This window comes from Chryseobacterium barbadense, assembly GCF_042849955.1.
In the GTDB taxonomy this organism is placed as follows: Bacteria; Bacteroidota; Bacteroidia; order Flavobacteriales; family Weeksellaceae; genus Chryseobacterium.
Window position 1 is genome coordinate 1 of sequence record NZ_BAAFHL010000023.1, and the last position, 42,834, is coordinate 42,834.

35 protein-coding genes are annotated in these 42,834 nt (G+C 38.0%); 17 read left to right on the forward strand and 18 right to left on the reverse strand.

The window, feature by feature from the left end; genetic code table 11:
* Window positions 1–197 precede the first annotated feature (197 nt).
* Window positions 198–932, forward strand: a complete 735-nt coding sequence (locus ACGHIN_RS10345) for an SDR family NAD(P)-dependent oxidoreductase (protein WP_390453129.1) — start codon at window positions 198–200, stop codon at window positions 930–932.
* On the opposite strand, the gene ligD is transcribed toward ACGHIN_RS10345, so the two are convergent.
* The 6 genes from ligD to ACGHIN_RS10375 form a co-directional block, all read right to left on the reverse strand.
* On the reverse strand, window positions 933–2,813 hold the full coding sequence (gene ligD / locus ACGHIN_RS10350) for a DNA ligase D (RefSeq protein WP_390453131.1): 1,881 nt from the start codon (window positions 2,811–2,813) through the stop codon (window positions 933–935).
* 71 nt (window positions 2,814–2,884) lie between these two features.
* Window positions 2,885–3,487: a DNA polymerase ligase N-terminal domain-containing protein gene (locus tag ACGHIN_RS10355; protein WP_390453133.1), complete on the reverse strand. Its 603-nt coding sequence runs from the start codon at window positions 3,485–3,487 to the stop codon at window positions 2,885–2,887.
* Window positions 3,487–4,272, reverse strand: coding sequence for a non-homologous end joining protein Ku (gene ku / locus ACGHIN_RS10360; RefSeq protein ID WP_390453135.1), 786 nt, complete (start codon window positions 4,270–4,272; stop codon window positions 3,487–3,489). The genes ACGHIN_RS10355 and ku overlap by 1 nt, the downstream gene beginning before the upstream one ends.
* A gap of 97 nt (window positions 4,273–4,369) precedes the next feature.
* Complete coding sequence (locus tag ACGHIN_RS10365; protein ID WP_390453137.1) at window positions 4,370–4,597, reverse strand: DUF7660 family protein; 228 nt, start codon at window positions 4,595–4,597, stop codon at window positions 4,370–4,372.
* A 38-nt stretch (window positions 4,598–4,635) separates the two neighbouring features.
* Window positions 4,636–6,390, reverse strand: a complete 1,755-nt coding sequence (gene aspS, locus ACGHIN_RS10370) for an aspartate--tRNA ligase (RefSeq protein WP_390453139.1) — start codon at window positions 6,388–6,390, stop codon at window positions 4,636–4,638.
* A 148-nt stretch (window positions 6,391–6,538) separates the two neighbouring features.
* Window positions 6,539–6,898, reverse strand: coding sequence for an ankyrin repeat domain-containing protein (locus ACGHIN_RS10375; protein ID WP_390453141.1), 360 nt, complete (start codon window positions 6,896–6,898; stop codon window positions 6,539–6,541).
* A 191-nt stretch (window positions 6,899–7,089) separates the two neighbouring features.
* Between ACGHIN_RS10375 and ACGHIN_RS10380 the strand changes: the two genes are divergently transcribed.
* Window positions 7,090–8,484 (forward strand): MATE family efflux transporter, encoded by a 1,395-nt coding sequence (locus ACGHIN_RS10380; protein ID WP_390453143.1) that lies wholly within the window; start codon window positions 7,090–7,092, stop codon window positions 8,482–8,484.
* 82 nt (window positions 8,485–8,566) lie between these two features.
* Window positions 8,567–8,728, forward strand: a complete 162-nt coding sequence (locus ACGHIN_RS10385; protein ID WP_390453145.1) for a 30S ribosomal protein THX — start codon at window positions 8,567–8,569, stop codon at window positions 8,726–8,728.
* A 32-nt stretch (window positions 8,729–8,760) separates the two neighbouring features.
* Here the strand turns inward: ACGHIN_RS10385 and ACGHIN_RS10390 are convergent, their stop codons facing one another.
* Window positions 8,761–9,414 (reverse strand): DUF937 domain-containing protein, encoded by a 654-nt coding sequence (locus ACGHIN_RS10390; RefSeq protein WP_390453147.1) that lies wholly within the window; start codon window positions 9,412–9,414, stop codon window positions 8,761–8,763.
* 122 nt (window positions 9,415–9,536) lie between these two features.
* Complete coding sequence (locus ACGHIN_RS10395) at window positions 9,537–10,046, reverse strand: DUF2480 family protein (RefSeq protein WP_390453149.1); 510 nt, start codon at window positions 10,044–10,046, stop codon at window positions 9,537–9,539.
* 158 nt (window positions 10,047–10,204) lie between these two features.
* Between ACGHIN_RS10395 and lpxB the strand changes: the two genes are divergently transcribed.
* The 13 genes from lpxB (at window position 10,205) to ACGHIN_RS10460 (ending at window position 31,673) form a co-directional block, all read left to right on the forward strand.
* Window positions 10,205–11,308 (forward strand): lipid-A-disaccharide synthase, encoded by a 1,104-nt coding sequence (gene lpxB, locus ACGHIN_RS10400; RefSeq protein ID WP_390453150.1) that lies wholly within the window; start codon window positions 10,205–10,207, stop codon window positions 11,306–11,308.
* A gap of 30 nt (window positions 11,309–11,338) precedes the next feature.
* On the forward strand, window positions 11,339–12,436 hold the full coding sequence (locus tag ACGHIN_RS10405) for a glycoside hydrolase family 99 protein (protein WP_390453152.1): 1,098 nt from the start codon (window positions 11,339–11,341) through the stop codon (window positions 12,434–12,436).
* Window positions 12,437–12,540: 104 nt separating this feature from the next.
* Window positions 12,541–14,379 carry a ComEC/Rec2 family competence protein gene (locus ACGHIN_RS10410; protein ID WP_390453154.1) on the forward strand — a complete coding sequence of 613 codons (1,839 nt, stop codon included), beginning with the start codon at window positions 12,541–12,543 and terminating at the stop codon, window positions 14,377–14,379.
* Between the two features lie 145 nt (window positions 14,380–14,524).
* Window positions 14,525–15,187, forward strand: coding sequence for a succinate dehydrogenase cytochrome b subunit (locus ACGHIN_RS10415; protein WP_390453156.1), 663 nt, complete (start codon window positions 14,525–14,527; stop codon window positions 15,185–15,187).
* Between the two features lie 15 nt (window positions 15,188–15,202).
* Complete coding sequence (locus ACGHIN_RS10420) at window positions 15,203–17,215, forward strand: fumarate reductase/succinate dehydrogenase flavoprotein subunit (protein WP_390453158.1); 2,013 nt, start codon at window positions 15,203–15,205, stop codon at window positions 17,213–17,215.
* Between the two features lie 24 nt (window positions 17,216–17,239).
* Window positions 17,240–18,007, forward strand: coding sequence for a succinate dehydrogenase/fumarate reductase iron-sulfur subunit (locus tag ACGHIN_RS10425; protein WP_390453160.1), 768 nt, complete (start codon window positions 17,240–17,242; stop codon window positions 18,005–18,007).
* A 143-nt stretch (window positions 18,008–18,150) separates the two neighbouring features.
* On the forward strand, window positions 18,151–18,348 hold the full coding sequence (locus tag ACGHIN_RS10430; protein WP_390453162.1) for a hypothetical protein: 198 nt from the start codon (window positions 18,151–18,153) through the stop codon (window positions 18,346–18,348).
* A 128-nt stretch (window positions 18,349–18,476) separates the two neighbouring features.
* A complete protein-coding gene (locus tag ACGHIN_RS10435) occupies window positions 18,477–20,021 on the forward strand; it encodes a TlpA family protein disulfide reductase (protein WP_390453164.1) in 1,545 nt (514 codons plus the stop codon).
* 114 nt (window positions 20,022–20,135) lie between these two features.
* Window positions 20,136–21,542, forward strand: a complete 1,407-nt coding sequence (rlmD, locus tag ACGHIN_RS10440) for a 23S rRNA (uracil(1939)-C(5))-methyltransferase RlmD (RefSeq protein ID WP_390453166.1) — start codon at window positions 20,136–20,138, stop codon at window positions 21,540–21,542.
* A gap of 80 nt (window positions 21,543–21,622) precedes the next feature.
* The gene (locus tag ACGHIN_RS10445; protein ID WP_390453167.1) at window positions 21,623–22,096 is read left to right on the forward strand and encodes a DUF6452 family protein; all 474 of its coding nucleotides are present in this window, start codon (window positions 21,623–21,625) and stop codon (window positions 22,094–22,096) included.
* Window positions 22,062–22,721 (forward strand): DUF6048 family protein, encoded by a 660-nt coding sequence (locus tag ACGHIN_RS10450; protein WP_390453169.1) that lies wholly within the window; start codon window positions 22,062–22,064, stop codon window positions 22,719–22,721. The genes ACGHIN_RS10445 and ACGHIN_RS10450 overlap by 35 nt, the downstream gene beginning before the upstream one ends.
* A 169-nt stretch (window positions 22,722–22,890) precedes the next feature.
* Entirely contained in the window at window positions 22,891–25,806 is a 2,916-nt protein-coding gene (locus ACGHIN_RS10455) for a reprolysin-like metallopeptidase (RefSeq protein WP_390453171.1), read from the forward strand.
* Window positions 25,807–25,970: 164 nt separating this feature from the next.
* Window positions 25,971–31,673 (forward strand): GEVED domain-containing protein, encoded by a 5,703-nt coding sequence (locus ACGHIN_RS10460; RefSeq protein WP_390453172.1) that lies wholly within the window; start codon window positions 25,971–25,973, stop codon window positions 31,671–31,673.
* A 76-nt stretch (window positions 31,674–31,749) separates the two neighbouring features.
* On the opposite strand, the gene ACGHIN_RS10465 is transcribed toward ACGHIN_RS10460, so the two are convergent.
* From ACGHIN_RS10465 to ACGHIN_RS10500, 8 genes are all read right to left on the reverse strand, one after another.
* Window positions 31,750–32,622, reverse strand: a complete 873-nt coding sequence (locus tag ACGHIN_RS10465; RefSeq protein ID WP_390453174.1) for a ChaN family lipoprotein — start codon at window positions 32,620–32,622, stop codon at window positions 31,750–31,752.
* Window positions 32,623–32,770: 148 nt separating this feature from the next.
* Window positions 32,771–33,799 (reverse strand): hemin-degrading factor, encoded by a 1,029-nt coding sequence (locus ACGHIN_RS10470; RefSeq protein WP_390453176.1) that lies wholly within the window; start codon window positions 33,797–33,799, stop codon window positions 32,771–32,773.
* Between the two features lie 4 nt (window positions 33,800–33,803).
* A complete protein-coding gene (locus tag ACGHIN_RS10475) occupies window positions 33,804–34,454 on the reverse strand; it encodes a class I SAM-dependent methyltransferase (RefSeq protein WP_390453177.1) in 651 nt (216 codons plus the stop codon).
* 2 nt (window positions 34,455–34,456) lie between these two features.
* Window positions 34,457–35,227: a heme ABC transporter ATP-binding protein gene (locus ACGHIN_RS10480; protein WP_390453179.1), complete on the reverse strand. Its 771-nt coding sequence runs from the start codon at window positions 35,225–35,227 to the stop codon at window positions 34,457–34,459.
* A complete protein-coding gene (locus tag ACGHIN_RS10485; protein WP_390453181.1) occupies window positions 35,227–36,267 on the reverse strand; it encodes a FecCD family ABC transporter permease in 1,041 nt (346 codons plus the stop codon). Before ACGHIN_RS10485 ends, ACGHIN_RS10480 begins: the two co-directional genes overlap by 1 nt.
* Complete coding sequence (locus ACGHIN_RS10490; RefSeq protein WP_390453183.1) at window positions 36,251–37,129, reverse strand: heme/hemin ABC transporter substrate-binding protein; 879 nt, start codon at window positions 37,127–37,129, stop codon at window positions 36,251–36,253. Before ACGHIN_RS10490 ends, ACGHIN_RS10485 begins: the two co-directional genes overlap by 17 nt.
* 19 nt (window positions 37,130–37,148) lie before the next feature.
* Complete coding sequence (locus ACGHIN_RS10495) at window positions 37,149–38,234, reverse strand: HmuY family protein (RefSeq protein WP_390453185.1); 1,086 nt, start codon at window positions 38,232–38,234, stop codon at window positions 37,149–37,151.
* A 10-nt stretch (window positions 38,235–38,244) separates the two neighbouring features.
* Window positions 38,245–40,386, reverse strand: a complete 2,142-nt coding sequence (locus ACGHIN_RS10500; RefSeq protein WP_390453186.1) for a TonB-dependent receptor plug domain-containing protein — start codon at window positions 40,384–40,386, stop codon at window positions 38,245–38,247.
* 96 nt (window positions 40,387–40,482) lie between these two features.
* Between ACGHIN_RS10500 and ACGHIN_RS10505 the strand changes: the two genes are divergently transcribed.
* Window positions 40,483–41,280, forward strand: coding sequence for a T9SS type A sorting domain-containing protein (locus ACGHIN_RS10505; protein ID WP_390453188.1), 798 nt, complete (start codon window positions 40,483–40,485; stop codon window positions 41,278–41,280).
* A 107-nt stretch (window positions 41,281–41,387) separates the two neighbouring features.
* Here the strand turns inward: ACGHIN_RS10505 and ACGHIN_RS10510 are convergent, their stop codons facing one another.
* Together ACGHIN_RS10510 and ACGHIN_RS10515 are read right to left on the reverse strand one after the other, a co-directional pair.
* Window positions 41,388–41,678, reverse strand: coding sequence for a putative quinol monooxygenase (locus tag ACGHIN_RS10510; RefSeq protein ID WP_390453190.1), 291 nt, complete (start codon window positions 41,676–41,678; stop codon window positions 41,388–41,390).
* Window positions 41,679–41,770: 92 nt separating this feature from the next.
* Window positions 41,771–42,655 (reverse strand): sulfite exporter TauE/SafE family protein, encoded by an 885-nt coding sequence (locus ACGHIN_RS10515; protein WP_390453191.1) that lies wholly within the window; start codon window positions 42,653–42,655, stop codon window positions 41,771–41,773.
* Between the last annotated feature and the right edge of the window lie 179 nt (window positions 42,656–42,834).

Genomic DNA, 42,834 nt, shown 5'->3' on the forward strand with positions numbered 1-42,834 from the left:
TTTAAAAAAACAAAATAAAATTCCTGATAAAAAGCAAGAAAAAAAAAAAAAAATACAAACTAAAATAAAAAAATAATTTTTATCAAAAACGGGGCGCGCGGGAACCTGCGACCCCCCCGCCGAGCTTTTAATATATTCTCCACACTTTGTCATTCTGAACGAAGTGAAGAACTCTATTCTTTATTTATCTTTGCTCCATGGAAAAAAATACCAATAAAACTGTTCTCATTTTAGGTGCCAATTCCGATGTGGCAAAGCAATGTATTATTCAATATCTGAAAAAAGGATTTTCTGTAATGGCTGCTTCACGGAATACAGCATCGCTGAAAAGTTTTATGGTAGACCACCATGTGGATACATCAAAAGTGACGGTTCTGTATTTTGACGCAGAAGATTTTGATTCCCATCAGAAATTTTATGATGACCTTCCGATCAAGCCTCATATTGTGGTATATGCAGCGGGTTTTTTAGTAGATAATAAAAAGGCTTTGAAAGATTTTAAAGGAGCGAAACAAATGATGATGGTAAATTATATGGGTGGAGTTTCCATTCTCAATATCGTTGCAATGGATGAAAGCAATACCCATTTAGAAAGAATCATAGGACTCTCTTCCCTTTCCGGAGTAAGAGGAAGGAAAAGTAATTTTGTATATGGTAGCACAAAAGCTGCGTTTACTCAATATCTGGCCGGATTAAGACAGGAATTGAAATCAAGAAAAATCATTGTTAATGCTCTAGTGATTGGCTATATCCGCACAAAGATCAATGAGGGCTTACAACTTAATGAGTCCCTGATTATGGAACCTGATTATGTTGCCCAATTTATAGTGAACGCGGGAAATTCTTTTACCATTGTTCCGAATTTTAAATGGAAAATCATCTATCACATCCTGCAAATACTGCCTGAAAGTCTCGTGGCAAGGCTGCCATGATCATTCAAGATTTTGTAACGCTTCCAATGCTTTTACCATATCAATACCTTTACCCAAAACAGGTTTAAATAAATCTCCTTTCTCTTTAATTCTGTCTAATGCATTGTGGATATTAAAATCTATGGGTTTTAATCCCGGCTTTAATTCATCCCATTCCAAAGGCATAGAAACTGAGGCGCCCTCTTTTGGTCGTAAGCTGTATGCACTTGCTAAAGTTTGTCCGGTTCTGTTTTGAAGATAATCCAGATAGATTTTATCTTCATCTCTTTTCTTTAAATTTCTTTCTAAGGTGGTAATATCGGGAAGTTTCTGCTGAACCTGCTGCATCAGGATATGGGCGAAATCTTTTACCTGGTCAAAATCATATTTTCCGCCCATCGGAATATAAACATGGATTCCCGTACTTCCTGAGGTTTTGCAGTATCCTTTGACTTTTATTGATTTCAGAACTTCATTCACCTGCAGTGCCGTTTCAATCACATCATCGAATGTATTTTTTTTAGAGGGATCAAGGTCTAAAACCAGGAAATCCGGATTTTCCAAATCGGGAAGGGAACTATTCCACGGATTAAAATCTATGCAGCCCAAATTATTAAGATAAGCCATTGTTGCTTTATCATTACAGATAATATAGTCAATATATTTATCATTCGATTCAGAATGAACCGGTGTAGTCTTTATCCAATCAGGAATATTGTCACTCGCATCTTTCTGATAAAAACTTTGTTCTTCGATTCCGTTCGGGAAACGGTTCAATGAAAGCGGACGATTCTTCAAATAAGGTAAAATGTATTCTGCAACAGATTGATAATAGTCTATCACATCTCCTTTTGTGAGATCATCTTTAGGAAAATAAATTTTATCCTGATTCGTGAGTTTCACTTTATGTTTATTTAAAGTGATTTCTTTTTCAGATGTTTTTGCTTTTTTTGAAGAGGCTGTTGCTTTCATATCTTTTGCTTTTGGATGTGTACTGTCTGTTTCGTCTGGTGAATCTTGAACTTCTTCCGGCTCTTTATCTTCACGGATGGTTACGAAAACCGGATGCCGGAAAATGCCGTCTTTGGTGATTTCAGAATATTTAATTTCGCAGACCAGCTCCGGTTGTACCCAGGTTACCGGCATATTCGTTTTCGGAATGGTTTCGAAAGGAGACTTCTGAATGATTAATTTTTCAAGCCGTTGGTACATTTCCTTTAATGTAACGCTGTTGAATCCCGTTCCGGTATGCCCGCAATATGTGAGTTCACCATCCATATATTGTCCTAAAATGAGAGCTCCAAAGTTTTTCCTGGAACCTCTGGGTTCTGTAAAGCCACAAATAATAGCTTCAGCAGTGTCAGAAAATTTTATTTTAAGCCAATCGGTAGTTCTGTAATCTTCTATATATAAGCTGTCTGCTTTTTTAGCGATCATTCCTTCCAGTTTTATTTTCTTCATTTGTTCGAAAAAATCGATGCCCTTTTCAGAAATGTGATCACAGTACTTAATTACATCAGTTTCTGCCAATGCTTCTTTTAAAAGTTCTTTTCTTTGCAGGAGCGGAAGGTCCTCAGTAGAATGGCCATTAAGCCATAATAAATCAAAAACCTGGTAAACCAATGCTAAATCCGGATGATCCCCAATTTGCTGTAAAAGCTGGAAGCTGGGTTTTCCCTCGTCATCATAAGCTACCACTTCACCATCGATGATCATTTTGTGCTGTTGTGAGCCAAAATCCCGGGATATTTTCTGGAATTTAGATAAAAAAGAAATTCCGTTGCGGGAATAAAAAAGCGGATCATCCTTGCTAAGATCGGCAATAGCTCTATAGCCGTCCCATTTTATTTCAAAGATCCAGTCTTTATCATCAAATGCCTTCTCAAAAGATTTGGCGAGCATTGGTCTGATGAAATTCTTAAGCTTTTTTTCTTCCGTTAAAAAATTAAAACGTTGGAATTTTTTAGAAGAAGTTATGACTTCTTTTTGCTTGTTTTCAGGCTTTTTTTTTCCTCTAAAAATTTCGTTACCAAAGATTTTGCAGCAGTATTTTCTTCAGCATCATATGGGCTTTCCGCAAACTCATCTTTATGTTTGATCAGCAACCACGCATTGTCTTCGGAATTTTTCATTTTGACCAAGGCAAATTCACCTTTTAGTTTTTTGCCATGTAGAATAAATTTTAAAGAACCGGCATGCAATTCTTTCAGCAATTCTTTTTCATCGGAAAGCTTGGAGTTTTCTTCCAATGGCTCATAGGTTCCGCTGTCCCAGATTTCCACTTGCCCGGCTCCATAGTTACCTTCCGGAATATTTCCTTCAAAATCTTTATAATCATAAGGATGATCTTCCACCATCATCGCCAGACGTTTATCTTTCGGATCTAAAGAAGGTCCTTTCGGAACAGCCCAGCTTTTCAGAACACCCTCCATTTCAAGACGGAAGTCATAATGCAGACGTGAAGCCGCATGCCTTTGAATCACAAAAATAAGTTTGTCTTTACTCTTTTTTGTTTTTCCTTTAGGTTCGGTGGTTTCATCGAACTTACGCTTTTTCTGATAATCTTTAAGGGCCATTACGATGCTGTTTTAGATTTAGAACTTTGTAAACTGGCTTTTAGCTGTGCCATGAGATCAATGACTTTACCACCTTTTGCAGGTTCTGCTTTTTTGGCTTTCACTCCTTTACCTTTTGCTTTCTGTTTGATGATCTTTAATAGCTCATCAGAATAGGTGTCTTTATACATGGTGGGGTCAAAGCTCTGGGAAAGCTGTTCGATAAGGCTTACGGCCATTTTTAATTCAGCAGGTTTGGGTGCTTTTTTCGCGGGAATTTTTAAATCTGAGTAATCTCTGATCTCCTGGTCAAACCTTAATCGGTTGAGAAGCAGTATTTCATCATTATATGGACGGATCATTCCGATGGCTTCGCTTTCACGCAGCACGAATGTTCCGATACCGACCATTTTGGTTTCCTGTAGTGCTTTTAGTAAAAGCCTGTATGCATTTTCTCCATTCTTCTGGGGTTCCAGGAAGTAAGGGTTTTCAAAGTAAATACTATCTACTTCTATTTCCTTAACAAACTGATCAATAGAAAGTATTTTGGTTTTTTCAGGGCTCGCTGCTTCATAATCTTCATCTTCCAGAACAATGTATCGGTCTTCCATAAGGTAAGCTTTTACAATGTTTTCCCATTTTACCTCTTTACCTGTTTTTTCGTTGACCCGTTTGAATTTGATGTTAGAAAAGTCGGATTTATCAAGCATATCCAAATCCAACTTACTGGTTTCTGTGGCAGAATAGATCTTTACCGGGATATTGACTAAACCAAAGCCAATGGCGCCATTCCAAATTGCTTTCATTGTCTTACGTTTTGTGTAAGAGCGTGCAATTAACGTACCATTGAAAATTTATATATTTTGGGAATTGAAAGAAAAAAATATGTTGATTAGTTTCTATTTATTCATAAATAGAGCTTCCTTTTAAAATATCGGAAAAAATTTTCCAGTCAACTTTTTCTAAGTCAATATTTTGATTTGTATAAAGATAATACTCTTGAAGATCTTCAACGTAGCGTGACATTGCTTCCAAATAATCTTCTATGGTTTTGTTTTCCCACTGATCTTTATTTTCAATGAAATCTGACCTGAGATTGTCAATAAATTGAATGAATTCTTGTTTTGTCATAAAAATAAAAAAAGCGGAGAAAATTCTCCGCTTCTAATCTATGCTTTTAAATTCAATTGTAATTCCAATTCATCCAATTGCTCATCTGCAATGGTGGAAGGTGCATCAATCATCACATCACGACCTGAATTATTCTTAGGGAAAGCAATATAATCTCTGATGACCTCATTTCCGTCAAGAATCGCTACCAAACGGTCAAATCCGAAAGCTAAACCACCGTGAGGAGGAGCTCCGTATTTGAAAGCGTTCATTAAGAATCCGAACTGTGCTTCCGCTTCTTCTTTTGAGAATCCTAACAGGTCAAACATTTTAGACTGAAGGTCTTTATCAAAAATTCTGATAGAACCACCACCGATTTCGTTTCCGTTAAGAACCATATCATACGCATTGGCTCTTGCTTTTCCGGGATCGGTTTCCAATAAATGAATATCCTCCGGTTTTGGAGAGGTGAAAGGGTGGTGCATCGCATGATAACGGCCGCTTTCTTCATCAAACTCCAATAACGGGAAATCTACTACCCAAAGTGGGGCGAATTCATTTCCTTTTCTTAATCCTAAACGGTTTCCAAGCTCCATTCTTAAAGCAGAAAGCTGAGTTCTTACCTTATTTTCGTTTCCGGAAAGGATCAACATTAAATCTCCTTCTTTCGCACCGAATTTTTCAATGATTTTTGCTAAATCGTCTTCATTGTAGAATTTGTTCACGGAAGAAGTTTTTACCCCATCATGCTGGAATTTCACCCAAACCATTCCCGAAGCTCCAATTTGTGGACGTTTTACCCAATCCACAAGTTCATCGATCTGTTTTCTGGTGTATTCTGCACAGCCTTCAACATTGATTCCTACAACCAATTCCGCATCATCAAATATTTTGAAATCTTTTCCTTTGACAAGCTCATTCAATTCTACGAATTCCATTCCGAAACGGATATCCGGTTTGTCATTCCCATATTTTCTCATCGCATCTGCGAATGTCATTCTTGGGAAAGCTCCGAATTCCTGACCCGTAATATCTTTCAATAACGTTTTAGTCATTCCTTCGAAAACATTCATCACATCTTCCTGCTCTACAAAAGCCATTTCACAGTCGATCTGTGTAAATTCCGGTTGTCTGTCGGCTCTTAAGTCCTCATCACGGAAGCATTTCACGATTTGGAAATATTTATCCATTCCGCCTACCATCAAAAGCTGTTTGAAAGTCTGCGGAGATTGTGGTAATGCATAGAATTGTCCCGGGTTCATTCTGCTCGGAACCACAAAGTCTCTGGCTCCTTCCGGAGTAGATTTGATTAAAACCGGAGTTTCTACTTCAATGAAACCTTCGTCTGAAAGATAATTTCTTACTTTTTGTGCCATTTTATGACGGAAGATCAGTTTATCTTTCACCGGATTTCTTCTGATATCCAGGTAACGGTATTTCATTCTTAATTCTTCACCGCCATCCGTTTCGTCTTCAATAGTAAAAGGCGGAAGCTGGGAATCATTAAGCAGTGTTAATTTCTCAACTAAAATTTCAATTTCCCCTGTTGGAATATTCGGGTTTTTGCTTACTCTTTCAATGACCTTTCCGGTCACCTGAATCACAAATTCACGACCCAGTTTTTTGGCTTCTTCCATCAATTCCGCAGAAGAACGTTCCTGGTCAAAAACAAGCTGAGTAATTCCGTAACGATCTCGAAGATCTATCCAAATCATAAATCCTTTATCCCGGATAGTTTGTACCCATCCTGAAAGTGTAACTTCTTCATTAAGATTTTTTAGAGACAGTTCTCCGTTGGTGTGCGATCGAAACATTTGTTTTAGATGTTATATTAAACTTAAATACTAGACTTTTACAAGCCTGAATTTTCGTTGGCAAAGATAATATTTTTAAAAGTTTTTATCCATAAAAAAAACTTCCGGGATGGAAGTTTAAAATACTTTATAGGGATAATTGTGGTGTTTAATTTTTTAAGGCACCTTTTTTTGCCAGTAATTTGGCGATGTCAGCTCTTTGGTACTGCTCTGCTACAGCAAGCGGAGTAAGATTACCACAGTTTTTGTTCACATCAACTTTCTGGTCGATCAAAAAGTTGATAATATTTTTCTTGTCATTCAGGATGCTGTATGACAAAGGGCTGTACGAGTCTGTTTTTACCTGAAAACATTTGTTATAGTCTTCTTTAGCAAATTGTTTTTTGAATACGGCAACATTATCAGTCTGAATCGCTTTTCTCTGTTCTTTAGTTAATTGCTGAGCAGACAGCATACTTGTGAATACTGATATTCCGAATATTAAAAAAGTAAAGATTATTTTTTTCATAAATTTTATTTTAAGAATATGCAAAGCTAATGTTTTTTGATATTTTTTGCTAATAATTTATCTGTTCATTCTTTAAGGTTTGAATTTTTAATTATTACAGTAACAAATTTAAATAAAAACTTGAATTAAACGAATTATATTTATTGAATTTTGAATTTGTATTTTAGACACTTATAAAATTACCCTTTACAATGTCAAAATATATCAATTTTCTTAAGAAAGCTTTGAGTGGAGAAGAGGTGGATTATACGAAGATCAGTATCCGTCATGCAGTTTTACTTCTGGCTATTCCGATGATGCTGGAAATGGCGATGGAATCTGTTTTTGCTTTGGTTGATCTCTATTTTGTGGGACATCTTAAGGAGAGCGGTTTTGCCATTCAGACTGTTGGGCTAACGGAATCTGTCCTTACCATTATGTATTCTATTGCCATTGGAATGAGTATGGCAGCAACGGCGATGGTAGCGCGAAGAATTGGTGAGAAAAATCCGGAGCAGGCTTCCAGAAGTGCTGCTCAGGTCTTATTGGTTTCTTGTGCGGTCACTATTGTTCTGAGTGTATTGGGGGTGGTTTTTGCTGAGGAAATTTTGATTCTGATGGGTTCCAGACCTGAAGCAGCAGCTTACGGAAAAGATTTCACCAGAATAATGATGGGAAGCAGTGTGATTATTATGCTTTTGTTTTTAATTAACGGAATATTCAGGGGGGCGGGAAATGCGGCTATAGCCATGAAAAGTTTGTGGATTGCCAATATTGCCAATATTATCCTTTGCCCGATATTAATCAGAGGATTGGGCCCGGTTCCGGCGATGGGATTAACCGGTGCTGCTGTTGCGACTACGATTGGAAGAAGTACGGGGGTGCTGTATCAGCTTTATCATCTCTTTATTGCAGATTCACAGGTTCGCATCAAAACAGAATATTTTAAACCTGACTTTACCTTAATCCGGTCCGTCATTAAGATAGCAACTCCCGGTATTTTTCAGTTTGTGATTGCTTCGTGCAGCTGGATCATTCTGGCTCAATTGGTAGCGACTACCGGAGGCGAAAATGCTTCTGCGGGATATCAGACTGCTTTGAGGTTGATGATGTTCTTTATGCTTCCGGCATGGGGACTGAGTAATGCGGCTTCAACTTTGGTGGGCCAGAATATGGGAGCCAATGAAATGCTTCGTGCTGAGCAGTCTGTGATGAAAACAGTAAAATATAATGTGATCTTCATGCTGGCAGTGAGCCTGATCTTCTTCGTCCTGGGGAATTTTCTGGTGAGTTTTTTTACACAGGAAGAATTGATAAAAAGTTTTGCGAAAAACGCATTACATATTATGAGCGTAGGATTTGTCTTTTATGGAATAGGAATGGTGATGATCAATGCTTTCAATGGAGCGGGAGATACGTGGACGCCCACGTGGGTTAATTTTTTCGGGTTCTGGCTGTTTCAGATTCCTCTGGCATATTTGCTTTCCAAATATCTTGATATGGGACCTAAAGGAGTTTTTATTTCTATTCCAGCTGCGGAAACATTGATTACCATTGTTGCTTTCATTTTGTTTAAAAAAGGAAAATGGAAAACTGTCAAAGTTTAGATTTATAAAACTTTAACATATTGAGGTGTTGAGTTTTATGGCTTATTTTTTTAATTTCGTATGAATCATCAAATATATCATTATGGGAAAAGGAGATAAAAAAACAAGAAGAGGAAAAATAAATTCCGGAAGCTACGGCAAAACGAGACCCAAAAAATCTTCTAAGACATTCGCCGTATCAGAAAAAACTGAAACGGCTGAAAAAGCACCGAAAGCAAAAAGAACAAAAAAGACCGAGGAATAATCTTCGGTCTTTTTTGATTGTTTTCAATTCAATTATTTTCCCCCTAAAATATTTCCAAGAATGCTTCCTAAGCCTCCTCCTTGCTGCTGCTGTCCACCGCCGCCAAGAACACTTCCCAGAATGTCATTCAAAGGGTTTCCTGAAGATTGCTGCTGTCCGCCACCAAGAACGCTTCCTAAAATGTCATTCAGTGGATTGGATTGCTGTGCCTGAGCCTGATTGGAGGCACTTCCCAGGATTCCTCCCAATAAGTCTCCTAATCCTCCTGCACCTACATTGTTTTGTTGCTTTTCTTTACCGATATATCCCATGATCACCGGAGCAAGCATGGCTAAAATAGGGCCTATTTTATCAATGGAAATTCCTGTATTTTGTGAAAGCTGGTTTTCAACGGTATTCTTTTGCCCGCCAAAAATGTGATCAAGAATAGAGCCACCTTCAGCCTGTCTTGATTCTACTTGTGAAGCATCATCCAGAATGCTTCCGTCATGATCCTTATCTAGAGCATTGTTTAAAGCTTCTGCTTCTTGGGCATCCTGAGATTTGTTTCTAAGATAAGAAATGATCAAAGGTGCGGCAACCGCTAATAAGGCAATAACCTGATTTCTGCTGATTCCGAATTTATTTTCAGCCTGTTCAGCAACCTGGTTGCTTGTGTTCCCGGTAAGGAGATCGATTAAACTCATAGTTTGTGTTTATTTAATTGTTAAGTGAACCAAATTTATCAAAAAATATTCCTCAACCATTTTTTTTAATCTAAAAATATTGTTAAAGTATATGAGCTTTTGTAAATTGTTGGTTTTCAGTGTTAATTTTTTAATATTGGGACATTGGAACATGCCTCTCCAAACATTAGGGATTTCACAATCGGTTTTAATTGTTCTACCAATTCGATGTAAGCGTTTTCAGGAATTTCTTTATCAGAGCATCCCTTCACTAAAACTCTTTTACCGCGGAATTCTTCAAAATCATACGTCTGAATGGCAGTATGCATTAATATGACTTCCAGATCTTCGCGGTTCCCGAAAACTATTTTTTTGGCAACATCCGTAAGCTTTGCTGTTATTAAGAAATAAGCCCATAGCGGAACAATAGCATCTGCCGAGTTGTAGATATAGATATAAGTGTCTCTATATTCCCCGACATCAATGGCGGCTACTTTTTCACGGAAGTCCTTTTCTTTAAGGATCATTTCCATGAACAGGAAGTCTTTAAGATCAATCCCCTTTCTTGCTCCTTTGGGAACAAGATCGGTAAGATCGAAATTGATGAGGACGCTCTCGGCAACTTTATTCCGGATTTCAAATTCTTCTGACATTTTTATCATTATCTTTGAACAAATTTACAAATTAAGATTCAACAATATCGTAATTTGTTCTCTATTCTGATCATAGAAACCTCCCATAATGTTGCCGGTGGATGAAAATCAAAAGAGGTTCCTGAAGACATTAAAAACAATAGAAGAGCTCAGAAGAAATGAAGTATTATATTATTGCAGGAGAAGCCTCCGGAGATTTGCACGGAAGCAATTTAATGAAAGCTTTACTACAGAAAGACCTACAAGCGGAATTCAGGTTTTGGGGTGGTGATCTGATGGAAAAGCAGGGCGGAACTTTAGTAAAGCATTACCGCGATCTGGCTTTTATGGGTTTCCTGGAAGTGGCGATGAACCTGAGAACCATCCTGAATAATATTAAATTCTGCAAAGAAGATATCAAAAACAACAAACCGGATATTCTTATTCTCATTGATTATCCAGGTTTTAATCTTAGAATTGCCAAGTTTGCCAAAGAGCTTGGAATAAAGGTGGTTTATTACATCTCGCCACAGCTTTGGGCATGGAAGGAGGGAAGAGTAGAGATCATTAAGAAATATGTAGATGAAATGATGGTGATCCTTCCCTTTGAAGAAGATTTTTATAAAAAACATGGCGTACACTCCCATTTTGTAGGGCATCCGTTACTGGATGCTATCTCAAGCCTTCAGGGAATTGATGAAAACACTTTCAAAATGGAAAACGGTTTGAATGATAAGGAAATTATTGCCCTTCTTCCGGGTTCCAGAAAACAGGAAGTGGAAAAAATGCTTGAACTGATGCTTTCTGTAAGAGCTCATTTTTCGGATTATCAATTCGTTATTGCAGGAGCACCAAGTCTTCCTAAAGAATTTTACCAAAAATATGTGGATGATAACGTTCATTTTGTTTCCAATAAAACATACGATTTGCTAAGGTGTTCTAAAGCTGCCCTGGTAACTTCCGGGACGGCAACACTTGAAACAGCTTTATTAAATATTCCAGAGGTGGTATGTTACCGCGGAAGTAAAATTTCTTATGCCATTGCGAAAAGATTAGTGAAAAATATTAAGTATATTTCTCTGGTTAACCTTATTATGGACAGAGAGGTTGTGAAGGAATTAATTCAGGATGATTTAAATACAAAGAATCTGGTTGAAGAATTGCACAAAATCTTAGACGGAAGTCAAAGAGAAAAAATTCTAAAAGACTATGAGCTTTTGAGAGAAAAACTAGGGGGAAAAGGAGCCAGTGAAAAAGCTGCTGAGGTTATTCTGAAAGTCTGATCTTCATCTTTAATTCAAATTAATAATTAAATGAATTATTTTAAAAAAGCTTTGTTAGTGATTACACTAACATTTTTTTTCTCAGAAAGTTTCGCACAAAAAAATATTGACCGCGAAAAAGTCCAGATATTCTATTACGGATGGTATGGAAATCCGGAAACAGATGGAAGGTATTATCATTGGAATCATGGTATTCTGCCCCATTGGAGCGATCCGAAATGGAACAATCTGGGAAATTATAAAGGAGGTGGTGATATTGGCGCCAATTTTTATCCGGCTTTGGGAAATTATAGCTCCAACGATCCGAAGATCATCGAAAAGCATATGAAGATGATGAAGGAATCCGGCGTTGGCGTTGTAGTGATCAGCTGGTTAGGCAAAGATTCCTATACGGATAAAAGTACTATGAAATATCTGGATATTGCAGATCGGTTCAACTTAAAAGTTGCTTTTCATATAGAGCCGTTTTATAAAACAATAGCTGAATTCAGAGATCAGATTTCTTATCTTATGAAAACTTATTCTTCTCATCATGCTTTTTATAAGAAAGATGGAAAGCCTTTGTTTTATGTATATGACAGTTACAAAATTTCTCCGAAGGAATGGACCAAGCTGTTTTCTGAAAAAGGGGAAAATACAGTAAGAAACACAGAATTAGATGGTCTGTATATAGGATTGTGGGTGGAAAAAGATGATTCAAAGTTTTTTGAAGCTTCAGGCTTCGACGGGTTCTATACCTATTTTGCCAGCGATGGCTTTGTTTTCGGAAGCACTATTTCCAACTGGAAATATCTTTCCCAATATGCAAAAGAACACCATCTTATATTTATTCCCTGCGTCGGTCCGGGATATTCCGATACAAGAATAAGACCATGGAACGAGGCTAATTTCAAAAGCAGGGATAATGGAAAGTATTACGAAAAAATGTTTGATGCCGCCATTAATGTTGATCCTGATTTTATAGGAATCACTTCTTTTAATGAGTGGCACGAAGGAACCCAGATTGAACCGGCAATTCCTAAAAAAGCAGGCGATTTCATCTACGAAGATTATGGAAAGGATTCCTGGTTCTATATAAAAAAAACAAAAAAACTGATCGATAAGTTTCTGAAAAGGGATAATTATTAAAGTCAATCGAGAATTTTCAGGAGCTTTGAATAAGTTTAATTCGAATATAATTTTGATAGTATAAATTCACGCTCTGTTTTTTGTGTTTTTGTAAAACAAATGTTATGATCCTGCAATTGCAGGATTATTTGTTCATCAAGAAATTGATTATTTTGATCTTCAAATCATTATCATTGAAGAAACAGCCTCTACTCATTCTTGTGATTTGTTTTATCCTGGGAATTTATTTTCAGGATAAGGCAGCTTTAAGCCGGACTTCAGTATATCCGATTGCCGGAAGTTGTGTTTTAATTTCGCTGAGCATTCTCTTTCATTCTTACTTTTTATATAAAATCAAACCTTACTTATCAGGACTTCTTTTTTTCGGGCTGGGAATTGTTCTTCATGGCTTTAATGCTGATATACCGGTTAAAAATAGCGTATCATCAAATCAGGAGGTCATTTTCAAAATTTCAAAAAAATTAAATTCTACCAGGAAATATAAAAAGTATGAAGCTGTTATAAACATGGAAAGTGGATATTACAATTCCGTTCTGTATCTTCCACGAAATGCTGACGAGCTTAATTTTGAACACTACTATAAAGCAGAAGCGTATGTAAGCCAGCTAAAATCCCCGTCCTATGATTTTCAGTTTGATTACGCAAAATATTTAAGAAGAAAAGGAGTGTATTATCAGGTATATCTGTCGGATGAAATTTTTTCTGTCAGAAGAAATGACCTGACCTTCGGGGAGAAGATTTCTCAAAAAAGGCTTGAGGTCCTGCAAAATATTGACAGAACTAAAATATCTGCTAAAAGCAAAGCTTTTTTAAAAGGGCTCATTCTGGCAGATAGAACGGAAATTGATGAGGATACAATACAAGATTTCAATAGATCAGGATTAATGCATTTTTTAACCATTTCAGGGACTCATATTGTGGTTATTTTTGGAATTTTTTACTTTCTGTTTATTCAAATTCTTCCATTGTCATTCAGGAAATCGGCGATTGTTCTGAGCCTGTTTTTTATATGGGTCTTTGCAGGATTTATAGGATTCGGCAATTCTGTTTTACGTTCCTGCATTATGCTAACAGTCTATTTCATATATACTTTGCTTCAAAGAAAACCCGATTTGCTTCATGCATTGTCGCTCTCAGCGTTTATTATTTTAATTTCAGATACCCATCAGATCTTTGACATCGGATTTCAGTTAAGTTTTATAGCAGTTCTAGGAATTTTCTGGTTAAATCAGCCTATTTTAAAATACTTTCCAAAACAGGATCATTACTTTAAGAGACTGTTGTTTAATGCGGTTTCTATCTCTATTTCTGCTCAGTTGGCGACACTTCCACTGGCTTTATTGTATTTCCATCAGTTTTCATTCATCTCCGTTATAGCCAATTTCTTTATCGTGCCTTTTTCGGAAATTATTATTGTATTTTCATTCATTATGACGGCTATTATTGCGTTGGGAGTAAATATTTCAGTTTTCAATATCATATATGATGCAATTATTCAGAAATTGCTGGGCATTATTCATTGGCTGGCAGATTTTGAAATGCTTTTTTTTGAAAGCATTCCAATGAATGGGATGGAAGTTTTGATAGCATTTAATATAATATACTGGCTGAGGTTTGCGATTCTCCGGTTGAATTTTAACAACTCGATGAGGTTGATGATGGCAGTTTTTTTGTTTTTCATTGTGAGATCCGCCTTCAACATTATTGAATATAGGAGAACAGAAGTGTCGGTAAGTTATTTTTATGAAAATAAAGTGTTATTGATAAATAATGGAGGAGCAGTTTGCTTTTGGATTAATGAGCATTCAAAGAAAGATAAGATTGTTCAATATATTATTAAACCTTATATAGCCTCCAGAAGAATACATACCTTTGAAATAAGAATTTTTCCTGAACATGCACAAAAAGTGGTGTATCAGGGTAAAATTTATGACATAAATTAATTGTTAACAGATCTTCTTTTTCCTTTTATTTATAATACTTTACGGTCTTATTTAGAAAGATTACAAACTGGCTAATTGTGAGATTTCTCACTTTTCGATATTGTTAACATTTCTTAATTTTGTGGAAAATCAAATTTAAACTTATATGGCAGGTTTAACAAGTTCTACGATAGGTAGAAAATATGCTATGGCATTGTCGGCGATGTTTTTGCTGATCTTTCTGGTGATGCACCTTTCGGTAAACTTTTTGTCGGTGTTCGGTGAAACAGCTTATAACAATGCTTCGCAGTTCATGGGGTACAATCCTCTTGTTCAATTCATCATGCAGCCGATCCTGATGTTCGCTGTGATTTTCCATTTTGTGATGGGATTTGTTTTAGAAATTAAAAACAAAAAAGCACGTCCTATCGGTTACGATATGAACAATGGGGCTGCTAATTCTTCATGGTCATCTCGTAATATGATTATTTCAGGAGCCGTTATTCTGGCTTTCCTGATCCTTCATTTATATGATTTCTGGCTTCATGAAATGAACTATAAATATATCGATGGTCTTCCGGTTGAAGAAACACGTTTCTGGGGAGATTTGCATGCTAAATTTGCCGATATCTGGAGAGTGATTCTTTATATCGTTTCTTTTGTTTTATTGGGACTGCATTTATCGCACGGATTCCAGTCTTCTTTCCAGTCTGTGGGAGCAAGACATCCAAAATATACTCCGATGCTTAAAACGTTGGGGAACTGGTATTCTATTCTGATTCCTCTAGGATTTATCATCATTGCAATTTATCATTACATAACTCAATAATATCAATATACTAATATGAGTAAATTAGATTCAAAAATTCCAGCAGGTCCTCTTAAGGACAAGTGGAAAAATCATAAAGACCATATGAACCTTGTTGCCCCAAACAACAGAGATAAGATTGATATTATTGTTGTGGGTACAGGTTTGGCAGGAGGTTCTGCAGCAGCTACTTTGGCTGAGCAGGGATATAATGTAAAAGCATTCTGTTATCAGGATTCACCAAGAAGAGCTCACTCCATTGCAGCTCAGGGAGGTATCAATGCAGCGAAGAACTATCAGGGAGATGGTGACTCTACCTACAGATTATTCTATGACACAATCAAAGGAGGTGACTATAGAGCAAGAGAGGCTAACGTATACAGATTAGCTGAAGTTTCTGCCAATATTATCGACCAGTGTGTTGCTCAGGGTGTTCCTTTCGGAAGAGAATACGGAGGTCAATTAGATAACCGTTCATTTGGTGGAGTTCAGGTAAAAAGAACCTTCTACGCGAAAGGACAAACAGGACAACAGTTATTATTAGGAGCATATTCTGCAATGAGCCGTCAGATCGGTAAAGGAAGAATCAAAATGTACAACCGTCACGAAATGATGGATCTTGTAATTGTTGACGGAAAAGCAAGAGGAATCATTGCAAGAAATCTTGTTACAGGAGAGATTGAAAGACACTCTGCTCACGCGGTTGTTATTGCATCCGGAGGTTATGGAAACGTGTATTTCCTTTCTACGAACGCTATGGGTTCCAACGTTTCTGCAGCCTGGAAAATCCATAAAAAAGGAGCATATTTTGCCAATCCTTGCTACGTACAGATTCACCCGACCTGTATTCCGGTTCACGGAACTCAGCAGTCTAAACTGACTTTGATGTCTGAGTCATTAAGAAACTCAGGAAGAATCTGGGTTCCAAAGAAAATTGAAGATTCAGTAGCGATCAGAGAAGGGAAATTAAGACCTGAAAATATCAAAGAAGAAGATAGAGACTATTATTTGGAAAGAAGATATCCTGCTTTCGGAAACTTGGTGCCTAGAGACGTTGCGTCCAGAGCTGCTAAAGAAAGATGTGATGCAGGTTTCGGAATCGAAAATAATGATACTCAGGAAGGGGTTTATCTGGATTTCTCTACAGAAATCATGAAAAAAGGTAAAGAAGCCGCTATAGAAAAACATATTCATAACCCAAGTGATCAGCAGATCTACGATTTAGGAAAAAAATGGGTTGAGGAGAAATATGGTAACTTATTCGTTATGTACGAAAAAATTACAGCCGATGATCCTTACAAAACTCCAATGAAGATTTATCCTGCCGTTCATTACACCATGGGTGGTGTTTGGGTAGATTACAATCTTCAGTCTACCATTCCTGGATGTTTCGTAATTGGAGAAGCTAATTTCTCTGATCACGGAGCCAACAGATTAGGAGCTTCTGCATTGATGCAGGGACTTGCGGATGGTTATTTCGTGCTTCCGTATACGATTGCAGATTACCTTTCTGCGGATATCAGAACGGGAGCTATTCCAACGAATTCAGCAGCTTTTGATGAAGCTGAAAAAGGCATCAAAGAAAAAGTTGACTTTTTCTTAAATAATAACGGTACACATTCAGTAGATCATTTCCATAAGCAATTAGGACACATTATGTGGAATAAAGTAGGAATGGGAAGAACTCCTGAAGGCTTAAGAGAAGCTATCAAAGAAATCGAAGAAGTAAGAAATGATTTCTGGAAAAACGTAAAAGTTCCGGGAGACAATGACGGGATGAATACAGAGCTTGAAAAAGCGTTCAGAGTGGCGGATTTCCTTGAGCTTGGACAATTAATGGCTATTGATGCACTTCATAGAAATGAGTCTTGTGGAGGACATTTCCGCGAAGACCATTCAACTCCGGATGGAGAAGCGGAAAGAGACGACGTCAACTACAAATACGTCGGAGCTTGGGAATATCAGGGAAGCGATATCAATGCGGAAGTATTGCATAAAGAAGAACTGATCTATGAGAACATCGAGGTTAAAACTAGAAGTTACAAATAATCTCCAACCTATAAATATATAATTATGAGTGCAAAAAAAGGCTTACATCTTACGCTGAAAATTTGGAGACAAAAAAATAATAAATCTAAAGGTCAGTTTGAGACCTACAAAATATCAGATGTTTCTACAGATTCTTCATTCTTGGAAATGTTGGACATCCTGAATGAAAACCTAATTAACGAAGGAAAAGAGCCGGTAGCTTTCGATCACGATTGTCGTGAAGGAATCTGCGGAATGTGTTCGCTTTACATCAATGGTAGAGCACACGGTCCGGATACAGGAATCACTACTTGCCAGCTTCATATGAGAATGTTCAAAGACGGTGAAACCATCGTTATTGAACCATGGAGAAGTGCTGCTTTCCCGGTTATTAAAGACTTAATGGTAGACAGAAGCGCATTCGACAGAGTAATGGCTGCTGGTGGATTCATCTCGGTGAACACCTCGGGAAATACTTTGGATGCCAATGCAATTCCGGTTCCTAAAGATGATGCAGACAAAGCAATGGATGCTGCTGCTTGTATCGGATGTGGAGCTTGTGTGGCTACATGTAAAAACGGATCTGCAATGTTATTCGTAGGAGCTAAAGTTTCTCAATTTGCGTTACTTCCTCAAGGTAGAGTAGAGGCAAAGAGAAGAGTTCTTAATATGGTGAAGGCAATGGATGAAGAAGGATTCGGAAACTGTTCCAATACCGGTGCTTGTGAAGTGGAATGTCCTAAAGGAATTTCCCTTGAAAACATCGCCAGAATGAATAGAGAGTACATGGCAGCTTTTGTTGATAAAGGATAGAATTGACTTTATATACAGAAAAAAATCGTCTCCGTACTGCGGAGACGATTTTTTATTTTTAATGTTAAAATATCGTTAATTTAAATTTTTAACGATTATATAAATTTCAAATTATCTATTTTCAATATTTAAACAAAAATATAATGAAAAATTTAAAAAAATTATTACGAAAAGATCTAAAAAAAGTAGTAGGTGGAACAAATCCAATTGAAGAAGATGGTAATAATGGAGGAAGTTGTGGAAGTATTTGCCATTCTCATGCCGACTGCGGGGCATTTGGGCTTTGTGGTGTATGTGTAACCACAGTTGTCGGATTAGCTGGACGCTGTACCCAATACTAAAGAAAATATCAAAAGCCGTTTTTCGATAATGCTAAACGGCTTTTTTATTGTATTTATGATTTTTTAACATATTTACAGAATATCTTATATTAGTGAAAAGTGTATTTTTGCCTAATTATAAATTCAAAATGAAAAAATATCTTTTATTGTTTATTATTGCTGTATTTGCAATGTCCTGTTCAAAGAAAGTTGAAGTTAAAGGAAAGGTCACAGGTGGATCTCCTTTAGAAAGAATTGAATTAATAGAAGCTTCAGGTGTTGCTACTTTACCTTTAATGAATATTAGTGTAAATAAAGACGGAACTTTTGCAGGAAATTTTGAGGCTCCTAAAAATGGGATGTATATGATCTCTTATGGAGGGAAAAGAAATTTGGTATATTTAAAAGGAGGGCAGACACTTGAAATTTCTGGAAATGGAATGACTTTCCCAACGGAATATATAATTACGGGTGATGCTAAGAAAAACAATGATTTCTTTACGGCAACTCAAAAATATCTTTCAACATATGCTCAGACGGTCAATATGAATGAACTACTTATGAAAGATGAAAAAACATTTTTAAAAGGAATAGAAAAAGTTCAATCTGACATCAATAAAAATATTGAAGAGAACGTTAAGAAATTTAATCCGGATAAGGAAATTATAACTTGGAAAAAAAATGATCTTGCCGCAACTTTGCTTATGATATTGAATCAATATGAAATGAGCCACAAGCAAATGGGAAATCCTTCTTTCAAAGTTACCAAAACATTTACAGATTTTGTGAACAAATTGGAAGAAAATAAAGATGTTATGGTTAAAGAACATCCTTTATACAGAGAATATCTTTTAGCAAAAATGAGTCCTGATTTCCAAAAATATGCTCAAGCAAACAGTGTAGGAAAAACAGATATTACAACCTCTGAACTTTTCAATGAATATTTAAAGAAGAATCAAAAAAATCTTTCTCAAACAGCAAAAGATTATCTATTAGCTTTTGTAATGGCTCAGTCTGATATTCACCCAACCACTCCTGAGAAAACAGTAGAGAAAATCAAGAAGATCATTGATGAAGATATCAAAGATGCTACCATTAAAAATGATCTGAAGAAAATCCAGTTTGCCATCAATGGATTCAAAGTAGGTGAGCCTGCTCCAGAAGCTTCGTTGATAAAGCAGGATGATAAATCATACAGCCTTTCTGAAAATAAAGGGAAACCATATATGATTGCATTCTATGCATCATGGAATCCTTACATTGGAGAAGCTACGGTTCCGGTATTGAAAGAAGTAGTAAACTTCTATAAATCTAAAATGAACTTTGTATTCGTGAATGTTGACGATACGAAAGAGCAGTTTGTAAAAACAAGCAACTCCTTATTAAAAGGAATTACTGGAGTAAATGTATATGGAAAAGGAGGACTCAATTCTGATATTGCCAAAAAATATGGGGTATACGGATTTAAATTGCCTTGCTTTATCGTAGTAGATAAAGACGGTAAAATTGCAAGCAAGCCATTCTTTAATCTGGGAGATCCTGAATTGGTGACCGTATTGGACAAGCAGACAGGACTTTCAGCTCCTAAAGTGGATCCAAGAGTACAGCTACAACCGGGAATGGGTGTAGATCCTTCTGCGATGCAGCCTGCGCCTGAACAACCGGCTAATCCACAGCCGGCTCCAACCAAGTAATAAACTTTATTATAGATAAGACCTTATCTTCGGATAAGGTTTTTTTATTTGTATTTTTGCGGAATGAAACCAAAAAGAGTTTCAATCAATTATAGAAACAATAGAAAGTGCTGAATGAAAAAGAAGAAAAACATTATTCTTGAAAATATAAAGCTTATAACTGCGGGAGCTAAAGGAGTGGCCATTGGAAAAACCGAAGACGGAAAAACGGTTTTAGTTTCAGGTGCGATTCCGGGGGATGTTGTCAATGCAAGAGTAAAAAAGTCCAAATCTAAATACTATGAAGCTGAAGCGGTGGAAGTTTTGGAAGAATCCCCCTTCAGAGTAATTCCCAAATGTATTCATTTCGGAGCCTGCGGGGGGTGCAAATGGCAGAATATGAGCTATGAAAAACAATTGGATTTCAAGCAGGAAGAAGTATATAATAATATCAAAAGAATAGGAGGTTTAGAAAACTTTGAAACTTTATCTATTTTAGGGTCTGAAGAAGAATATTTCTACAGAAATAAAATGGAGTTTTCTTTCTCCAATGCCCGTTGGTTAACGGTTGCAGAAATAAATTCTGAAGATGATTTTAACGATAAAAATGCCTTAGGATTCCATATTCCGGGAATGTGGAGCAAAATTCTTGACCTTAAAGAATGTTTCCTTCAGGAAGATCCGTCCAATGCCATAAGATTAGCAGTGAAAGAATATGCAGATCATAACGAGCTGGATTTCTTTGATGTTAAAAATCAGGAAGGATTCCTGAGAACGCTAATGATGAGACAAAACTCTAAAGGAGAATGGATGGTATTATTCCAGCTTTATCGAGAAGAGAAAGAAAACAGGGAAAGATTATTTGAATACTTATTGGGAAAATTCCCTCAGATTAAAACCTTGGTGTATGCCATCAATCCGAAACCGAATGATTCCATTTATGATCTGGATATCAATATCTATTCAGGGGAAGGATTTTTGATGGAAGAAATGGACGGCTTGAAATTTAAGATCGGTCCAAAGTCATTCTTTCAGACCAATTATAAGCAAGCGCTGGAACTTTACAGAAAAACATTAGAATTTGCAGATCTGAAAGGGGATGAAGTAGTTTACGATTTATATACAGGTACCGGAACCATTGCACAATATGTAGCAAGAAAAGCTAAGCAGGTAATCGGAATAGAATCTGTGCAGGAAGCTATTGATGCAGCTATTGAACATGCCGAATTAAATGGGCTGGACAACTGTACCTTCTACTGTGGAGATATGAAAGATATCTTCAATGACGAGTTCCTGAGCAATCATCCTAAAGCAGACGTCTTAATCACCGATCCGCCAAGAGACGGAATGCACCAGAAAGTCGTAGAGCAAATCTTGAAATTATCCCCTGAAAAGATAGTATATGTAAGCTGTAACTCCGCTACTCAGGCAAGAGATTTGGCTTTAATGAAAGACCATTATACGTTGGTGAAAATTTTACCCGTAGATATGTTCCCGCAAACCCATCATGTGGAAAATATAGCATTATTGCTTAAAAAATAAATTTGGCTAAATTTGAGTACCCAATCTTACTATGAAACGTTGGTTCCATCTGACCAAAGCAAACAAATAAAAATATGCAGATGAAATATTATAAATTTTTTATATTCATGAGTTTCCTTGGGCTGCTTTGTTCATGCGGTGGCGATGATGATATCTGCGAAAGCGGTGAAGGAACACCCAGAATGATGGTCATGTTTAAAAATGCAGATAATAAGATAATCTCCTTGGATTCTTTACAGATATTTGTAGATTATGGCTCCGGGAAAGTGGATTTAGGCTGGAAAACCAAAGTGGAATCTACCTTGATTCCTTTGCGTGTTGATGATTCTCCCTATACTGAAGTTTATTTTAAAACCAAAAATAAAGGAACGGAATCGAAAGTAAAAATTAACTATACCACAAAATCATCTTATGTTTCTCCTGGTTGCGGGGTTAAAAAAACATATGAAGGATTAACTTCGGAATTACTAATATCAAATCCGGTTCTGGGATTGGAATTGGGGCAAAATTTTATAGAGAATGAAGACAAGACTAATCTTTACCTTCTTTTTTAGCATTTGCAGTATCCTGAGTTTTGCTCAGGAGAATAAAAAAGCGGAAAAAGCAAAATGGAAATATGAACCCAATTTCATGATTGGTTTTGATGCCCTTAATACAGGAGTTGCTTTTTTCTCGGATCGAAAACTTTATCAGGGATTTGTGTCGTCCAAAATTAAAGGGAATATTCATGGTATTGTGGAAGCCGGTTTTGAAAAAAACATATATCAAAAGAACGGATATGACGCAAAAGTAAATGGCCCTTTTGTAAAGCTGGGCGCTTTTTACATGCTTGCTGAAGATGCCGAAAATGAATTTAACGGGTTCTATGCAGGAGGTAAGTTAGCAGGCTCTTTTTATAATCAGGAATATATGTCAGTGCCCGTTCGTGGGTTCGGTGGAAACAATTCTTCTGTTTCTTTTCCGGCCTCTTCACAGTCCTCTTACTGGATTGAGGGAGCCATCGGAGGCAGAGTTCAATTGTTTGAATCCAACTTTTATATTGATGTGAATCTTCAGCCGAAATATTTGGTATATACTACCAAGCAGGATGACATTCAGCCTATGATTGTTCCCGGGTTTGGAAGAAGTTCGTCCAAATTCAATATGGGATTTGCATGGAATATAGCCTATAAATTCTAAGAAATCATCAATTTAATTATAAATAATAATCCCCAAGTATTTGCTTGGGGATTTTATTTTTGACAGGGTTTTGGTTTTATTTGAATGGTTTTAATAAACAATACATTATATTTTTAGTTATTTAATACAAAATAATTATCTTTGGAAAAATAAATATAATAAAAAAGTTATGAAGAAAATTTTTACTTCTTTCTTTGTTCTTTCTTTGTTAGGTACTGCCAATGCGCAGTGGAGCAAAACTGCATTTAAGGGAGAAAAAGACAGAGAAGGCACCGAAGTTAAGAGCTATTATACACTGGATCTTTCCATGTTAAGAACTCAGTTGGCCAATGCCTCTGAAATGGGGAACAATGCAAAACCTGTGGAAATTTCTATTCCTACATTAGATGGGAAAGTAGAAAGATTTGCAGTATACAGTTTTCCGGTTGTTGTAAAAGAACTGGCAGACAAGTATCAGCTTGGCTCATATGTGGGAGTTGGAATTGATGATCCTGAAAAGTATATAAGATTTTCAACATCTCCAATTGATTTTCAATCCATGATCATTAAAAATGGAGTGTATCAGTTTATTGATCCTACCGATAATTCCAGAACAGTGTACAGTGTTCATCCAAAAACAGTAAAAACAGGTTCCCAAGGATTTGTATGTACTATGGATGAAGATATTTTGTCAAAAGAACAAATTGCTAAATTATTTAACTCTAATAAGTCAAAATCTTTTGCCAATAACCCTACGGACTTCTCAAAAGCTTCCGATAAGAAATACAGAACCATGAGACTGGCGTTGTCTACAACCGGTGAATACACCGCGTATTTCGGCGGAACAGTGGCGGGAGCATTAATAGGCATGAATAATACCATGACCAGAGTAAATGGAGTTTTTGAAAAAGATCTTGCTTTACATCTGAATATTCAAAACTTTAATAGTATAATTTACACTAACGCTGCAACAGATCCTTATACGGGTAATCTTAATTTACAATTACAGCAAACGCTTACAGCAAATGTTGGAAATGATAATTATGATATCGGACATGTATTTAATGCCGCAGGAGGAAATGGTAATGCCGGATGTATTGGCTGTGTGTGTGTAAACCCTACTACTAATACTTCACTGCAAAAAGGATCTGCTTTTACTCAGAGTACAAATCCAATAGGTGATACCTTTGATATTGATTATGTAGCTCATGAAATGGGGCACCAGTTAGGAGCTAACCATACTTTCTCGCACGCTTTGGAAGGAGCAGGAGTAAATATGGAACCGGGATCAGGATCTACTATTATGGGGTATGCCGGTATTACAAATGCAGACGTTCAGCCGAATTCCGATCCTTATTTCCACGTAGTAAGTATTCTTCAGATACAAAATAATCTGACAAACAAAACGTGTGACGTGGAAACAGCGGTTGCCAATAACCCGCCGGTAATCAGCGCAATGCCAGATTATATGATTCCTAAAGGAACCGCTTTCGTCTTAACAGGAAATGCCACTGATCCGGAAGGAAATCCAATGACTTATACTTGGGAGCAGTTTAACAATGCGCAGGTAACGGTCCTTGCTATTAATGGGAATAACACTACAGGACCTCTATTCAGGTCTATACTTCCTACCTCTTCACCTACTAGATATTTTCCGAAATTAGCAACGGTGCTGGCTGGGAATTTATCTTCAGCAGCGGATTGGGAAGCAACTCCTCTTAAATCTAGAGCAGCTGATTTTGTCCTTACTGTAAGAGATAATAATCCAAATGTTTTCCAGCAGCAAACCAATTCAGCGTTACAGCATATTGACGTTGGTAACGAAGGGCCCTTTAAGGTAACTTCAACAACAGTTTATAACAACATGCCGGGAGCAATTACCTGGGATGTGGTAGGAACAAACGGCGGTTCATACAATACGCCCAACGTGAAGATAGATTATACTACAGATAACGGACTTAACTGGACTGTGATTACTCCGTCTACTCCTAATGACGGGGCAGAGCCATATTCGTTCTCTTCTCTTCCTGCGGGAACTAATGTTAAGATCAGAGTAAGTGCTATCGGAAATGTATTCTATGCTATCGGAAGTGCAACAGTTTCTGCAACTTCGGGAGCTTGTTCTTCTTCAGCAACAACAGGCATTACGGTTACAGGAATTACTATGACTTCTGTTAATGTAACCTGGACAGCCCTTCAGGGAGCAACTTATTCTCTAAGATATAGAAAAATAGGAGCAGCGACTTGGACAACAGTAGCGGTACAAACAAACTCTTATCAGATTGTAGGTTTGGAAGAAGGGACTCAGTATGAAGTACAAGTGGCCAACGTTTGTGGATCTACATTAGGTACTTATTCAGCTTCTACAAACTTTAATACGTTGCCTTATGCGTTATGTACCAATAGTGCGGGAAGCGCAGCGGATGAATTTATTTCAAACGTTACGGTAACTCCGAATGGAGCTGCGGCTATTTCAAACCCTAGTGGAGCATCAACATATACCAGTTATACTGCGGATTTATCTAAATTGATCACCCTTTCACAAGGATCCTCAAATAATAGTATCAGCATTACAAAAGCCTGGACAGCACAGCAATACGTAGAAGGAGTTACAGCCTGGATAGACTTTAACAGAGATGGAAACTTCTCGGATACGGAAATTATCTTCACAAGTTCTCCGAGTGTAACTACGCCGGTTTCCGGAACATTCTCAGTTCCGGCTAATGCTTATGCAGGAGGCAAAAACGTGATCATGAGAGTAATGTTGGCATATGGCGCCCAGCCGGGTAATGGTTGTGAAGCTTATGCGTATGGTGAAATTGAAGATTATCCGGTGCTTATACAGCAAGTATTGGGAACTGAAGATACAATCGGAAATAATGATGGTATCCAGATCTATCCTAATCCGGCAACTGATATCCTGAATGTTACTAAAGTTTCAGACAAGGCTTCTTATAAAATCTATGGTACAACAGGACAATTGGTAGGAAGCGGAAATGTTAACAGTGGAAAAATCAACGTTTCTGCACTGGTAAAAGGCGGATATATCATTACAATTGAAGAAAAAGGTAAGGAGATGTTCAAATCAAAATTCATCAAAAAATAATAATAACTTTTGATTATAAAAACCTCAGGCTTTGTCTGAGGTTTTTTTATTTATAAATCATAAAATGAATTGTTGTGAAGTTTGTATGAAAAAAATATTTGCTGCTATAAATTAATAACGAAAAATGATTAGCTTTGCATGATTAATATAATATTGAGAAAGTTATGAAGAAAATTTTTACTTCTTTCTTTTTCCTCTGTTTGTTTGTGGTCACCAGTGCACAATGGAGACCTGCAGCGTTCAGTGGGGAAAAACTCAGTGCAAAATCAGATATTAAAAATTATTTTGCACTGGATATTTCCGAGTTAAGGTCTCAATTGGCAGGAGCACAGGAAATGGGGAAAAATGCAAAACCCGTTACGATTTCCTTGCCGACTTTAGACGGAAAAATGGAAAGATTTGCCGTTTACAGCTTCCCGGTTGTAGTGAAGGCATTGGCAGATCAATATCAATTAGGCTCTTATGTGGGAGTTGGAATTGATGATCCTGGCAAATATTTAAGATTTAGTTTGGCTCCGGATGATTTCCAGTCAATGATCATCAAAAACGGGCAATATGAATTTATTGAGCCTGTAGATCAAGCTAAAACAGTGTATGGTGTGCACCCAAAAACTGACAAAGGTAATGAGGGCTTTTTATGTTCAACGAAAGAAGACCCGACTTACCAGAAAGAGCTGGAAAAGCTTTACCAGAATGGTAAATCTTTTGCCAACCAAACAACTAATTTTGCGAAAAATTCTGATAAGAAATACAGAACGATGAGGCTGGCAATGTCTGTTACCGGAGAGTATACTCAATACTTCGGCGGGGTGGCAGGCGCATTAACAGCTATTAATGCTACTCTTACACGAGTAAACGGTGTTTTTGAAAAAGATTTTGCATTACACTTAAATCTACAAAATTATCCGGCGTTAATTTATACTAATGCAGCTACTGACCCTTATTCTCCGGCTGCTCAAATGAATAACTGGAATCTGGAGCTTCAGCAGACTCTTACAGCTAATGTGGGAAATGCTAATTACGATATAGGACATTTATTTGGTGCTTCAGGAGGAGGAGGCAATGCGGGGTGTATCGGTTGTGTATGTATAAACCCAACAGGCCCGACCTCTCAGCAAAAAGGTTCCGGATACACATCTCCTGCGGATGGAATTCCACAAGGAGATAATTTTGATATAGACTATGTAGCTCATGAGATGGGGCACCAGTTGGGAGGGAACCACACCTTCTCTCATGGTTTGGAGGGAGCAGGAGTAAATGTTGAGCCGGGTTCGGGCTCAACAATTATGGGATATGCAGGTATTACAGGCCCTAATACAGATGTACAGCCACACTCTGATCCATACTTCCATAATGTAAGTATCAGACAGATTCAGACTAACCTGATTAACAAAACCTGTGATGTTGAAACTGCAATTACCAATAACCCACCGGTAATTGCTGCTTTACCTACGTATAATATTCCTAAAGGAACGGCGTTTGTCCTTACGGCTTCTGCAACAGATCCGGAGAATGATCCCATGACTTATACCTGGGAGGAGGTAGATAATGCCTCAGTGACGATCAATAAAAATAATTTGGGGACTACAACATCCGGGGCTTCATTCAGATCGTTTAACCCAACTACAAGCCCTACAAGATATTTCCCTAAATTCTCTTCAGTATTGGCGGGTGTATTGAATAATGCCAACAATACCTGGGAATCTGTATCTACTGTAGCCAGAACTTCAAAATTTGCTGTAACAGTAAGGGATAATAATCCTGCTGCTAATCAACAGCAAACCCAATATGCTGAGCAAACAATTATTGTAGGAAACGATGGTCCTTTCACTGTGACGACTACTACAGCATATAATAATGGTCCTACAAACGTTACATGGAATGTTGCTAATACATCTTCAGCTCCGTATAGTGTTGCTAATGTAAAAATCGATTTTTCTGCAGACAATGGAAATACATGGACGGTTCTTACAGCTTCAACAGCGAATGACGGAAATGAAGATCTGAACTTCGGATCATTGCCTGTAGGGACTAATGTTAAGATAAGAGTAAGTGCTGTTGGAAACGTATTTTATGCTATCGGAAATGCTGTTATGGCAAGCTTAGCAGTTTGTACGAGTGCTCCGCCTGCAGGGGTTACTGTTTCTGCAATTACACAGACTCAGGCTACTGTAACGTGGAACTCTTCTGTAGGGGCTACTTATGTAATCCGATATCGTCCGGTAGGAAGTACAACCTGGTTACAAACCACATCTACTACCAACACTGTTGTTTTAAGTCCGTTAACTCAAGGAACGAAATATGAAGTTCAGGTAGCGAATGTATGTTCAGGAACTCAAGGGAATTTCTCCCCTTCTGTGATATTCATTACGGCCTTGCAACCTTATTGTCCGGTTACTTCTAACAACTCGAACGGACATATCACTAACGTAACAGTATCACCAACGAACTCTTACGCAATGTCCAATAACTCAGGAGCTAGCTTGTATACAGATTATGCAACTAACCCTGCGACATTAATTACTTTGGTAAGAAATACTGCCAATAATACAGTTTCTGTTTCAAGGTTTATTCCTTCAAGTACATATGCTACTTCGATTTGGATCGACTTTAACGGAAATGGTGTTTTTGAAAATACAGCTGCAGAAAGAGTAATGAACTTAGGATACTCTAATACTACTCCTGTAACTGCTACATTTAATGTACCTGCCACTACGGCTACAAGCATTGTAAAAATGCGTGTGATCATGTCATATCTTACCATCAGTAACCCATGTTCTAACCTTACAGGATCCGGTGGTGGAGAAATTGAAGATTATGCTGTAGAGTTTGTTGATATGCAGCCTTGTACAACAGCGGCTCCTAGTAACATTAACGTAGCTAATATTACTGCTTCAACTGCAACAGCTTCTTGGATTGGAACAACTGGTGCTACTTATGTATTAAGATACAGACAGATTGGTTCTCCTACATGGATTACCATAAACCCTGCTACTAATCCATATGTGATCTCCGGTTTAACTGGTCAGACTCAGTATGAAGTACAGGTTTCTACCATTTGTGGAGGAACCCAGGGGCCATTCTCAGCATCCACCAACTTTACCACTCCTGCTATTAGCTATTGTAATACAGGTACTGCAACGGTAACGGATGGTTATATCAATAATATTACCATGACGGGTATCAACACCCCTATCATGAGTAATAACTCAGGCCCTAGTACTTATACGGATTATTCCAATGATCCTGCTAAGCTTATCACTTTAGGACGTAATACAACAGGAAATGTGCTTTCTGTAGGAAGAACTATCCTTTCCAGTACTTATACTACGTATGCTTGGATCGACTTCAATGGGGACGGATTGTTTAACAACAACCCGTCAACAACACCCGGAGGAGAAAGAATCATGAATTTAGGGTATTCCAATACGACTCCGGTAACCGCTACTTTTGCTGTTCCTGCTAATGCTTATATAGGAGCTAACAAGCTGAAAATGCGTGTTATTGTATATTACTTTACACCTACTGATGCTTGTTCACCTCTTACCAGCAACGGGGAAGTAGAAGACTATCAGGTTAAATTTGTAGATATTCCTGCATGTACTACTGCAGCACCAACAGGGATTTCCGTAATTAATATAGCAGCTACTACCGCTACCGTTACATGGATGGGAGCTACCGGTGCTACTTATTACGTAAGATGGAGAACCACTTCACCGGTTGGTGCATGGGTTACTTCACCTCTTGTAACAACGAACAGTTATAACATTACAGGTCTTACAGAGCAAACGGCTTATGAAGTACAGGTGGCTACCGTATGTGGTGGAACTCAGGGACCTTGGTCTACTTCTACACCATTTACCACCACCCCTATTACCTATTGTCCAATGACAGGTACAGGAACCAATGACCATATCTCCAATGTGACCATTACTCCTGTAAATCCGGGTATTCCGCCAATGAGTAATACCTCTGTACAGACTAATTATATCAGCTATACCACTCCTGCCACCCTTATCACATTAGATATCGGATCTAACGGCAATAAGATTTCAGTTGCCAAAGGCTGGACAGGCTCTACTTATAATGATGCGGTATCTGCATGGATCGACTTTAACAGGAACGGGGTATTTGAAACTACTGAGCAGATCTTAAACTCCGCAGCAAGCACCACATCTCCTGTAACTGCATTGTTTAATGTACCGACAACGGCTTACAACGGACCGCTTACAACCACAATGAGAGTAGTGCTGAAACGTACAAGCTCTCCGGTAATGTGTCAGAATGCTTTAAATGGAGAGGTAGAGGATTATGCGGTGAAATTAAGACCGTGTGCCAACACGACTCCTAATGCACCTACATTCAATACCATTACGCATAACTCAGCAATTGTTAATATTACAGGTGCTGCGAATAATATCACGTATCTGGTACAATACAGAGTACAGGGTACTACTGCATGGACGGATGTATATGCATCTACCCTTTTAGGAAATGTTCCGTTGACATTAACAGGTTTAACGCCTGCAACAACTTATGAGGTACAGGTTTCCGCGGTATGTGGAAATACCCCTGGAACTCCGACTGCCATCAAGACCTTTACCACCAGATGTGATCCTACACCACCAAGTGTTTCGATCAGTAACATCACCACGAACTCAGCTCAGATCACCTGGACTCCGCTTGCAGCGAGCTCCACCTATGTGATGAGATACAGGGTAGTGGGAACAACAACATGGATTCAGGTCAACTTACCGGCACCACCAGCCAATACCTATACTCTTCCGGGGTTATCTCCGTACACTACGTATGAAGTTCAGATCGCCAATATTTGTAACGGTGAGACGACGATCAATCCATGGTCGAATCCTAAAGTATTTACAACGGAAAGAACATGTGAATTGCCGCCTCCTGGATTAACGATTACGACTCTTACTCCAACATCCGCTGTTGTGGTTTGGGATCCTTTCCCGGGGGCAACCTATGTCTTAAGATATAGAAAAGTGGGTATTCCGAGCTGGACTACAATAGCTGTTCCAACGAACACCTATACACTGACTAACCTTCTTGAATTAACGAAGTATGAAATGCAGGTAGCGAATGTTTGTAATGGTACTGTTGCCGAATTCACAAAACTGTATTTCTTCACAACCCCTACGGTGATCTATTGTCAGATGTCTTCACAGAATTCAGCGACAGATTATATTTCAAATGTTAAGGTAAGTCCTAATGGTAAGCCTGTTATGGAGAATGCTTCGGGAGCTTCCAATTACACTGATTATTCAGGTAACCCTGCTACCTTCATTGAACTGATCCAGGGATCTACAGGAAACCAGATCACGATAGAGAAGACCACTACCAACGAAGCAGGTGTTGCGGTATGGATCGACTTTGACAGAAGCGGTACTTTTGATCCTAATGAAAGAATCATTGCTACAGGTCCGAATACAACAACTCCTGTCACAGGAACTTTCAGTGTACCGGCTAATGCATTTGTAAGTATGACAGATTACAAATATGTAGTAATGAGAGTAGCAATGCAAAAAGGAGGTATTCCGGTGAACTGTACAAGTTTCCCTGATGGAGAAGTAGAGGATTACACCGTAAGGATTTCTAAGCTACCTGTTCCGAATTCTCTGAACCAGGATGATATTATGATCTATCCTAACCCGGTAAGCTCAGTATTATATGTTAAAAATATCAGCAGTAAGGCTCAGTATAAGATATACAGTTCCGGAGGGCGACTTGTTGCGAACGGAGTTCTTCTGAATAACCAGATCAATGTAAGTAAGCTAACAAGCGGTGTTTATATCATAGACATTGAAGATGGGCCAGTTTCTGTACAGAAGAAGTTCATTAAAGAATAATTTTAACTTCATATCAATTATAGAATAAGCTCTCAGAAATGAGAGCTTATTCTTTTTTATTAACATTAAGCAATAATCAGAAGGTTTTCGTCATATTACTTGGGATGATCAGGTTGAAATGAGTAGGAATATAGTCTTTTTCCGGAATCTTTAAATCCGGGTTTTCTGTTTCGAAGACAGAGATTACCGCCATTTTCAGATGGGGATTCTTTTGTTTGATGTGCCAATAAATTCCACCGAATTCTTTGCTGTGATAATTGCCGTTAAAATGAATAAATGTTTTCCCCTGCTGAATATTTTTCAGGATAGATTCAGCCATTGTTGCGTCTTTCGTAGCCTGCGCCGAAATGAAATTCATCACTTTCGTCCCTTCAGCATGATCTCCCATCATCGCTTTCATTTCTTTATAGCCGGGAGTATCCAGACTAACTTTAATAGGTAATTGGGCAATAAATTCTTTTTCTTTTTCACTTAATGTAAGCAGAGATTCAATCCCTTGCTTAGCAGTTTGGGAAGCATATCTTCTCGGAATATTGGTCGCAACGAAATTCAGTTTTTTGTCTTTTGCAAAATCCACCAAGGGCTTGTAATCCGTGGTATAATTATTCCATAAACGGGCTGAATCTTTCAGGGTTTTAGCATCAAAAGTTCCTGATAAATATTGATTCAGCTGTGACTGATTATCTCTTTCAAACATTTCAGCGCCGAGAATAATCTGACCATTCTTCTTCGCATACAGCGCTTCTGTTACTTTCAACTGAAGCCAGTGATTAATGGAATTATTATGGTTTTCGCCGAAAAAAACGACGTCATATTCCGCCAGTTCTTCGATTAATTTATCAGTGGATATAGCTTTTCCTTTCTGATCATAAAATTGGTATGCTTTAAATTCCTGTGCATTCAGGAAGGAATAGCCTGCAAGCAACAGGGCTAAGAGAATATTTTTCATTCTTATCATGTTATAAAAATACTATTATTTTCAAACTCTAAAAAGAAAGCAATCATTAAATTTATTTTATCTTTCAATTTGAAAATAACATGTAAAAAGACCGCTTTGCATTACAAAACAAAACGGCCCCATTCAAATCATCTAACTATTATTTTTCTAATACTGCAACAAGATTTTTCCATTCCTGCAGCTCCGGAATTCCCGGTTTTCTTTTTCCGAAGAACTGAACGATAAAGTCTCCTTCTTTATTAAATACTTCTATCGCCGTTACCTCTCCGTCCTCTGTAGGTTTCTTCACGATCCATGCTTCAGCAATCTTCGTAACATCCAAATGAAGGTTGAAATCCGGATCCATTACATTGAACCATTGCTGATGCCAAAGCGTTTTCTTCACATTTCCTGTATGGATCTGGATAATTCCCCTGTTTCCCACGAATACCATGATTGGGATATTTTTTTCCGAAGCATCTTCCAAAACGTTCACCACTTTGGAATTATCGATTTTCACTGCAAATCCTTCCGGAGCCAGTCTTAAGGCCTGGGTTCTGCTCACACCATATTTTTTGGTCATCATGAAGAAATTATGGGTATCTTTTAATGCCCTCCACTCTTTTTGGAAACCTTCCGCATCAATTTCAGCATCCGGTTTTTCCACCGGCTTTGGAACGACTGCTTCAAATTCAAAAGCCTGATCCTGATCTTCCGATTTATATTTTTCTACAAGGGCATCAAAAACTTCTGTGTTGCTGTCTTTCGTTAAATAGATCTTGTGAAGCGCCAAACCGTCTTTCCCGAAAAACTGAAGGCTCTTTTTATCTCCTTCTGCCACTGCAAAAGCAAATTTCCATGAGTTTAAAAAAATTCTCAGATCAATATCTTCGCCTACGAACAATTGAGCATGAGGACTGCTGAAATCTCCGTTCAGGTAAGTCCCTTTTCTTTCGTGAACGCATTCATCATTACGGGTAAGCGCCATTACTTTTCCTAATTGTTCAACTTCAGATAAGATATTTGCAAATTCCGGTCTCAGAATAGTTACTTCTTTGCCTATGTTCGTTATTAATAATTCAGCTTCGCTTACTCCTAGTTGTGCAGCGGCATTTCTAATTCTCAAATGCGGATTTTCCGCTTTCAGAGCTTCCCATTTTTCTTTTAAATTGTTCACTAATGTGCTCATCTTATTATTTTTTGATGGTTAAAACTGTATAAATTCTTTGTATGGTTTCGTTGGTTGTTTTGCTTTTCACTTGTTCTTCCTTTTCAGAAATCTTCATTCTCTTGAATTCGCTTTCTGAAATAAGCTCTTCCATTTCACTGTTATTGTATAAGGTAAAATTGAAAGCCGTAAAAGGAAGTTTCTCCATGAAATCTTTCTGCCCGAACGTCAGGACAAAAGTTCCGTTATCTTTCAGGACCCTGTGGATCTCGTTGAGGAATGCAACGGGTTCTTCCCAAAAATACACGGTGTTTACGGTAAATATCTTATCGAAGGTTTCGTCCTTGAAAGGAAGCTTTTTCCCCTCATACAGAACAAAACTTGTCTGATTTCCCCATTCTTTGTTCCGTCTTTTGGCTTCCAGGTGCATGGTTTCGGAAATATCAATTCCGGTGTAGCTAATATTTTGAGCTTTATTTAAAATAGTTTTCAAATGTCCGGCGTTACCGTGCCCTATTTCCAGAACGTGTTCGTTATCTTCTATCAAAAGGGCTTTAATGCTTTCTGAAGTCATCCCGATATTGGTTTCATGCATCATTTCACCAATTTCAATTCCTTTTTCTCCTTGTGGATTGGCGAGGTTTTCAGCAAGTATTCTTAATTCGTCTTTTTTCATGGTTATCCGAATATGATCATTGGGTTATTATTGATAGGATGCGGACAAATAGTACACGGAAAGTTGTAGGCATTACTGATATTTTCAGCCGTGAAAACTTCTTCCGGTGTTCCGTAGGATGAAACTTTTCCTGATTTCATCAGCAAAATTTTGTCTGCAAATTGGGCGGCTAAATTCAGGTCGTGTAAAACAACTATGGCACTATTGGCTTTCTTTGTAAATTTTTTAATAATCTCTAATGCTTTATATTGATGCCTGACATCTAAATTATTCAGCGGTTCATCCAGAAAAACAAGCTTATGGGCAATATCGTTCTGCAATTGAGCCATCACTCTGGAGAGATGCACCCGCTGCTTTTCTCCACCGGATAAGGTATTGTATTCCCTGTCTTTGAGATGAAAAACATCTGTTTCATACATCATGTTGTTCATGGCTTCATGGTCTTCTTTCCCGGGCTGCCCGTCAAAGTAAGGATATCTTCCCATCATTACAACGTCTTTTACTTCAAGGGGAATATCATTGCTGTTGTGCTGGGAAAATTTAGCTTTATGCATGGACAGCTCCAGAACTTCCCAATGAGCAATAGGCTTATTTTTAAACAGAATCTCCTGCCTGGATTTTACTTCATTCGCCAACACACTCAGCAAACTTGATTTCCCCGCTCCGTTGGGTCCTACAATGGCTAAAAATTCACCATATTCCAAAGAAACATCCACTCCGTCCAGAATATGGAACTCTTTATGCTTATAATTGATCTGATGCGCCTTTATCATTATAATGATTTTTTGTGTTTAATCAATATGGCTATAAAAATCGGTCCGCCCATCAATGCTGTCAAAATCCCGATCGGTAATTCCGACGGTTCTACAATGCTTCGGCTGAAGGTATCTGCCGTCAACAATAAAATACTTCCACAAACCGCCGACAAAGGCAGAATAAACGTATAATTGGATTTGAATAAAAGCCTTAAAATATACGGTACAATAAGGCCTACAAAGCCTATCGTCCCCGAAAATGCCACGCTGCTTCCTACCATTAATGCGGTAATAATGATGATCTGCTTCTTTAATTTTTCCACATTGATTCCCAAATGCTGTGCATCTTTTTCACCCAGCATCATGGCATTCAAAGCCTTTCCTTTAGGGAGCAGAATGATGTAGGAAATGATCAAGATTACGGCTAATACCATATTCTTCGTCCAGGTTGCCGCCGCTAAACTCCCCAAGTTCCAAAAAGTAAGGTCTCTCAACTGCTCGTCTTTTGAAATATAGATCAGAAAGCCGGTGATGGAAAACCCTATCGCTGTAATGGCAACCCCTGTTAAAAGCATCATTACAACATTCGTTTTTCCTCCGCTGGTAGAAATTCTGTACACCAGCAACATGGATAAAAAAGCCCCGGTAAAAGCAGACAGACTTACCAATGAAAACTGTACCGCTTCAGGAAGATATTCTGTAAAATGTCCGCCCAAAACAATAGCAATCGCAGCTAATAATGTGGCCCCGGAAGTTAAACCGATCAGATCCCCCGTTGCTAAAGGATTTTTAAAAAGCCCCTGTAACCCGGTTCCTGAAACAGCTAACATACTTCCGATCAGAACAGCCATTACAATTCTCGCTGCACGAACATCCCAGATCACGTATTGATCACTCAAAGCCAAATCAGGGTTTCCTCGTAAATATTGCCACAAAATAGTGAACGGAGATCTTCCGCCAAAATCATAAACTCCGGTGTTAAGTGACCATACTGCGATAAGAATCAGCAGTATGGCACTTATAATAAAATACAAGTATAGTTTACTTTGTGTTTTCAATTAATAGCTTATTTAATCCTACTGCAGCTTCTCCTAATCTTGGACCGAAACCCGAAACCAGACCTCCGTCCATCGCTATGATTCTCTTGTTTTTACCGGCATTCGTTTGTGAAACACCAGGCATTTTAAGAGCCCCTTCACTTCCTCCGGCTCCCTGTAATCCACTTGTAAAGAAGAACAATACATCCGGATTGGCTTTTACTACTGCTTCCGGAGTCAATGGTTTGAAATCTTCAAAATCATTCACCGCGTTTTCACCGCCTGCAATGGTGATCAGCTTTTCCATAGGTGTGTTTTTCCCCCCTACCATCAGCATATTTCCTCTTGCGTAGATGAATAGTACTTTAGGTTTTTTAGCAATCGGCTGGATTTGCTTCAGATCAGCATCAATCTTATCAATTAATTTCTGATAATCTGTATTTCCTACAGCTTTGGCCACGTCTGCTATTAATTTTTTAGTCCCTTCTACAGAATATTCCTGTTGGAAAACCTCAGATTTAATCCCTGAAGATTTAATTTTACCCAATAATTCCGGGTTGATATCTTTTTCAGAAGCTAAGATCAAGGTGGGCTTTACTGCCATAATAGGTTCAATAGTCATTGATCTTACGTGACCTAAATCTTTGGCTGTAGCTTTTAATGTTTCAGGATACGTACTGGTAACATCGGTTCCCACGATTTCTTTTTCATGGCCTAATGCGCTTACAATCTCGGTAATTCCGCCACTCAGAGTTACGATCTTATGATTGCTTTTCGGAGCTTCTGATGCGACTTCTGTAGTGTTTTCTTTTTTGGTTTCTTCTGCTTTTTTGCATGAGTATACTGCTAAAAAAACAGATGCTATTAAAACAAATTTTTTCATGTTATACTGATTAGATTTTTTATAAAGGTTGATATTCGAATTGTGGTCTTCCCCGTTCTCCTGCGGTATCGGTGATTCTTGTAAATCTTAATTTGAAGTAATACCCTTCTGCATCTTTGATAATGTAGAAACGATCGCCATACACTTCCAGCCCGTTCACACCTACCGGATTTCTCCAGTTGGAACCGATAACCCTCTGATCATTATAGATGAATTTGGACGGGTCAATATCCGAAGCTTTGAAATTGTTGTAGGCTTCTACTCCGGATGCAGGTGCCGTTACTTTTACTTCATAAGCTCCCGCACCACCCACAATATTAGTGGTTACAAAGTCTGCATAAATATAACTTCCGGCTCCTGTAATGGTATTGGTAAAAACCGTAAAACAGATATCCCATTTCTTTTTTTCCGGCTGAACAGCTACTTCTTTATTGTTTTTCAGGCTTACAAAATTGTAGTTATAGGCTGTATTTTTAGCAATGGTTAATTCTTTGTGAGTAGTCTCATTGAGTTCAGCGTATTTCACCTTATATCCATCTCCTGATCTCACTACCTGAACTTTCATCCAGCCTCTGCTGTCACCTCCGGTAGCCACAGAACCTGTAGCCACGGTTCCTGTGTAAATCTCTTTACCCATATTAACAAGATACACTGCATTTTCTGCATCGTTGATCTTTATTTCTTCGACAGCTGTATATCCGGAGGGAAAATTCCCGCTCACATCATCAATATATGCTACATTGGCCGGATTAAAATTAGCTACCTGAACCTGATCTTTTAATGGAGCCACACTGGCTTCCGTAATCAGATCTATATTGGTTGCATCAGGAATTTTTCCTGCTGCCATCATAATGGACGAGTTGAGCATCACTTTAAAAGCACTTCCTGAATAAAAAGCCAAATCCCAATCCGTTCTTTTGGTAAATACTTCCGTATTGGTTCCCAAATCGATCCAGACCTGGTTGGGCTGAGTGGCACCACCCACACTAGGATTTACAACTTCACCATCCGTAGGTGCTATAAAAACAGGGTCTTCATTATCGTTGATGCAAGATTGAGATATCAAAGAAGCTCCTATCAAAAAGCAAAATAGTATGTTCTTCATGTTTAAAGTTTTAAAAGTTATAATTTAATCTGGCAAAGTAGCTTCTGCCGTAAAATAGATTCTGTTGATTGGCCGCCGCGTTGTGCCCATCTCCACCTTGTACCGTATTCCTGATGGTACTTACATCAAAAATATTTTTAATTCCTGCGCTGAGCTCCAGGTGATTGTTGAAGAATGGCTGGCTTACCGTAAAATTCAGCATGCTGAAATCATCAATTTCACCTAACACATACTGTCCCGGATCTAAAGGATCCTGTGTATTCATCTGGTGGGTAAACATTTTTTTAGTTCCGGTGTATTTGTAATAAAGGGCAAAAAGCGTTTTGGTATAAGGCAATGTATAATTGGCTGCTAAATTGGCTTCTGCATAAAAGTTGTAGTCATCCGGTGAAACAAGATTCCCGGTATTTAAGGTCTGAGAGATTCCCAGAACGGAAACTCCGGCGTTAAGGGATAAATCCCCTTTTTTAGCTGTTATCGAGCCTCCGAATAACAAGGATTTGTAATTATCCACATTGAGGTAGGTATATTTTAACGGACTGTTGCTGATGATTACGCTTTCAATCCTGTCTTTCACATCAAGGTACATTCCCGAAGCACTGAAATTGAATTTCCAGTTATTGACTGTTGCTGTATTATAATCCCAGAAAATTCCCGCTGAATACCCTGTTTCAGGCTTTAGATTTTCATTACCCCTAATGTCGTGGTTGTTATCCACCATATACGTGTACAATTCATCATAAGTTGGAAAACGGTTCGCGGAACCCAACACCAAACGGATGTCTGAATTTTGGGTTGTTTTAAATCTTGCAGTTGCTGAATAATTGTACTGGGAATCAAACTTATTGCTTAAAGCCAGCCTTAGTCCCGGACGTATTGACAACCAGTTATTGACATTCCATTCTGCAGATAAGAAATTAGCATAGTTGAAAATAATCCTGTTGACATCATCATTTCCGGTACTTCCGAAATTTCCGATGTCACCACTCGCAAAACCTTTGGTCCTGTCAAATTCATACCCTAACTGAAAATTCACCCGATCACTGTCCAGGAAATTGCTGAACATTCCTCTGGAATACATCACTTCCGATTTGTAATACGTGAAATCTTCTCCTCTTGAAAGCTCCTGTCTGTTCGGAACATCATATTGGTATTCCTGTTTTTTTCTTTCCTGAGTCTGGTAAGAAAAATCTCCGTTATAATTGATTCTTGAACCGAGTTTTGTCTGAATATTGAACTGATGGATCCATCTTTTCGTTTTATAATCAGCATCATTGGCAATATAAGTTCTGTTGCCTCCTCCCAGATACAGTTCTTCTACCACCGGGTTATATACATTGATCTTTTCCGTAAGAAAGTTGACTTTATAATAAAAAGTGGTATTCTTTTTATTGTACCTGATCGATGCATTGGTTGTTAGCTGATCTTTCGGCTGCCACTCATAGCCTCTTAACCCGTCATTATTTTCACTGAAATATTTGTATCCGTTATATTTTCCTTTAAAACCCTGAAAATCGTTATGATTGATATCCGCTGCAACCGTCCACCAATCGTTGATCTTATACCCAAGGTTTAAAAACTGGATGTGGCGGCCATTTCCTTTTTTAAACCAGTCATAGTCCTTACCTACAGTTTCTTCCTGTAGTGAAGCTATTCCCGTGAATTTTTTGCTATAATTTTTTTTGGTGATGATATTGATAACTCCCGCTACAGCATTATTTCCATATTCTACTCCCATTGAGCCTTTCACAATTTCAATACGCTCAATATTATTGACGTTTAATTTGGTAAGATCAACCAGATTCCCCATTCCCTGATCGCTTACTACAGGGATATTGTCGATAAGAATTTTGGTATATTCTCCTGTAAGTCCCATTATATTGGCATTTGAGTCCCCGGAACCTCTGCTGGGTTCAATAAGAATATTAAGATTTTGGTTGAGAACTTCTGCCGCAGTAGTTACTGCCATATTTTTGATCTGTTGCGCATCAATGACCTCAACTTTATAAATGGATTTATTAATGGATTGTTGCATGTATTGCCCCGTGATGACAACCTCTTCTATTTTCTTCTGACTGAGAGTATCTTTTTCCTGTGCATGTATCCATAGAACAGTGGATAATGATAGAACTGAAAGCACTTTCTTCTTCATAGTAGCAAAAAATTTTTGACAAATATAAAATTTTATTTAGAATAATTAAAAATAAATATATAGTTTTGTAGAATAATTCTAAATAAAAATAACGTTATGAAATTAAAATTACTCTTAGGAACTTTACTGCTTTCCGCTACCGTGACCCAGGCACAGTTGGCAACAATCAATGAGAATTTTGATAATTTTACGATTGGTACGAACGCTGCCTGGCCACAGAACAATTGGTCCAGAGTTCAAAGCGGGTCCGGCCCCTGGGTATATGCAGACGGAACCACAGACAAACACATTCAGTATTACAGCTTCTTTACCAGCAATACGGCCGGGTATCTCATCACTCCACAGATTGTGGCACCGGATGGCAGCAAAACCATAACTTTTAAGGCCGCTATTACGGGAGGCTCTGCCGGTGGGGCAACGGGGACAGTAGAAGTAGGGCTGGTAGACGGGATAAATTCCACAGAAATGCCGTCATTTACTCCCATAGGAAATGCCATTACCTTAACCTCTACAGATACTACATATTCATTTACAGTACCCGCATCCACCAAGCAATATATCGCTTTCAAAATCACGGGAAGTGCACAGCATACGGCTATCCAGCTGGATGATGTTGTATATGCTTCCACTTCCACTCTGGGAGTTTCCGATCTGGTAAAATCTTCAGGTCCTGATATTCGGTTTGCATTGAATGCCGAAAATACAGCTCTACATTTTGTTACAAAAAAAGAGGTTAAGAATATCAGCATCTATGCTTCTAACGGCCAAAAGGTTGCGGAAGGTAGGCTTAATAACCAAAGATTTGATATCAGCCAGCTTCACACCGGTGTATATTATATTCTGGTTGAAGCGCAGGATGGTACAATACTGAAAACAAAATTCATCAAAAAATAAATTGCGATTACAGCCAACCATTAATACTTTCTATTTTTTCTAATAAAAAGGCAGTTTCAGAATGTTGAAACTGCCTTTTGCCTTAAGTCTGACTGAAAAAATTCAGCTTAATATATTTTAAATCCTTTGTAAACTTCTGTTGAGCTTTCCATTATTCTCGATGCCTCCTTACGGAAATTTAAAAGATGGTCCTGTCCAAGATGGTTACCGTGATGTTCTACACTCTCCCATAGCTCGATCAGGAAAAATGTTCCCTTATTATCTTTATCTTCCACAAGATCATACTGAAGGCACCCTTCTTCCTTTCTTGTTTCTTTTACCAGATTCTGGAAAAGCTCCACCGCTTCCATCAGATAATTCTCATTAAATCTGAAAAGCGCAACAATGTGTAAATTCATGTTCTGTTTTTTATGGCGTAAAAGTAAAATATTTCAGAGCGGAAATATTCTTTTAAGAGCATCAGTTTTCCACAATCAACAAAAAAAATTAATTAAAAAACTGATTTATAAATAGTGATGCAGCTCATTACCATCACCAAAGCACCAATGATCAGGAACATATTCTTCACCGGCAACTTAGCGGTAAGCATCGCTGAAAAAGGAGCTGTGATAATTCCCCCGATCAGAAGTCCCAAAATGATATTCCAATGTTGAATTCCTAAAGTAAAAAAGAATGTTATCGCTGCCGTAATGGTTAAAATAAATTTTGCTACGGTAGAACTTCCCACCGCAAATCTCGGAGTAAATGAGTTTTTAATTAAAGTTCCCGTCACCAATGGCCCCCAACCTCCACCGGCAAAGGAATCTATAAATCCTCCGAGAAGTCCGAGCCTTGTTAAGTTGGTTTTTCTTTTCAATGCTTTATTCTGTTTTTTCTTAAACGCATTCCTGAAAATCTGAAATCCAAGATATAATGTATAAAAAGCAATGATCGTTTTGGTAACCTTTGCATAATATTCTCCAAAGTAAGTAAGGCATAGAGCTCCGATAATGGCTCCGATAATCGCAGGAACCGCCAATCTTTTAACAAGGCTGATGCTTACATTTTTAAGCTTAAGGTGGCTGATGCTTCCCGCCGCCGTAGTAAAGCTTTCTGCCGAATGTATACTGGCGCTTACAATGTGAGGCGGAATATTCAGGAATAAAAGTGTTGTAGTACAGATTACACCATACCCCATCCCCATGGAGCCCGCCACTATTTCAGCAAAAACTCCAACCAGGAGCATCCAATAAAAAATATAGTTGTCTTTGGCTAATATGGCCGGAAGCTCATCCAGGTACCCTAATTCATACATGGAAAATAATATAACCGACAGAATAGCAATGGTCACGAAAAGAACATTCAGTCTTATCTGGATTTTTCTGGAGATTACCATACTATATCATAATTTATTAATTTGAAGCAGTACAAATATGATATAAAATATTTATCCTACCAAATTAGTGGACTAATTATTCAAAAAAAGGATTTAAATCAGTCGACCAAATCCATTAATGTTTTTGTTTCCAGAATATTCAGGGAAGCATCCCGAACTTCTATCAAAACATCATGAAG

Coding starts and splice junctions, on each gene's coding strand:
- ACGHIN_RS10415 (WP_390453156.1), top strand. CDS start 14,525: ATGGCAGGTTTAACAAGTTCTACGATAGGTAGAAAATATGCTATGGCA.
- ACGHIN_RS10405 (WP_390453152.1), top strand. CDS start 11,339: ATGAATTATTTTAAAAAAGCTTTGTTAGTGATTACACTAACATTTTTT.
- ACGHIN_RS10475 (WP_390453177.1), bottom strand. CDS start 34,454: ATGAAAAAAGACGAATTAAGAATACTTGCTGAAAACCTCGCCAATCCA.
- ACGHIN_RS10420 (WP_390453158.1), top strand. CDS start 15,203: ATGAGTAAATTAGATTCAAAAATTCCAGCAGGTCCTCTTAAGGACAAG.
- ACGHIN_RS10435 (WP_390453164.1), top strand. CDS start 18,477: ATGAAAAAATATCTTTTATTGTTTATTATTGCTGTATTTGCAATGTCC.
- ACGHIN_RS10410 (WP_390453154.1), top strand. CDS start 12,541: ATGATCCTGCAATTGCAGGATTATTTGTTCATCAAGAAATTGATTATT.
- lpxB (WP_390453150.1), top strand. CDS start 10,205: ATGAAGTATTATATTATTGCAGGAGAAGCCTCCGGAGATTTGCACGGA.
- ACGHIN_RS10375 (WP_390453141.1), bottom strand. CDS start 6,898: ATGAAAAAAATAATCTTTACTTTTTTAATATTCGGAATATCAGTATTC.
- ACGHIN_RS10445 (WP_390453167.1), top strand. CDS start 21,623: ATGAAATATTATAAATTTTTTATATTCATGAGTTTCCTTGGGCTGCTT.
- ACGHIN_RS10495 (WP_390453185.1), bottom strand. CDS start 38,234: ATGAAGAACATACTATTTTGCTTTTTGATAGGAGCTTCTTTGATATCT.
- ACGHIN_RS10430 (WP_390453162.1), top strand. CDS start 18,151: ATGAAAAATTTAAAAAAATTATTACGAAAAGATCTAAAAAAAGTAGTA.
- ACGHIN_RS10500 (WP_390453186.1), bottom strand. CDS start 40,386: ATGAAGAAGAAAGTGCTTTCAGTTCTATCATTATCCACTGTTCTATGG.
- ACGHIN_RS10465 (WP_390453174.1), bottom strand. CDS start 32,622: ATGAAAAATATTCTCTTAGCCCTGTTGCTTGCAGGCTATTCCTTCCTG.
- ACGHIN_RS10450 (WP_390453169.1), top strand. CDS start 22,062: ATGAAGACAAGACTAATCTTTACCTTCTTTTTTAGCATTTGCAGTATC.
- ACGHIN_RS10505 (WP_390453188.1), top strand. CDS start 40,483: ATGAAATTAAAATTACTCTTAGGAACTTTACTGCTTTCCGCTACCGTG.
- ACGHIN_RS10385 (WP_390453145.1), top strand. CDS start 8,567: ATGGGAAAAGGAGATAAAAAAACAAGAAGAGGAAAAATAAATTCCGGA.
- ACGHIN_RS10480 (WP_390453179.1), bottom strand. CDS start 35,227: ATGATAAAGGCGCATCAGATCAATTATAAGCATAAAGAGTTCCATATT.
- aspS (WP_390453139.1), bottom strand. CDS start 6,390: ATGTTTCGATCGCACACCAACGGAGAACTGTCTCTAAAAAATCTTAAT.
- ACGHIN_RS10460 (WP_390453172.1), top strand. CDS start 25,971: ATGAAGAAAATTTTTACTTCTTTCTTTTTCCTCTGTTTGTTTGTGGTC.
- ACGHIN_RS10425 (WP_390453160.1), top strand. CDS start 17,240: ATGAGTGCAAAAAAAGGCTTACATCTTACGCTGAAAATTTGGAGACAA.
- ligD (WP_390453131.1), bottom strand. CDS start 2,813: ATGCTCGCCAAATCTTTTGAGAAGGCATTTGATGATAAAGACTGGATC.
- ACGHIN_RS10470 (WP_390453176.1), bottom strand. CDS start 33,799: ATGAGCACATTAGTGAACAATTTAAAAGAAAAATGGGAAGCTCTGAAA.
- ACGHIN_RS10365 (WP_390453137.1), bottom strand. CDS start 4,597: ATGACAAAACAAGAATTCATTCAATTTATTGACAATCTCAGGTCAGAT.
- ACGHIN_RS10490 (WP_390453183.1), bottom strand. CDS start 37,129: ATGAAAAAATTTGTTTTAATAGCATCTGTTTTTTTAGCAGTATACTCA.
- ACGHIN_RS10515 (WP_390453191.1), bottom strand. CDS start 42,655: ATGGTAATCTCCAGAAAAATCCAGATAAGACTGAATGTTCTTTTCGTG.
- ACGHIN_RS10455 (WP_390453171.1), top strand. CDS start 22,891: ATGAAGAAAATTTTTACTTCTTTCTTTGTTCTTTCTTTGTTAGGTACT.
- ku (WP_390453135.1), bottom strand. CDS start 4,272: ATGAAAGCAATTTGGAATGGCGCCATTGGCTTTGGTTTAGTCAATATC.
- ACGHIN_RS10380 (WP_390453143.1), top strand. CDS start 7,090: ATGTCAAAATATATCAATTTTCTTAAGAAAGCTTTGAGTGGAGAAGAG.
- ACGHIN_RS10390 (WP_390453147.1), bottom strand. CDS start 9,414: ATGAGTTTAATCGATCTCCTTACCGGGAACACAAGCAACCAGGTTGCT.
- ACGHIN_RS10355 (WP_390453133.1), bottom strand. CDS start 3,487: ATGGCCCTTAAAGATTATCAGAAAAAGCGTAAGTTCGATGAAACCACC.
- rlmD (WP_390453166.1), top strand. CDS start 20,136: ATGAAAAAGAAGAAAAACATTATTCTTGAAAATATAAAGCTTATAACT.
- ACGHIN_RS10510 (WP_390453190.1), bottom strand. CDS start 41,678: ATGAATTTACACATTGTTGCGCTTTTCAGATTTAATGAGAATTATCTG.
- ACGHIN_RS10395 (WP_390453149.1), bottom strand. CDS start 10,046: ATGTCAGAAGAATTTGAAATCCGGAATAAAGTTGCCGAGAGCGTCCTC.
- ACGHIN_RS10345 (WP_390453129.1), top strand. CDS start 198: ATGGAAAAAAATACCAATAAAACTGTTCTCATTTTAGGTGCCAATTCC.